Consider the following 56,032-nt stretch of genomic DNA (forward strand, 5'->3'; position numbering starts at 1 on the left):
AAGCGCGCGTTGTGCGTGTGCTGGTGCCAAAAACCAGCCAGATCGTAGGCCGCTACTTCACGGATGCCGGCGTGGGTTTTGTGGTGCCGGATGATAGCCGCCTGAGCTTTGACATCCTCATTCCGCCTGAGGAGGTGATGGGCGCGCGGATGGGCTTTGTGGTGGTGGTTGAGCTGACTCAGCGTCCAACCCGTCGTACCAAAGCGGTCGGTAAGATTGTGGAAGTGCTGGGCGATAATATGGGCACCGGCATGGCCGTGGATATTGCACTGCGCACCCATGAAATCCCCCACGTCTGGCCAAAAGCCGTTGAAGAGCAGGTTGAAGGGCTGAAAGAGCAGGTACCGGAGTCGGCAAAAGCGGGCCGCGTGGATCTGCGCAGCCTGCCGCTGGTCACCATTGATGGCGAAGACGCCCGTGACTTTGATGACGCCGTCTACTGTGAGAAAAAACGCGGCGGCGGCTGGCGTCTGTGGGTAGCGATTGCCGATGTGAGCTATTACGTCCGGACCGGTACGCCGCTGGATGGCGAAGCGCGTAACCGCGGCACCTCGGTCTACTTCCCGTCCCAGGTGGTACCGATGCTGCCGGAAGTGCTCTCCAACGGCCTGTGCTCGCTTAACCCGCAGGTTGACTGTCTCTGCATGGTTTGTGAAATGACCATCTCCAGTAAGGGGCGTTTAACCGGCTACAAATTCTATGAAGCGGTGATGAGTTCACATGCGCGCCTGACCTATACGAAAGTGTGGCATATGCTGCAGGGGGATCGGGATCTGCGTGAACAGTACGCTCCGCTGGTGAAGCACATCGAAGAGCTGCATAACCTCTATAAAGTGCTGGAGCAGGCGCGTGAAGAGCGCGGCGGGATCTCATTTGAGAGTGAAGAGGCGAAGTTCATCTTTAACGCTGAGCGTCGCATTGAGCGTATCGAACAGACCCAGCGTAACGATGCCCACAAGCTGATTGAAGAGTGCATGATCCTGGCGAACATCTCCGCGGCACGCTTCGTTGAGAAAGCCAAAGAGCCTGCGCTGTTCCGTATCCACGACAAACCGACCACTGAAGCCATTACCTCTTTCCGTACCGTACTGGCGGAGCTGGGTCTTGAGCTGCCGGGGGGCAACAAGCCGGAGCCGCGCGATTACGCCGAGCTGCTGGAATCGATTAGCGATCGCCCTGACGCGGAAATGCTGCAAACCATGCTGCTGCGTTCCATGAAGCAGGCGATTTACGATCCTGAGAACCGCGGCCACTTTGGTCTGGCGTTGCAGTCTTATGCGCACTTTACCTCGCCGATCCGCCGTTATCCGGATCTGTCACTGCACCGTGCCATTAAGTATCTGCTGGCACATGAGCAGGGCCACAAAGGCAACACGACCGAAACCGGGGGTTATCACTACTCCATGGAAGAGGTACTGCAGCTGGGCCAACACTGTTCCATGACCGAACGCCGCGCTGATGAAGCGACGCGCGACGTGGCGGACTGGCTGAAGTGTGACTTTATGCTGGATCAGGTCGGGAACATCTTTAAGGGCGTGATTGCCAGCGTCACCGGTTTTGGCTTCTTTGTACGCCTTGATGAACTCTTTATCGATGGTCTTGTGCATGTCTCATCCCTGGATAACGACTACTACCGTTACGATCAGGTTGGGCAGCGCCTGACCGGCGAGTCCAGCGGCCAGACCTACCGTCTGGGCGATCGCGTGGAAGTGAAGGTCGAAGCCGTCAACATGGACGAGCGTAAGATTGATTTCAGCCTGATCTCCAGCGAACGCGCGCCACGTAACGTAGGTAAAACCGCGCGGGATAATGCGAAGAGAGGGGCCGCCGGAAAAACCAGCGGCAAACGCCGTCAGGCCGGTAAGCGGGTAAACTTCGAGCCGGACAGCGCCTTCCGTGGTGAGAAAAAACAAAAGCCGAAGGCCGCGAAGAAAGAAGCCAGAGCCGCCAAAAAACCGTCGGCCAAAACCCAAAAAATAGCTGCGGCGACCAAAGCGAAGCGCGCGGCAAAGAAAAAAGTGGCGGAGTAATTCTCCCCTGACCTTGATCCTCTCCCGGCAGGGAGAGGTGAACAGTAATTAATGAGAACCATCAATGAGTGAAATGATTTACGGCATCCACGCGGTGCAGGCCCTGCTGGAGCGCGCACCGGAGCGTTTTCAGGAAGTCTTTATTCTGAAAGGGCGTGAAGATAAACGCCTGATGCCGCTGATCCATGCCCTGGAAGCGCAGGGCGTGGTGATCCAGCTGGCGAACCGTCAGTACCTGGATGAGAAAAGCGAAGGGGCAGTGCACCAGGGCATCATCGCCCGCGTGAAGCCGGGCCGCCAGTATCAGGAGAACGATCTGCCGGATCTGATCGCCGCGCTGGATAACCCGTTCTTCCTGATCCTCGACGGCGTGACCGATCCGCACAACCTCGGTGCCTGCCTGCGTAGCGCCGATGCGGCGGGCGTCCATGCGGTGATTGTGCCAAAAGATCGCTCCGCGCAGCTCAACGCGACGGCCAAAAAAGTGGCCTGCGGCGCGGCGGAGAACGTGCCGCTGATCCGCGTGACCAACCTGGCGCGCACCATGCGTCAGTTACAGGAAGAGAATATCTGGATCGTTGGTACTGCGGGTGAGGCAGACCATACCCTGTTCCAGAGCAAAATGACCGGTCGCCTGGCGCTGGTGATGGGTGCCGAAGGTGAAGGCATGCGTCGTCTGACGCGGGAGCATTGCGACGAGCTGATCAGCATTCCGATGGCGGGCAGCGTCTCGTCCCTGAACGTTTCCGTTGCAACCGGCATCTGCCTGTTCGAAGCGGTACGCCAGCGCGGGTAGTCTGTTGTGCCCGGTGGCGCTGCGCTTACCGGGCCCACGGTCCGTGCTGTTGTAGGCCGGGTAAGGCGAAGCCGCCACCCGGCACTATCACTCCTCCAGCGACCGCAAATGGTCATCCTTCTTAAGCGTCATCAGCGCCACAATACTCACCACCGCCGTGACCATCACGTAATAGGCCGGAATATCCAGGTTCCCCGTCTCTTTTATCAGCCCGGTAATGATTAGCCCCGCACAGCCCGAGAAGATGGCGTTCGACAGCGAATAGGCCAGCCCCAGTCCGGTATAGCGCACCCTGGTCGGGAACATCTCTGACAGCATGGCCGGGCCTGGCCCTGCCAGCATCCCCACCAGGCCACCGGCAATCAGCACCACTATCGCTTTCACCGCCAGGGTGCTGGACTCCGCCTGCAAAATTTTCAGCAGCGGCAGGGCAAGAATCAGCAGCAGCGCGGCGGCGATAACCATCACTGTGCGGCGTCCGATGCGGTCGCTGAGGATCCCCGATGGGATAATGGTCAGCGCAAAACCGATATTGGAGATGACCGCAATCAGCAGCGCCTGGTTAAAGCCCGTATGCAGGGCCGATTGCAGGTAGGCGGGCATGATCACCAGATAGGTATAGCCGGCGGCAGACCACACCATCACCCGGCCAATTCCCATCCCGATGGCTTTCAGCGTGTCGCTGGTGCGCGCCTTCACGGCCACCGGTTTGGTTTGTTGCTTCACGAAGCTGGGCGTCTCTTCCATGCTCACCCGCAGCCACAGGGCCACCGCCCCCAGCGGCAGGGCGATAAAGAAGGGAATGCGCCAGCCCCAGTCGTGCAGGGCGTCTGGCGTCAGCAGCGCGGAGAGCAGCGCCACAATGCCCGCGCCGGCCAGCAGACCCAGCGCGACGGTAAAGGACTGCCATGCGCCGTAGAGCCCACGTTTACCGCGCGGGGCGAACTCGGTCATCAGCGACACCGCACCGCCATACTCTCCCCCGGCGAAAAGCCCCTGCAGGATCCGCAGACCGGTGATGATGAGCGGGGCGGCAATGCCGATGCTGGCATAGACCGGCACGATGCCGATTGCCGCGGTTGCCAGGGTCATCATCACCAGCACGATAATCAGTGTGGGTTTGCGGCCGATGCGATCGCCAATCCGGCCAAATATGATGGCCCCCAGCGGACGAAAGAAGAAGGCGATGGCGAAAGAGGCGTAGGTGAGGATCAGGCTGGTCAGTCCCGCCTCACCGCTGAGCTGAAAGAAGTTCTTCGCGATCACGGTGGCGAGAAAGCCGTACACCGCAAATTCGTACCATTCGATGAAATTACCAATTGAGCCAGCAATTAAAGCGCGTTTATGGGCATCCGGCGCCCGTTGAGTGGTTTGCATCGTCATCTCTCCATGAGGGTAAGAATAAATTATTCACCATAACAAACGATAAGAAATTTATTATTCGTTCATTGTGTGACCAGATTCACGCTTGAGCGTGGCGATATTGTGCGCCCGCTGCTGTGCAGCGCCTGCCCGGTTTGTCCATACTTATTCCATTGCCATAGAAGGAGGGATACGTTATGCACTGGCAGACGCACACTGTTTTTAATCAGCCTGCGCCACTCACCAACAGCAACCTGTTTCTTTCCGATCGCGCGCTGTGTGAAGCGGTCAATCGTGAAGGTGCCGACTGGGATGCCGGGCTGCTCGCCAGCATCGGTCAACAGCTGGGTACGGCAGAATCCCTGGAGCTTGGCCGCCTGGCCAACGCCAATCCCCCTGAACTGCTGCGCTATGATGCCAGCGGAACCCGGCTGGATGATGTGCGCTTCCATCCCGCCTGGCACCTGCTGATGCAGGGGCTTTGTGCCAACCGGGTACATAACCTGGCGTGGGAGGAGGAGGCGCGAAAAGGGGCCTTCGTGGCCCGGGCGGCACGTTTTATCCTCCATGCGCAGGTTGAGGCCGGCACGCTTTGCCCCATCACCATGACCCACGCCGCTACGCCGCTTTTGCAGCAGGCGCTACCGCGCACGTTTCACGACTGGCTGGCGCCGTTACTGAGCGACCGGTATGACTCGCATCTGGCGCCGGGTAACCAGAAGCGCGGCCTGCTTATCGGGATGGGAATGACGGAAAAGCAGGGCGGATCGGATGTTCTCAGCAACACCACCCGGGCAGAACGCTGCGGCGACGGGAGTTATCGGCTGGTGGGGCATAAGTGGTTTTTCTCGGTGCCGCAAAGCGATGCCCACCTGGTGCTGGCGCAGGCCAAAGGCGGCCTGTCGTGCTTCTTCGTCCCCCGTTTTCTGCCCGACGGTCTGCGCAATGCCGTGCATCTGGAGCGCCTGAAAGAGAAGCTGGGTAACCGCTCGAACGCCAGCAGCGAAGCCGAGTTCCTCGATGCCACCGGCTGGCTGCTGGGCGAAGAGGGGGAAGGGGTGCGCCAGATCCTGAAGATGGGCGGCCTCACCCGTTTCGACTGCGCGCTCGGCAGCCACGGCCTGATGCGCCGGGCCTTCTCGGTGGCGTTGTACCATGCCCACCAGCGGCAGACTTTTGGCAAAAACCTGATCGACCAGCCGCTGATGCGCGATGTGTTAAGCCGCATGGCGCTCCAGCTGGAGGGGCAGACGGCGCTCTTGTTCCGCCTCGCGCGGGCCTGGGATCGCCGGGACAATGAACACGAAGCCCTGTGGGCGAGGCTGTTTACTCCGGCCGCGAAACTGGCGATCTGCAAAGCGGGGATACCCTTCGTCGCCGAAGCGATGGAGGTTCTTGGCGGCATTGGCTATTGCGAAGAGAGCGAGCTGCCGCGCCTGTACCGTGAGATGCCGGTTAACAGCATCTGGGAAGGCTCGGGCAATATCATGGGGCTGGACGTGCTGCGGGTGCTGGCGAAGCAGCCTGGCGTGATCGATCTGCTCTTGGCAGATTTTGCCGAGGTTAAAGGTCAGGATCGTCATTTCGATCGCAGCTGGCGGCAGCTCCAGCAAAAACTGCGTAAACCGCAGGAGGCGCAGGGCAGAGAGATCGCCCGGCAGATTTACCTGCTGGGCGCAGGGGCGCAGATGCTGCGCCACGCTTCTCCGCCACTGGCGCAGGCCTGGTGCCGTGAAATGCTCGACGCCCGTGGCCGATCGTTGCTCAGCGAGCAGGTCCAGGACGACCTGCTGCTGCGCGCCACGGGCGGCGTGGCCTGATCCTTACAGGCGGAACAGGCTGACCAGCTCGGTCAGGTGTGAACCCTTCTCCCGCAGGGTTTGCGCCGTCTGTTCGCTGCGTGAGACGCGGTCGGCGTTGATATGCGACGCTTCGCCGATATGGGTCATCGCCAGATTCACCTGACCGATACCCGCCGACTGCTCGTGGGAGGCATGGTTAATCTCGGTTACCAGCGCCTTGATGTTATCGATGTGCGCGATGATGCTCTCCATCGCCTGGCGGGTCTGCTCCGACAGGGCGTGGCCTTCGCTCACCTTGCTGAGCGTATCGCCAATCAGCTGCTCAATCTCCTTCACCGCGTTGGCGCTGCGCGCTGCGAGAGCGCGGACCTCCTGGGCTACCACGGCGAAGCCTTTACCGTGCTCGCCCGCCCGGGCGGCTTCGACGGCGGCGTTGAGCGCCAGAATATTGGTCTGGAAGGCGATCCCCTCAATCACCCGGGTGATGGCTTCGATACGTTTCGATGCCTCGCGAATATCATCCATAGTGGAGACAGCATTGCTGACGGTCTCCCCGCCCTGGTGCACCGCCCGGGAGGTTTCGCCGACCAGCTGCTGGGTCTGCTCCATATTGGCGGCGTTCTGCTGCACGGTGGCCGCCAGCTGCTCCATACTGGCGGATGTCTCCTCCACGCTGCTGGCCTGCTTATTGATCTGCTCGGAGATCTCGCCGGTATCCGCCGCCAGGGCGTTGGTCCCCAGATGAATATCGCCCGCAGCTTCCCGCACCTGGAGCACGATTTTTTGCAGCCCGCCGCCAATGCCGTTGATGGCGCCGATCAACTGACCCACCTCATCCTGACGGGTGGCGGGCAGGGTGGCGCGCAGATCGCCTGCGGCATACTGTTCGGCCAGGCCAATCACATCGCGCAGCGGGCGCGTGAGCCAGCGGCGGATAATAAACACGAACAGCATGGCAAAGAGCGCGGAAAGCGCCACGCCCGCCAGCAGGAAACGGTCGCGCATGCTGGTCACATCAGCCAGCAGTACGGTTTTATCCACCTCACCCACAATCGTCCAGTTCCAGCCCGGTAGCGGTGTCCAGGCCATAATCAACGTGCGGCCATCGGCGCTGTGACGCTCCAGGGTGCCGGAGTGATCCCCCAGCAGCTGTTGCTGAACGGCGTTATCCCACTTCGGCAGCTCTCCCTCTTCTGCGCTATGGAACAGGTACTGGCCGTGGTTCTTGCCGTTACTGCGGTTCAGTACAAAGAAGTGACCGCTCTCGCCCAGACGGCGGCTAAGGATCTTCTCGCGCATGACGTTCCAGGAGTGGGTAATGTCGACCCCAACGAAGATAATGGCGATCACCTGCCCGCCCGCATCTTTTACCGGCTGGTACTGGGTGATATAGCGCTTACCGAACAGCAGGGCGAGGCCGCGATATACCTCGCCTTTGTTGACCACTTCCCATGCCGGGCTGGCATGGTCGAGTACCGTACCGATGGCCCGGTCGCCGTTCTCTTTACGCAGCGAGGTCGCCACGCGGACAAAATCGTCGCCGCTACGGACAAAGAGCGTAGAGATCGCGCCGGTGCGATTCAGAAAATCATCGGGGGTGGTGTTGTTCTCATGCAGTTCCGTATCGCCGCCTTTCAGCAGGGGGACGCTCTGGTCGTTGATGACGCGGGTCTGGCTGGCATCAATACTCAGCGGCTGCGGTAAAAAGGTGGTGAACAGGCGGGTGTAACTTTCTACCTCTTCGGTGAGGCTGGTATTGAACATCTGCACCATATCCACCACGCCGGTAGACTGGTTATGCAGGTCTTCTACGGCCAGCGATTCAAGTTTTTGACTAGCGTTGTAGCTCAGGAGAAAGGTGAAAAGTAAAAAGAGAGTGGCAACACTCAAGCCGGTAAGCAGCGATAGCTTTGTGCCCAGACCTGCACGGCGGAAAAAGTTGATCATAAATTGCTCATTGTTAAAAAGGTATCGCTTTTCAACGGCAGAGCGGGGATAACATTTATTGGCTTTATGTAACAAAATGTTACAAAGTTATCTCGGCGGAGTTATGGCAAGGATAATAGAATTGTAAAGATTAAAAAGCCACTCTTTTTTAGTGGCTTTTATTGACGATTTTCAGACATAAAGTATGGCCTGCGCCCGCCAGCGATCGGCATGGCTCTCTTCCTGCATTTTTATGATGCGATACCACGAGGCACCCTGCTCATCGGCCTTCAGCGCAATCATGCGCTCTACGTCCTGCGGGCTCCCTGAGATATCACTCACGGAGATCAATCCAATTTCGTTTAAACCCGTCACACAATCAGCGCTGGCAAATTCAGCTGACTGTGCTGCCGTACTCACCAGACCGGCTGAGAGTAGCAGTGTGGTCAAAGCAAGAGATCGTTTCATCGTCAGCTCCATTTTACGTGTCCCCGGTATCCGCCGGGCAATCCTTCGCTAATAAACTCATTTCCATTGTCACTGGCTGGAGTTTATTGTGGACAGGAAAACGTCTATGGACGCAAAGCAGTGTAAATGTCGTTTAAATACCGCGCGTTATTTACGGTATAAAATGGCTTGCGAATACCATTGTCCCGTCACGATGGTTATCATCGATAAGGACAATGACGTAATAATCTGCTTTCGCGGCGACAGCTTTTGCTTTAATGGCCTCTGCCGCATCATCGGGAGAGCCTCGCTCGAGTGCGGTCACGGTACCCATTCGCTGTAATCCTTCCGTTTGATTACGACGTATCTCCTGGGGGTGATCGGCGACCGGTGGCGCAGGCTGCGGCGTACCTTGCAATACGCTACATCCGCCCAACAACACCATCAGCGTTAAAGCAGCAAACTTTCGCATAAACCTGTCTCGTTTCCTGATAGCCATAGTGTAGATCTCTGTTGATTTGACATTGGGGGAATGTTCCCAAATTGTTAGCTATAGCGTAAATTTCGAATGAAAATTGTGTGAAAGCGTAAGCCAGTTCTCAACATTATGATTCACCCATAAGTATGAGGCCCAATAATGATTGAACTTGAAGTACGGCAGCTTGGCGACCATGAGATTGTACATGCTGTTCCGGCAGGAAAAGGAGCTAAACCGCTTCCGGTTGTTATTTTTTATCATGGTTTTACCTCATCAAAACTGGTCTACAGCTATTTTGCGGTGGCGCTGGCGCAGGCAGGTTTTCGGGTGGTAATGCCGGATGCCCCCGATCACGGGGCCCGTTTTAGCGGTGATGAGCAAGCCCGCCTGGGACAGTTCTGGCCGATCCTGCATGGCAACCTCACCGAGTTTGCCCCGCTGCGGGATGCGCTATATCAGGCCGGGCTGGTGGCCGATGAACGGCTCGCGGTGGCCGGGGCCTCAATGGGGGGAATGACCGCGCTGGGCATTATGGCGCGCTATCCGGAGGTCAAATGTGTGGCAAGCCTGATGGGCTCGGGCTACTTTACCTCGCTGGCCCGCACGCTGTTTCCGCCGCAGCAACCCGGGTCATTCGCGTCGATGGTCGCACCGCTTGCTGACTGGGAGGTAACGACCGCGCTACCGCGTCTGGCTGACCGCCCGCTGCTGCTGTGGCACGGTGAGGAGGATGATGTGGTGCCCGCCGGGGAGACGTTCCGCCTGCAACAGGCGTTGCAGCAGGAAGGGCTGGATAAAAATCTGACCTGTCTGTGGGAGGCGGGAGTAAAACACCGTATTACGCCGGGCGCGCTCGACGCCACGGTCGCGTTTTTCCGCCAGCACCTTTAAACGCGCAGGATCTTCACACCCTGATCTTCCAGTTTCTGGAGGATCTGTGGATTTGCGTTTTTACCCGTGATCACCATGTCTATCTGCTCGGCACGGCTGAAGAGCATGCCCGCACGTTCCCCGACCTTGCTGCTGTCGACCAGGACCACCAGCTTGCCGACCACGTTCAGCATCTTCTGCTCCGCCATCGCCGTCAGCATGTCGGTTTTATACAGCCCTTCGGCGGTGAGCCCCTTGCCGCTGGTAAACATCCAGTGGCCGGCATAGAGCGTGTTCTCGCTGTCCTGCGGGCTTAGGGTGATGGACTGGCTCTTGTTGTACTGCCCGCCCATGATCACCACGCTTTCGTGCTCCTGGTCGATCAGGTAGTTGGCCAGCGGCAGGTAGTTGGTGATGATCTGCACCGGTTTGCCGCACATCTCACGACCCAACAGAAAGGCGGTGGAACCGCAGTTGATCACCACGCTTTCGCCAGGATTAACCAGCTGGGAGGCGGCTCTGGCAATACGCACTTTCTCGTCGTGGTTCTGCGCCTGATGAATATTCATCGGCGACCAGCGTGGGCGCTGCTGGCTGATCCCTTCCGCGCCGTTACGCACCTTTTTCAGCTTACCGCTCTCATCAAGTTTGTTGATATCCCGGCGTGCCGTGGCGGGAGAAACGCCCAGCCGGGCAATCACCTGCTCAACGGTAACAAACCCCGTTTGCGCCAGGAGTTCCAGTAAGATTTGATGACGTTGTGCTTCTGTCATGAGCTATTCCGAAATAAATTGATTTTAAAAGATGATATTTGAAATAGCCTGAAATTACTAAGCAAAAGTTGGAATCGCCAGGCACAGCGCCTAGCGATGAGGGGACAATTACAGGAAAGATTTGAACGGCAGATCCGGCTCAATGGTAAAGCAGTCGTCAAAGCCGCGCGGGTAGTGATATTCGAAATTATCTTTATCCAGCGGCCAGGTAAACTTGCCGCCCACCTGCCAGATAAAGGGCTTAAAACCATATTTCAGACGATCTTTTTTCATCTCCCACAGCACGCGGATCTCCTGCGGATCGGCCTGGAAGTTTGACCAGATATCATGGTGGAACGGGATCACCACCTGGGTATTCAACGCTTCAGCCATGCGCAGAATGTCAGCGCTGGTCATCTTATCGGTGATGCCGCGCGGGTTTTCGCCATAGGAGCCCAGCGCCACGTCGATATGGTGCTCGTTACCGTGTTTGGCATAGTAGTTGGAGTAGTGTGAGTCACCGCTGTGGTACAGCGTACCGCCCGGGGTTTTGAACAGGTAGTTTACCGCACGTAGGTCCATGCCGTCCGGTAACACACCCGCGGCCTTCTGATCGGCTGGCAGAGTAATCAGCGCTGTACGGTCAAACGCGTCGAGGGCATGAATTTCAATGTCTTTGATTTTCACCACATCGCCCGGTTTCACCACGATGCAGCGCTCTTTTGGCACGCCCCAACCGATCCACAAATCGACGCAGGTCTGCGGTCCAATGAAAGGCACGTCATCTGCACAGTTCTGCATGACTGCCGCCGCGACGTTAACGTCGATGTGATCGTTGTGATCGTGCGTCGATAGGACGGCATCTATCTGACGAATCGCAAAGGGATCAAGGACAAATGGTGTGGTACGCAGGTTTGGCTGCAGCTTCTCGACGCCCGCCATACGCTGCATCTGATGGCCTTTTTTCATCAGTGGGTTGCCGTGGCTCTGTTTGCCGGTGCCGCACCAGAAATCGACGCAAACATTAGCCCCGCCCTGAGATTTCAGCCAGATGCCGGTACAACCCAGCCACCACATTGCAAATGTGCCCGGCGCGACCTGCTCCTGCTCGATCTCCTCATTCAGCCAGCTTCCCCATTCCGGGAAGGTGCTGAGGATCCATGATTCGCGGGTAATAGTGTTCACTTTACTCATAGTCAGACTCCCTCTCTATCACAAGTAATCATTTGGTGACGTGTTTTGATTGATATTGTCACCAATGAATCAGCATTGCAATGGCGATTTGCGAGCGTTACGGCAATCTAAAGCTGCTCTGATTAAAAATCATATACGTGATTATTATGCTTTTTACTGTATAACTTATTGAAATAAATGATTTTTATTGGTTTTGCGCAGATGCAGATAAAGACATTGCACTTAGGGTGGAAATAATTTGCGTGATACGTCACAAATAATCAAATTCAATCTTGTCGTGATTATTTGTGATTACTAGAGTGGGGGCCTGTTGTACGAACACCAGGCATCGTATTGCCTTTACCGGAGAGTGTTATGGAGATCCTCTACAGCGTCTTTACCGTCTTTTTTAATCAGGTCATGACCAACGCCCCGCTGCTGTTGGGTATCGTGACGTGCCTGGGTTATATCCTGCTGCGTAAAAGCGTGAGCGTGATAATCAAAGGCACCATTAAAACCATCATCGGTTTTATGCTGCTTCAGGCGGGTTCAGGCATTTTAACCAGCACCTTTAAACCCGTTGTTGCCAAAATGTCGGAAGTCTATGGCATCAACGGCGCCATATCAGACACCTACGCCTCAATGATGGCCACTATCGAACGTATGGGAGATGCCTATAGTTGGGTAGGGTACGCCGTCCTGCTCGCACTGGCGCTGAACATCATTTACGTTCTGCTGCGTCGGATTACCGGCATCCGCACCATCATGCTCACCGGCCACATCATGTTCCAGCAGGCTGGATTGATTGCGGTTTCCCTCTATATCTTCGGCTACCCGATGTGGACCACCATTATCTGCACGGCGATCCTGGTCTCGCTCTATTGGGGCATCACCTCCAATATGATGTACAAGCCGACGCAGGAAGTGACCGACGGCTGCGGTTTCTCTATCGGCCACCAACAGCAGTTTGCCTCATGGATTGCCTATAAAGTCGCCCCCTATCTGGGGAAAAAAGAGGAGAGTGTTGAAGATCTGAAGCTGCCCGGCTGGCTGAATATCTTCCACGACAATATCGTCTCTACTGCCATCGTGATGACCATTTTCTTCGGTGCGATCCTGCTCTCATTCGGTATTGATACGGTGCAGGCGATGGCCGGTAAAACGCACTGGTCTATCTATATCCTGCAAACCGGCTTCTCCTTCGCGGTAGCGATTTTCATCATCACCCAGGGCGTGCGCATGTTCGTGGCCGAACTGTCTGAGGCCTTCAACGGTATTTCTCAACGCCTGATCCCTGGCGCCGTACTGGCAATTGACTGCGCGGCGATCTATAGCTTCGCGCCGAACGCCGTCGTCTGGGGCTTTATGTGGGGCACCATCGGCCAGCTGATTGCGGTGGGCATCCTGGTGGGCTGCGGCTCCTCCATCCTGATCATTCCTGGCTTTATCCCGATGTTCTTCTCCAACGCCACTATCGGCGTGTTCGCTAACCACTTTGGCGGCTGGCGCGCGGCGCTCAAGATCTGCCTGGTAATGGGCATGGTTGAAATCTTCGGCTGCGTGTGGGCGGTCAAACTGACCGGTATGAGCGCCTGGATGGGCATGGCGGACTGGTCGATTCTGGCACCGCCGATGATGCAGGGCTTCGCCTCTGTCGGCCTTGCCTTTATGGGCGTCATCATTCTGATTGCACTGGCGTATATGTTCTTCGCCGGCCGTACGCTGCGGGCGGAAGAAGATGCGGAAAAACAAACAGCAGAAGTTTCTGCTCACTAAGGAGTTTTGATTATGACCGTACGTATCCTGGCTGTGTGTGGCAATGGGCAAGGGAGCTCCATGATCATGAAGATGAAAGTGGACCAGTTTTTAACCCAGTCAAACATTGACCACACGGTAAACAGCTGCGCGGTGGGTGAATACAAAAGTGAACTGAACGGCGCGGACATCATCATCGCCTCTACCCACATCGCCGGTGAGATTAGCGTCGCAGGCAATAAATACGTGGTAGGGGTGCGCAACATGCTGTCGCCTGCGGACTTCGGCCCAAAATTGCTGGAAGTGATCAAAGCGCACTTTCCGCAAGATGTGAAGTAAGGAGAGGCATATGAAACTACGTGATTCGCTGGCGGAGAATAACTCCATCCTTCTCCAGGCCGAAGCCAGAACCTGGCAGGAGGCGGTAAAGCTGGGCGTTGATCTGCTGGTTAAGGCGGATGTCGTTGAGCCGCGCTATTACCAGGCCATTCTTGATGGCGTTGAGCAGTTCGGGCCCTATTTTGTGATTGCGCCAGGGCTGGCGATGCCGCATGGCCGCCCGGAAGAGGGGGTCAAAAAAACCGGTTTCGCCCTGGTCACCCTGAAAACGCCGCTGGTGTTTAACCACGAAGATAACGATCCGGTAGACATCCTGATCACCATGGCGGCCGTTGATGCCAATACTCACCAGGAGGTGGGCATTATGCAGATCGTCAACCTGTTTGAAGATGAAGCCAATTTTGACCGTTTACGCGCCTGCCGTACCGCGCAGGACGTGCTGGATTTAATCGACAATGCCACTGCGGCGGCAGCTTAAAAGGGAGTTGAACATGTCATTACCAATGTTGCAGGTTGCGCTGGATAACCAGACTCTGGCCCACGCTTACGAAACCACGCGTCTGATTGCGGAAGAGGTGGACATTATCGAAGTGGGCACCATTCTGTGCGTAGGGGAGGGGGTCCGTGCCGTCCGCGATCTGAAAGCCCTCTATCCGCATAAGATTGTGCTGGCCGACGCCAAAATTGCCGATGCGGGCAAAATCCTGTCGCGGATGTGTTTCGAAGCCAATGCCGACTGGGTGACGGTCATCTGCTGTGCAGATATCAACACCGCGAAAGGCGCGCTGGAGGTCGCGAAGGAATTTAACGGTGACGTGCAGATCGAACTCACGGGCTTCTGGACCTGGGAGCAGGCAGAAGCGTGGCGCGCTGCAGGTATTCAGCAGGTGGTCTATCACCGCAGCCGCGATGCGCAGGCTGCGGGGGTTGCATGGGGCGAGGCGGATATCAGCGCCGTTAAGCGTCTGGCGGATATGGGCTTTAAGGTTACGGTGACGGGCGGGCTGGCGCTGGAGGATTTGCCGCTGTTTGCCGGTATTCCAATCCACGTCTTTATCGCCGGTCGCAGCATTCGCGATGCCGCCTCGCCGGTGGAAGCGGCGCGTCAGTTTAAACGTTCCATCGCCCAGCTGTGGGGATAAGGAGCGGTTATGTTAAGCAAACAGGTTCCGCTTGGCATCTATGAAAAGGCGCTCCCCACCGGTGAGTGCTGGCTTGAGCGGCTGCAGCTGGCGAAACGGCTGGGATTCGATTTCGTTGAAATATCGGTGGATGAGACGGATGCGCGCCTCTCCCGTCTCGACTGGAGCCGCGAGCAGCGTTTGGCGCTGGTGGACGCCGTCGCCGAAACCGGCGTAAGAGTTCCCTCGATGTGCCTGAGCGCCCACCGTCGTTTTCCGCTCGGCAGTGAAGATGACGCAGTGCGGGCGCAGGGCCTTGAGATCATGCGTAAAGCGATTCGCTTTGCGCAGGACGTCGGGATCCGCGTAATCCAGCTTGCCGGTTATGACGTTTACTATCAGGAAGCCAATGATGAGACGCGTCGTCGTTTCCGTGATGGCCTGAAAGAGAGCGTTGAAATGGCCAGCCGCGCGCAGGTCACCCTGGCGATGGAGATCATGGATTATCCGTTGATGAACTCCATCAGCAAGGCATTGGGTTATGCCCATTACCTGAACAATCCGTGGTTCCAGCTCTATCCCGACATCGGCAATCTCTCTGCGTGGGATAACGACGTGCAGATGGAACTCCAGGCCGGCATTGGGCATATCGTGGCGGTACATGTGAAGGATACCCGCTCCGGCGTCTTCAAAAACGTACCGTTTGGCAGCGGAGTCGTCGATTTTGAACGCTGTTTCCAGACGTTAAAACAGAGTGGCTATTGTGGGCCTTACCTGATCGAGATGTGGAGTGAAACGTCGGACGATCCCGAGCGCGACGTGGCGCAGGCGCGCGACTGGATACTTGAACGTATGGCGCGAGCCGGGCTTGGGGAGGAAGATCATGCAGCAGCTTAAACAGCAGGTGTTTGAGGCAAACATGGATTTGCCGCGCTACGGTCTGGTGACCTTTACCTGGGGAAATGTCAGCGCGATTGACCGTCAGCGCGGGCTGGTGGCGATCAAACCCAGCGGAGTGGCCTACGAGACCATGCGCGTGGATGACATGGTGGTGGTGGACCTCAGCGGCAATGTGGTGGAGGGGCAATGGCGACCCTCATCTGATACCGCGACCCACCTGGCGCTCTATCGGCGTTATCCCTCCCTTGGCGGGATAGTGCATACCCACTCGACCCATGCGACCGCCTGGGCGCAGGCAGGGCTGGCGATCCCCGCGCTCGGCACCACCCATGCAGACTACTTCTTTGGCGATATCCCCTGCACGCGCGCGCTCACCGAAGAGGAGGTGCTCGGCGAGTACGAACTCAATACCGGCAAGGTGATCATTGAAACGCTGGGTGACGGCGAACCGCTGCACAGGCCGGGGATTGTGGTCTTTCAGCATGGCCCTTTTGCCTGGGGAAGTGATGCTCACGACGCCGTACACAATGCCGTGGTAATGGAAGAGGTGGCGAAAATGGCGTGGATAGCGCGAGGAATTAATCCACACCTGAAGCCTGTCGACAGCTATCTGATGAACAAACACTTTATGCGCAAGCATGGTGAAAATGCTTATTACGGGCAGAAATGAAAGTAAAAAAAGCCCCCGGGCAGGGGGCTAATGAGACTATGACAATTTTTTCGTTGTTGGCTTTCCTGGTGCTAGCGTCAAAGCGTTACCGATAGATATCTGCGCTGACGTGCATATTGCCGTTGCTGCCCGGTTCACGGGTGAGCATGACGTGATAGTAGCGGGCATCCCGCGCATCGGCTTCTGCATTAATGGCTTCAGTCGCTTCACTTTCCGTGGCGAAGTTATGGTTGATATAAATGACGCCCAGACTTTGCACATCATCCATATTTCTGGCCTGTCGGCCATCAACCTGAATGGCTGCTGTCGCGTTTGCACAAAGCAAAAGCGCAGCCAGAACGGCAAGGGTGATTTTTTTCATGATATGCGCTCCACGACTCACTACGGTGCGACGATATTCACGGCTGTCTTTTGTCCAGAGACAGGGTCTGATTAAAGTGTAAGCACGATTCTTACAGGCTATGGCGACCATTTCTGATGCAGTTGTTCAAAAAATCGCCGCGATCGGCCGTGAGTAATGGTAAATCACCCACTTAGACCCGCTTTGCGCTTTGTGCGAATTATTTGCGCAATCAGCTTGAGTTTCGGGGGGCGCGCAAGTATTATGACGCGTCAATTTTTCAGCCGACCTTTAACACGTTCCTTGCCTCCCCGGGCCTCGGCTGACCCAGACAGGAGGCTGAATAATCCGTAAGGAGCAATTCGATGCGTCATTACGAAATCGTTTTTATGGTCCATCCTGACCAGAGCGAACAGGTTCCGGGTATGATCGAGCGCTACACTGGTGCAATCACTGCAGCAGAAGGCACGATCCACCGTCTGGAAGACTGGGGCCGTCGTCAGCTGGCTTATCCGATCAACAAACTGCACAAAGCTCACTACGTTCTGATGAACGTTGAAGCTCCGCAGGAAGCGATCGATGAGCTGGAAACTAACTTCCGCTTCAACGATGCCGTTATCCGCAGCATGGTTATGCGTACCAAAAACGCAGTGACCGAAGCATCTCCGATGGTTAAAGCGAAAGACGAGCGCCGTGAGCGTCGCGATGATTTCGCAAACGAAACCGCAGATGATTCTGATGCTGGGGATTCTGAAGAGTAATTTCTGATGACCAACCGTCTGGTGTTGTCCGGTACCGTGTGCAGGACCCCACTTCGCAAGGTCAGCCCATCAGGAATTCCTCACTGCCAGTTCGTGCTTGAGCATCGTTCAGTGCAGGAGGAAGCCGGGTTTAACCGGCAGGCGTGGTGCCAAATGCCCGTTATTATTAGCGGTCACGAAAACCAGGCCATTACTCACAGTATAACGGTCGGTAGCGCAGTAACGGTTCAGGGGTTCATCTCTTGCCACAAGGCAAAGAACGGCCTGAGCAAACTTGTTCTGCATGCCGAGCAGATTGATTTGATAGATTCTGGAGACTAGCCAAATGGCACGTTATTTCCGTCGTCGCAAGTTCTGCCGTTTCACCGCGGAAGGCGTTCAAGAGATCGACTATAAAGATATCGCAACGCTGAAAAACTACATCACCGAAAGCGGTAAGATTGTCCCAAGCCGTATCACCGGTACTCGTGCAAAATACCAGCGTCAGCTGGCTCGCGCTATCAAACGCGCTCGCTACCTGTCTCTGCTGCCGTACACTGATCGTCATCAGTAATCGGGCACGGTCCATTAATACGACTTTAAGAGGATAAGGTAATGCAAGTTATTCTGCTTGATAAAGTAGCAAACCTGGGCAGCCTGGGTGATCAGGTAAACGTTAAAGCGGGCTACGCTCGTAACTTCCTGGTTCCACAGGGTAAAGCTGTTCCTGCTACCAAGAAAAACGTAGAGTTTTTCGAAGCACGTCGTGCTGAACTGGAAGCCAAACTGGCTGACGTTCTGGCGGCTGCTAACGCTCGCGCTGAGAAAATCAACGCACTGGGCACCGTTACCATCGCGTCTAAATCTGGCGACGAAGGTAAACTGTTCGGTTCCATCGGTACTCGCGACATCGCTGACGCTGTAACTGCAGCTGGCGTTGACGTTGCTAAGAGCGAAGTTCGTCTGCCGAACGGCGTTCTGCGTACCACCGGTGAGCACGAAGTGGACTTCCAGGTTCACAGCGAAGTCTTCGCGAAACTGGTTGTTAACGTTGTTGCTGAGTAAGTAATTACTCTTCACCACGTCGAAGCGCCGGCCTTGTGCCGGCGTTTTGCTTTTTAACGGCTCCTGTTACCTTCTTTGTGACTTGTATGGTGGCTATTCCTTGCGCATTCCCTGATAATAAAATGAAACGCTATTTTATCTTTGGGATTTGTCATGAATACCGCTCTGCCTGCACCGCTTTTCTCCCGTAAAAACATCGTGTTCGCCAGCGCTACGCTGTGCTGTCTGCTATGGGGTAGCTCCTATCCCGCGATCAAGAGTGGCTACGAACTCTTTCATATCGCCACCAACGACATTCCATCAAAAGTGGTCTTTGCGGGTTATCGCTTTGTTTTTGCTGGCCTGCTATTGCTGCTGCTCGCTTTGGCCCAGCGCAAGCCGATTGGTCGGCTCAGCCCGCGCCAGTTCGGGCAACTGACGATACTGGGCCTGACGCAGACGACGATCCAGTACACGTTCTTTTATATCGGTCTGGCATACACAACGGGCGCCAAAGGGTCGATCATGAACGCGACCGCCACCTTCTTCAGCGTCATGCTGGCGCACTTTATCTATCAGAACGACAGGATCAGCTACAACAAAGCCCTCGGTTGTATCCTCGGGTTTGCCGGGGTGATGATCGTGAACTTTAACAGCGGTTTGCAGGACTTCCACTTCGTCTGGAACGGGGATGGTTTTGTGGTGCTGGCGGCGTTTATCCTCTCTGCCGCCACGCTGTACGGCAAACGCATCTCGCAGACGGTGGATCCGATGGTGATGACCGGCTGGCAGCTGGCGATAGGTGGGGTGATGCTGGTGGCAGGCGGCTATATCACCGGCGGAACGCTGGCCGTTCCCAGCGTCAAAGCGGCGGCCATCCTGGGCTACCTGACTCTGCTCTCCTCGGTGGCGTTTGCACTGTGGAGTTTGCTGCTGAAACACAACCGCGTCAGTATGATCGCCCCGTTCAACTTCTTAGTGCCGGTGGCCGGAACCGTCCTCTCGGCCATTTTCCTCGGTGAAAATATCCTGGAGATCAAATATGTCGTGGCGCTGGTGCTGGTCTGCTCTGGGATCTGGTGGGTGAATAAAGTCAGTGGAAAAGAGGCCCGGTAAGCGTTACGCCACCGGGCGAAGCGCTATCTGGCGCGGATGAAGCTGCCGTCAGACTGACGGGTAAACAGCACCTGCTGGCCGTTGCCGCTGTCAATGGTCAGCCCTGTCACCACGCCGCTCGCATTCTGGCGAATCTGCACCATCTGGCCGTTTTGCAGGTTACTCAGCGGCTTGCCTGGTCCCTCAACCTGCGCCATGGCATAGACGTCGGTCGGCGGCAGGTTGTGATCGCGGAACAGCTGCGCCATCGTTTTGCCCGACTCTACACGGTAGGAACGCCACTGCTGTTCAATACCGGGAGGGGATTGCTGGGATTGCACCGGCGCGGCGACCTGCTCCTGGGGCTGCTCTTCCTGAATCGGCTCCGGCTCAACAGGCGCGACCTGGCCGGGATCGTTAGAGGGTGACACCAGCTGCGTTTGCATCGGCTGTGAATCTGGCTGCGGCTGCGTCTGCGAACGGAAATCCAGTTCGGCATCACGACGCACGGGCGCTGTGGCGCTGTCGTCCGCGCCCCCTGGCAGCAGAAAACCGACAATGACCATCAGCGCACCGATAATAATGCCTCTGCGGTGCAGCGGCGGCAGCGGGTCCATGATGCGAAAGTTATCTGGCGCATGCCAGATTTTCGTCAGGGTAGGTTTTAGTTCAAATGGCCCGGGCATGGCTCTCCTCCTGCTCCGCGTCTTTTTTCCTGTCCCGAGAAGTATAGTTTGCTAACTGCCTGATGAGCGTAACAAAGCCAGCTTCCGTGACACGCATTCGGGAAAAATCCAGATAGCCTCTATTGTTTCCGTTTCGTCGTAATTTGTCATCTTTCCATAAGACAAAGTTTTACCGGATGGAAGGTGGCTGTTATGCTGCCCGCTACTTTAAATGTGATGGAAGGAAATCCCATGACCACCCCGACTTTTGACACAATCGAAGCGCAGGCAAGCTACGGCATTGGTTTGCAGGTAGGACAGCAGCTGAGCGAATCAGGTCTGCAGGGTCTGTTACCTGAAGCGCTGGTGGCGGGTATCGCCGATGCGCTGGAAGGTAAACAACCAGCGGTTCCGGTAGATGTGGTTCACCGCGCGCTGCGTGAAATCCACGAACGTGCAGACGCTGTGCGTCGCGCCCGTTTCGAAGAGATGGCTGCGGCAGGCGAGAAATTCCTTGAAGAGAACCGTGAGCGTGAAGGCGTGAACAGCACCGAAACCGGTCTGCAGTTCCGCGTTATCACCCAGGGTGAAGGTCCAATCCCGGCGCGTACCGACCACGTTCGCGTGCACTACACCGGTAAACTGATTGACGGCACCGTGTTCGACAGCTCTGTTGCCCGCGGCGAACCGGCAGAATTCCCGGTAAACGGCGTGATCCCAGGCTGGATCGAAGCCCTGACCCTGATGCCGGTGGGTTCTAAATGGGAGCTGACTATCCCACAGAACCTGGCCTACGGCGAGCGTGGCGCTGGCGCCTCTATTCCGCCATTCAGCACCCTGGTCTTTGAAGTTGAGCTGCTGGAAATCCTGTAAGCGGCCTCTCCTCTTCCTCTCCCCGGCAGGGGAGGGGAAATTAGTTAAAAAACCTATAGTTACGCCCCAATCAACAGATTATCTTGCAAAAGGTCACAGTAAGTGTATTTTTGTGAGCTGTTTTGCGTGGCTTAAGTGATATGTCACTCAATTTCAACATATTGTTAACATAATATTTAAATCAAAGTATTCATCCCGCCGATTCTTACCTAATATCGATGTGTCCTTAACCGGGGCATCGCTTTTCGACGTAATAAAGGGCCAGAAGAGCCTAAACAACACAGGCAGTAACAACAGGAAAACATCACATGGTAGATCAGGTAAAAGTCGTTGCCGACGAAGAGGCACCGTCTGAACAATCGCTACGGCGAAATCTCACAAACCGTCATATTCAGCTTATCGCCATCGGCGGCGCTATCGGTACCGGGCTGTTTATGGGGTCAGGCAAAACCATCAGTCTTGCCGGGCCGTCGATCATTTTTGTCTATATGATCATCGGCTTTATGCTCTTTTTCGTGATGCGGGCAATGGGCGAGCTGCTGCTCTCGAATCTCGAATACAAATCCTTTAGCGACTTTGCCTCCGACCTTCTCGGGCCGTGGGCGGGCTATTTCACCGGCTGGACCTACTGGTTCTGCTGGGTGGTGACCGGAATGGCCGACGTCGTCGCCATTACGGCTTACGCGCAGTTCTGGTTCCCGGGACTGTCGGACTGGGTGGCCTCGCTGGCGGTCATCATTCTGCTGCTGAGCCTTAACCTCGCCACCGTAAAAATGTTCGGTGAGATGGAATTCTGGTTCGCGATGATCAAAATCGTCGCCATTGTCGGCCTGATTGTGGTCGGCCTGGTGATGATCATGACCCACTTTACCTCCCCGAGCGGCGTGCAGGCCTCGTTCACCCATCTGTGGAACGACGGGGGCTGGTTCCCGAAAGGGCTGAGCGGATTCTTTGCCGGCTTCCAGATTGCGGTCTTCGCCTTTGTGGGGATTGAGCTGGTGGGAACCACTGCCGCAGAAACCAAAGATCCTGAGAAGTCTCTGCCGCGGGCGATTAACTCCATTCCCGTGCGTATCATCATGTTCTATGTCTTCGCGCTAATCGTCATTATGTCGGTCACGCCGTGGAGCTCCGTGGTACCCAGCAAGAGCCCGTTCGTTGAGCTGTTTGTGCTGGTCGGTTTACCGGCGGCGGCAAGCCTGATTAACTTCGTGGTGCTGACCTCCGCGGCCTCTTCGGCTAACAGCGGCGTCTTCTCCACCAGCCGTATGCTGTTTGGTCTGGCGCAGGAAGGGGTGGCCCCGAGTGCGTTCGCCAAGCTCTCTAAACGTGCGGTACCGGCGAAAGGGCTGACCTTCTCCTGTATCTGTCTGCTGGGCGGCGTGGTGATGCTCTACGTGAACCCAAGCGTGATTGGCGCGTTCACCATGATCACCACGGTTTCAGCGATCCTGTTCATGTTCGTCTGGACCATCATCCTCTGCTCGTACCTGGTGTACCGCAAACAGCGTCCGCACCTGCATGAAAAATCCATCTATAAGATGCCGTGGGGCAAGCTGATGTGCTGGGTCTGCATGGCGTTCTTCGTGTTTGTGCTGGTACTGCTGACCCTGGAAGAGGATACCCGTCAGGCGCTGATGGTCACGCCGCTGTGGTTTATCGCGCTGGGGCTGGGCTGGCTGTTTATCGGTAAGAAGCGGATGGCTGGCATGCGTTAATTGTGTTGTGCCGGGTGGCGGCTGCGCCTTACCCGGCCTACGGTTCGTTGCTTTTGTAAGCCCGGTAAGCGCTAACGCTACCGGGCTTTTTTATTCCCCGGCCAGCGCCCGTGGGAACAGGACGTTATTCTCCAGACTGATGTGCTCCATCAGATCATCGATCATCTCGTTAATGCCGTTATACATCGCGCGCCAGGTGGTGCAGGCATCCGCAGGTGGGGTCACGTTATGGGTGATGTGCTTGATCACCTCAATCAGTTCACCGGCGTCGTCGTGCTCGCTTTCCATCACGCTGATCGGCCCCATCGCCTGGCTGCCCATTCCCTGTTTGATCATCGGGAACAGGATCTGCTCCTCTTTCATCATGTGGCTGGAGAGCTCTTCATGCAGCAGGGTCAGGTTTTTCGCCAGGCCGCGCGGAACAGAGGCTTTATCAGCATGGACGCGCTCAACTTTGGTGGCCTGCAGGATCAGCTCCGGCAGCTGTTCGCGGTGGCGATCGTGAAAGCGCACGATGATGTGATCGATGATTTCGGCCAGCGCCACGCTGCGCCACTCTTTTTCCAGCGGCTGCTCGGCCAGCTTCGCCAGTTCTGCTTCGATGAGGTCCAGATCCAGTTCCTTACGCGTCGCGGCACGCGCCAGGGTTTGCTTACCGCCGCAGCAGTAATCCATATCGTATTTACGAAACAGCGCGGAAGCGCGTGGGATGGAGAGCGCCAGCTCGCCTAAAGGTTGGTCGCGGAAGGCCATGGTCGTTACCTCATCGTTATTTGATAAGGTGTATTTTAAATGCATCTTTTAGGCGAAGCTATAACCCTTTATAGGCAGGGGTAAAAAAGCGATACAGATCACAAAAAAATGCCGATTTAACTCTATGAATGGATTTAAAAAACGGGTTTAGAAACTTTTTAAAGGCACAGAGACGGTAAACAACCCGCTGCGCCTGCCGATAGATACAGGTCAGACAATACCTGCATATAAAAAAGGCAACGCATGTTTAAACGTATAAAAGTGATAACCCTTCTGATTTCGGTGCTGCTGGCGCTCGGGATCATGCAACTGATCTCCGCCGGCATTTTCATCAATGCGCTTAATAACGACAAAGAGAACTTCACCGTTTCCCAGGTCTCCAGCCAGAATGTGGCCGAGTTCACCGACGCCTGGATCAGCCTTAACCAGGCGCGCGTCACCCTCAACCGCGGCATGCTGCGCCTGCAAAGCAGCATGGCTTCGCAGATCAACGGCGGGCAGCTGAACGAGCTGGTCAACACGGCAAAAAATCTGCTGGCAGACGCCCAGTCCCATTACGACAAATACTACGCGCTGCCGGAAACGCCGGGCCTGGATGAAAAACTCTCCAGCCAGCTGGAAGAGCAGTACCGCATCTACTCGGCCACCCTGACCCAGATGAACCTTCTGCTCTCCCAGGGCAACCTCGAAGATATGTTTAAGCAGAACGCCGAGCAGAAGCAGACCGCAATGCAGAAAGTCTATCGTGAATGGCGCCAGGCTCAGGCAGCCCTTACCGATAAAGGCATCGAAGATAACGAGAGCGACTACAAACGCATCCTGTGGATCCTTTCCGGGATGATGCTTCTGGTGATCGCCGTGATTGTCTCCAGTTGGATCGCCATGCGCCGTGTGCTGCTGCTGCCGCTGCAGGAGGTCATCGATCATATTCGCGCTATCGCCGCGGGTGACCTGACGCAGCCTGTTGACGTTCAGGGCAAAAACGAAATGGCGGTGCTGGCCTATAACGTTCACGAGATGCAGAAGGCGCTGGCGAACACCGTAGGTGTGGTGCGTGAGGGCTCCGACACTATTTATACCGGTGCGGGCGAAATCTCCGCAGGCAGCAACGATCTCTCTTCCCGTACCGAGCAGCAGGCGGCCTCGCTGGAAGAGACCGCCGCCAGCATGGAACAGCTGACCGCCACCGTGAAGCAGAACGCCGATAATGCCCGTCAGGCGTCACGCCTGGCGCTGGATGCCTCAAGCACCGCCAAAAAAGGCGGAAACGTGGTGGAAGGGGTGGTGCGCACCATGGACGAGATCGCCAACAGTTCCAGCAAAATCGCCCAGATCACCAACGTGATTGACGGCATCGCCTTCCAGACCAACATCCTGGCGCTGAATGCGGCGGTAGAAGCGGCGCGTGCCGGGGAGCAGGGACGCGGATTTGCGGTGGTGGCAGGAGAAGTTCGCACCCTGGCCCAGCGCAGCGCCCAGGCGGCGAAAGAGATCAAAGGGCTGATTGACGACTCGGGTGCCCGGGTCAGCGCCGGTTCCGCGCTGGTGAATGAGGCCGGGGAGACGATGGCGGAGATCGTCAGCGCCGTAACCCGCGTCACCGACATTATGGGCGAAATTGCGTCCGCCTCTGATGAGCAAAGCCGGGGTATCGATCAGGTCGGCCAGGCGGTGGCCGAGATGGATCGCGTGACCCAACAGAACGCCTCGCTGGTGGAGGAGTCTGCGGCGGCAGCGGCAGCGCTGGAAGAGCAAGCGGCACGCCTGAACGAGGCGGTGGCGGTATTTAAGATTGCGAAGGGCCCGGTGACTAAGGCTGCGCCGATGAAAACCTATGCTGCAAAAGCCAAACCGGTACAGGCGTCCACCGACGCCAACTGGGAAACCTTCTGACAGAGGCCGGGTGGCGCTAACGCTTACCCGGCCTATGGAACGCATGACTTTGTAGGCCCGGCAAGCGCAGCGCCGCCGGGCAATAATTACAGCTCCGAAGCCGGAACGACCGAAATTTTTTCCGGCTTTGCTTTTACCGCAATCACCACCCCCACCACCAGCAACACAATTCCCGTGCCGGTTAACAGCGGCGGCAGGCTCTGGCGCATCAGGAAGGTATAGAGCAGACCGGCCAGGGTTTCGAAGACAATCAGCGGCCCTAAGATCACCGTCGGTAATTTCTGGCTGGCGACGTTCCAGCACAGGGCGCCCACCCATGAGCAGCAGACGGCAATCGCCAGCATCAGACCGAGAAAGACCCATGGCCGTGGCCCCAGCGGCAGGGCAAAGTCCGGCTGCTGCACGTTCAGCCATACGCAGGCGGCAAGGTAGCCCAGTAACGAGACCGGCAGTGTCACCAGCGCCTGGGCGGTGGCCCACATCATCGGATGTTTGTCGGGGTTTTCCCGCAGCCAGCGGGCGTTACGCAGGGCGTACCATGCCCAGCAGACCACCGACACCGACGCCAGCAGGATCCCCGAAACATAGCGCCAGCCACTGCCTCCGGCCACGCCGTGACGCAGCTCGGCGATATTCACGCACACCAGCCCCAGCGCAATGGCAAACAGCCCCGGGAGCATCTTCGACCACGCCAGCTTACCATCGCGCTGGCTGTAGAGCAGGTTGGCGAACACCGGGATCACCACCGGCAGCGTGCCGATGATCATGGTCGACACCGGGGCCCCGGTACGCTGGATCGCGCTTGCCAGGCAGACGTAATAGATCAGGTTGCCCATCATCGTCAGAGACAGGGCGGTGAGCCAGTCCCGGCCTTTCAGCTGGCGTAACCGCGCCCGGCCGAGCCAGGCAATCGGCAGAGCGATCAGCCCCAGCGCCAGATAGCGCCCCATCGACTGTAGCGCCGCCGGGTATTCCGGGACGATCAGCGGCCCGACAAAAATCAGTCCCCACATTAACCCTGCAAGCAGGGCATACAACACGCCGCTAATCATTTTTCCCTCCCTCTGCTCTGAACCTGCTGGCAGTGTAGAAAGGCAACAGAGGGCGGTATTGTATGAGATTGCGCATTAGCGCTGCGTTACCTGTTTCTGGTAGCGCACCGGCGTAATGCCATAGCGACGGGTAAAGGCCCGGGTCAGGTGCGACTGATCGGTCAGGCCCGTCGCGGCGGCCACCTCTGCCGCCGGGAGTCCCTGGGTGAGAAAGGCTTTGGCGCGCCACAGGCGGATCGCCATCAGCATCTGATGCGGCGTGACGTGAAAATGGGCTTTGAACTGGCGCTGGAAATGGTACGGGCTGAGCGACACCACCTGCGCCAGCTCGTCGAGGGTCAGGGAGTGCATATAGTTGTCATGGAGATAGTCGCGCACGCGCTCGAAGCGATGCGCCCCTTCTTTTGCGACCGGCGCATGGCGCGCCAGCGGCTGGAAGGTATCAATCAGATCCAGCAGCAGGCCCTTTTGCGCCAGCGGATCGTCGGTATGCCACAGGCCGTAGATCAGCTGACAGATCTGCTGCGAACGGCGGGGATCGTGGCGGGTGACGTCGCTGAACCACCAGTGGCGGATGCCTGTCACCTCCTCCAACAGGTCCGGTTCGAGATAGATCATCCGGTAGCGCCAGCCGTCGGCGGTTTCGGCCTCGCCGGTGTGCAGCTCGTCGGGATTCATGGTGACGACGGAGTGGACGGGGGCGACGTACTGCGTGCCGCGATAGCGGAAGCGTTCGGCACCGGCTTCAATGGCGCCGATACCGAAGGCCTCGTGAGTGTGGGGTTCAAAGGCGTAGCGGGAGATGTGGGCGTGATACAGCTCCACGCCCGGCACCTGCGCCAGATGGCGAAAGCGCGCGCTGTCTCTCTCATCGAAAAACTGTTCAGGTACGCCTTGCACGGTGAGCCTCCTCGCGGGTCAGAGTCTCATTATCAGAGATGACCCGCAGGGATGCCACACTAATTAACCATGTTTTAACAATTACAGGATGTGCTTCACGCTCTCCGCAAGCGTGGTGGTCGGGCGGCCCAGCAGGGCGCTCAGGGTGCGGCTGTCATCAAACAGACCGCCTTTCGAGGCACCGACATCGGAGTCGGCCAGCATCTCCGCCAGACCCGCCGGCAGACCCACTCCCTTCAGCGCGGCGGCAAAATCGGCTTCGCTCAGGTTCTGATAGACCACGTTTTTACCGCTCTGGCGACTCAGCTCGGCAGCAAGCTCGCTTAATGTCCACGCCTGGTCGCCTGCCAGCTCATAAACTTTACCGGCATGACCCTCTTCGCTGATAACGCGGGCCGCAGCGGCGGCATAGTCGGCGCGGGTGGCGGAGGCGATTTTGCCTTCACCGGCAGCACCAATAAACACGCCGTGTTCCAGCGCAGGCGGGGCGCTGGCGAGGTAGTTTTCGGTGTACCAGCCGTTACGCAGCAGAGCGTAAGGAATGCCCGATTCGGCCAGCGCTTTTTCGGTGGCGACGTGCTCCACATGCAGGCCCAGCGGGGAGGTGTCGGCATGCAGCAGGCTGGTGTAGGCGATAAATTTCACGCCCGCCGCCTTCGCCGCGTTAATGACGTTCTGGTGCTGCGGCGCACGCTGGCCCACTTCGCTGGAGGAGATCAGCAGCAGTTTATCCACGCCCGCGAGTGCGGCGGTGAAGGCAGCCTGGTCGGTATAATCGGCCTGACGCACGGTCACGCCCTGCTGACTCAGCGCCTCAGCCTTCGCCGGGTTACGTACAATGGCGACCAGCTGGCTCGCCGGAACGGTTTTCAGCAGCTGTTCAATAACGCGTTGGCCAAGCTGGCCGGTAGCGCCTGTAATCGCGATCATGATGAATATCCTTCGTCTCGGGTGAATGTTGTGGCACACTATCACTCAAACTAACTTTTAGTAAGTACGTACAAAAAGGTAAGTATCTCATGGCAAACCCAACCCTAAGCGCGCAAATGCGCGACGGCAATCTCTTTGCCGAGCAGTGCCCTTCCCGGGATGTGCTCAAGCATGTGACCAGCCGCTGGGGCGTGCTGATTCTGGTGGCGTTGCGTCAGGGAACACATCGCTTTAGCGATCTGCGGCGCAAGATGGGCGGGGTGAGCGAGAAGATGCTGGCCCAGTCGCTACAGGCGCTGGAGCAGGATGGCTTTGTCAATCGTGTGTCGTATCCGGTAGTGCCCCCGCACGTGGAGTATAGCCTGACCCTGCTGGGGGAAGAGGTGAGTGAGAAGGTGGCGGCGCTGGCCGACTGGATCGAGCTGAATTTGCCCCAGGTGATGAGTCACCGGGATGAACGTGCGGCCTGATGCCGGGTGGCGGCTACGAGTTTGTAGGCCCGGCAAGCGCAGCGCCGCCGGGCATTGTGCGGTCTGTTTGCCGGGTGGCGGCTGCGCCTTACCCGGCCTGGGAAACGGCAACGTTCTTTTACCTGCTTAAATCTAACTGATAGATCGCAAATCCAATCTCATCGGTCGCGACCTGCTGCATCGGGTACTGCGCTTTCTCTTTGATAAACGCCGCCGCTTTTTCCGTTGGCGCGGTCTCAAAGCGGATATCCAGCTTCACATCGCTGTGAACAGGGGCCAGACGCCAGTTGTTATCCGCTGCCGGATGGATTTCGCCGCTCTTCTTCGACTGCTCGCCAATCCACGTTGCCAGCACCGAACGGTTCTCATCCGGTGAGGCGAAGGCGATATGGCTGTCGCCGGTCCCGGCAAACTTACCGCCGTAGGCGCGGTAGTTGTTGGTCGCCACCAGGAAGGTCGCTTTCGGATCGATTGGCTTGCCGTTAAAGGTCAGGTTTTTAATGCGTTCGGCCTGGGCATTCACCACCTGGCACTCGCCGTCATATTTCGCCGGCTGGGAGACATCAATCTGGTACTCCACCCCGTCGATCACATCGAAGTTATAGGTGCGGAAACCGTCCCAGTTAATCAGCGACTGTGGTTTGGTGCTGGTCGGGTCGATCTGGTTAAACTGGCCCGCAGAACACTCCAGCCACTCCTTCACCTCCTGGCCCGTGGCTTTGACCACCACCAGTGTGTTCGGATAGAGATAGAGATCGGCGGCGTTCCGGAAGGTCAGTTGGCCTTTTTCAACTTCAACATAGCTGGCCGGATCGTTCTTGCGACCACCCACTTTAAACGGCGCCGCAGCGGAGAGGACCGGCAGTTTCGCCAGATCGGGATCGCCCTGAATATAGCGCTCCACGTAGGCTTTCTGCGCCATATTCACCACCTGCACGGTAGGATCGTCCTGCACCAGCGCCAGGTAGCTGTACATGTTGTCGGCGGATTTGCCGATGGGTTTGCTGACAAACTCGCGGGTGGCGTCGTGATCGTGCTTCAGCACCTCGACGATATTTTTATCTTCGCCCACCAGCGCTTTTTTAGCGGCCAGATCGTAAATCGGTCGCGCTTCGGCTTTCGACTGGGTGACCTGCCATTTGCCGCCGTCATTATTGAGCACCAGATCGACCACCCCAAGGTGATCCCCCCACATGCCCGGCATCACCGCGGGCACGCCGTTCAGGGTACCTTTGGCAATGTCCGCCCCTTTAATGCTGGCGAAGTCTTTACCAGGGAAGACCGCGTGGGCGTGGCCGAAGAGAATAGCATCCACCCCTTTCACTTCGCTGAGGTAGTAGACCGAGTTTTCCGCCATCGCCTGGTATGGGTCGGCAGAGAGCCCCGAGTGGGCTACCACCACCACCAGATCGGCGCCTTTTTCGCGCATCTCCGGCACATACTTGCGGGCGGTTTCGGTGATGTCATTAACCGTCACTTTGCCGCTCAGGTTGGCCTTATCCCAGGTCATGATCTGCGGCGGGACAAAGCCGATATAGCCGATCCTCAGGGTCTGCGGTTTCCCGTCCTGATCGACCACGGTGGTCTCTTTGATCAGATAAGGTGTAAAGAGCGGCTTCTGGGTCTTAACGTCGATGATATTGGCGTTAACGTACGGGAATTTGGCCCCTGAAAGCGCCATATGCAGATAGTCCAGCCCGTAGTTAAACTCATGGTTACCCAGGTTACCCACCGCGTAATCCAGGGTATTTAGCGCCTTGTAGACCGGATGCACATCGCCCTTTTTCAGACCTTTCGCCGCCATGTAATCGCCAAGAGGACTACCCTGAATTAAGTCCCCGTTATCGACCAGGACGCTGTTTTTCACTTCGCTACGGGCTGCGTTAATCAGGCTTGCGGTACGCACCAGACCAAATTTTTCCGTCGGGGCGTCTTTGTAGTAGTCGAAGTCCATCATATTGCTGTGCAGGTCGGTGGTTTCCAGAATGCGGAGATCAACCGTCGCTGCCTGTACGCTCGCCGCAATCAGCGTCGCCAGGAGCGTTGCGCTAAACTTAATCATCAGAGGAGTCCTTTTATTCGATCCAGGCCACAAAAGAATATGTATCTATATTTTTTTGCTTACAGAATTGTGAATCCTGCCAGAAAAAAGGGCCCTGAAACCGGAATTGCTTCACAGATAGCGGATTTATTCACAATGCGATATAAATAAAACAAAGAGTTATACCCACTGTGATAACAAAGAGGTGGAGAATGTTAGATAAAATTTGTCAGCTCGCACGGGAAGCGGGCGAGGCCATTATGCAGGTCTACGATGGTAAGATCCCGATGGATACGATCCGTAAAATCGACGACTCCCCGGTGACCGCAGCCGATCTTGCGGCGCACGGCGTGATCCTGAAAGGCTTGCAGGCGTTAACGCCCGATATCCCTGTGCTTTCCGAAGAAGATCCCCAGCCCTGGGAGGAGCGCCAGCACTGGCAGCGTTACTGGCTGGTTGATCCGCTGGACGGCACCAAAGAGTTCCTCAAGCGTAACGGTGAATTTACGGTAAATATTGCCCTGATTGATAAAGGCAAAGCGGTGCTGGGGGTAGTCTACGCCCCGGTGCTGAAGGTGATGTACAGCGCCGCCGAAGGCAAAGCGTGGAAAGAGGAGTGCGGGGTGCGCAACCCGATCCAGGTGCGTGACGCCCGGCCACCGCTGGTGGTGATCAGCCGCTCTCACTCGGATAACGAACTTGAGGAGTATCTACATCAGCTGGGCGAGCACCAGACAACGTCGATCGGGTCATCGCTGAAGTTCTGCCTGGTGGCAGAAGGGCAGGCGCAGCTCTATCCCCGCTTTGGGCCAACCAACGTCTGGGATACGGCGGCAGGCCATGCCGTTGCCGCCGCCGCGGGCGCCCATGTTCACGACTGGCAGGGCAAGCCGCTCGACTATACCCCGCGGGAATCTTTCCTTAATCCAGGCTTCCGGGTCTCGCTTTACTGACCGACCAACTTATGCAGCAGGGCGACCACCTGCTGCACCTCCTCCTGGGTCAGCGCCCCATCTTTCGCCCACTGCACTTTACCTTGCTTGTCCAGCACGACGGCGGCTGAGCTCTCTTCTTCCAGCTGCCAGGCGCCGCGCGCCGCGCCGTTACTGTCGACGATGAACTGTGACCATGGGTAGAGCTTTTTATTGCTCTCCAGGCTGCTGCGCACGAACATGCCGGAACCCGGTATCGCATCATCGGTATTCACTATGGTAGTGGTCTGATAAGTATCTTTTGGTAAATGTGCCGACTTGATCGCTTCAATCAGGGTTGCGTTTTTCTCTTTTGCCGAAGTGCGACCGGCAATATGTAGCACCACTCGCACTTTGCCAGGAAGCTGCGCGCTATTCCAGGTTTTGTAGCTAAACTCATTATTGTCGAGGATCAATTCTCCCCGGTCGGCAATGCCCACCGGTGGCACTCGTTGTCCCTTCTCAAAATTATGTGCGGAAGCCATCAGTGGCAGCATCAGGCAGGCAGTTGCCAGGATGTTACGTATGGTCATGGTGTTTTCCTTTTTGTTTTATTAGCAGGTGATCCGACCACTTGGTCTGATGTTTTAATCATAAGTGCGATCGCGGCGCTTTACCCGCAATCCCGGTGCCAGAGTGAGGGGGAACGCACATATCTGCACAAAAACGATGGCTTATACTGCCCAAAAGTTACGATTGCAAAGAATATTCTGATTATTTGTCATCAAAAGGTAAATAAACTTATGCAGACTGGGTATCACCATTTTTCTCGTCTATAGTCATTGGGCAACAAAATTTGCGCTCCAGAGGGTCGGCCCGATTGTGGTGCCGCAAGAGCGTATGATTCGCAGGAGATAATAGAATGAAAATTTTTCAACGCTACAATCCGCTTCAGGTAGCTAAATACGTAAAAATCCTGTTCCGTGGACGGTTGTATATCAAGGACGTTGGCGCTTTTGAGTTTGATAAGGGCAAAATCCTTGTCCCAAAAGTGAAGGATAAACAGCACTTTTCTGTGATGTCCGAAGTCAACCGTCAGGTTATGCGTCTGCAAACTGAGATGGCTTAACCAACGTGCTATGCAGTAAAAGAAACGGCTCCCGATGGGAGCCGTTGATGTTTCTGGTTTAGGCCGAGGCGTTCTCTTCAGCATCCGGCATTTTTGGCACCAGCACCGTCGGTTTGTTGTCGATGCGCGTCACCAGCAGCTGGTCGATGCGGTAGTTGTCGATATCCACCACCTCGAACTTATATCCCGAGAACTTCACCGAGTCGGTGCGTTTCGGGATTTTACGCAGCATAAACATCATAAAGCCGCCAATGGTCTCGTAGTTGCCCGACTGCGGGAACTCGTCGATGTCCAGCACGCGCATCACGTCGTCGATAGGCGTACCGCCGTCCACCAGCCATGAGTTCTCATCGCGCGCCACAATCTGCTCTTCCAGACCCTGGCCCACCAGATCGCCCATCAGGGTGGTCATGACATCATTCAGGGTGATGATCCCCACCACCAGCGCGTATTCGTTCATGATCACCGCAAAGTCTTCCCCGGCGGTTTTGAAGCTTTCCAGCGCTTCGGAGAGCGTCAGGGTGTCCGGGACAATCAGGGTATTGCGGATCTGCACCCCGCTGTTCAGCGTCAGGCTCTGGTTCGCCAGCACGCGGTTCAGCAGGTCTTTGGAGTCGACATAACCGATGATGTGATCGATATCTTCATTACAGACTAGGAACTTGGAGTGCGGATGTTCCGCCACCTTTTTCTTCAGGCTCTGCTCATCTTCGTGCAGATCGAACCAGATCACGTTCTCACGCCCGGTCATGGAGGACGGCACGGTACGGGACTCCAGCTCAAACACGTTCTCGATCAGCTCATGCTCCTGCTTACGCAGCACCCCCGCCAGCGCGCCAGCTTCAAATACCGCGTAGACATCGTCAGAGGTGATGTCATCTTTACGCACCATCGGCAGCTTAAACAGACGGAAAATGGTATTGGCCAGGCCGTTAAAGAACCACACCAGCGGGCGGAACACGAAGAGACAGAAGCGCATCGGGTTGATGATGCGCAAAGCCACAGCTTCTGGCGCAATCATACCGATGCGTTTCGGGGTCAAATCGGCAAAGAGAATGAACAGGCCAGTCACCAGTGAGAAGGAGAGAATGAAGCTCAGCTGCTCGGAAAGCTCAGGGGAGAAGTATCGGGAGAAAACGCTATGGAATGCGGGCGAGAATGCAGCATCACCCACAATACCGCCAAGAATGGCGACCGCATTGAGGCCGATTTGCACCACGGTAAAGAACATCCCCGGGTTTTCCTGCATTTTCAGGACGCGTTGGGCATTGAGATCGCCATCATCGGCGAGCAGTTTAAGTTTAATTTTACGGGATGCGGCCAGAGAGATTTCTGAAATAGAGAAAAATGCACTGACAGCGATGAGACAAAGTATTACTAAAATACTGTTTAACATATCTTATCCGGCTTCTCGCCAGATCCTCGGAGGGAAGTTGGTCATACAGGTGTGTAGATATTTTGAACACCGGTCCGAAGCGGTAGGCCGGTTATTTCGAGGGGTAGTATAGCGTAAACGGCTGTAAAGTCGCCAGAGATCGCTTTTTGAGCCGGTTTTGCTCGTCAACAGGCAAAACCGGCTTACTGTTATGCCAACTGAGGCGGCAGGCAGACACCAATGCCACCGATACCGCAGTAGCCGTACGGATTTTTATGCAGATACTGCTGGTGGTCATCTTCCGCATAATAGAACGGTAAGGCGTTGGTGATTTCGGTCGTCACCGGGCGATCGTCGCCGGCGGCGTGCATCGCCTGCTGGAAGCGCGCCAGACTGTCGCGGGCGGCGGCATCCTGTTCCGGCGTGAGCGGATAGATCGCCGAGCGGTACTGGGTACCGTGGTCATTGCCCTGACGCATACCCTGCGCAGGATCGTGGTTTTCCCAGAATACCTGCAGCAGCTGTTCGTAGCTGACGACGTTCGGATCATATACTACCCGTACCGCTTCGGCGTGACCGGTCTGCCCGGAGCAGACTTCGCGGTAGGTTGGGTTCGGGGTATAGCCCCCGGTATAGCCTGCCGCGGTGCTGTAGACGCCCGGCAGTTGCCAGAAGAGGCGCTCCACGCCCCAGAAACAGCCCATCGCGAACAGGGCAATTTCCATCCCCTCCGGGACGTTAGTCATGGAGTGGCCGTTAACGGCATGGAGAGTGGCGACAGGCATAGGGGTGTTACGTCCCGGTAATGCGTCCGCCTGAGCAACCAGGTGCTTTTTATCGAATAAACTCACGGTGTGGCCTCCGGGTGGGTGATGTTTGGGTTAAGGTTGTCACGACGCGTTTAATTGAACACAATAAATGCGGTGAATGAGTCTAGATTTAAACATAAGAAATATTAGGGTGTTTAACCATTTTTCAACCCGCGTATTGGGTTTTGGGCTTTTGCCGTGATTTGCTGCGGAGCGGCACTTCATATGCTTCCAGGGGTGGAAACAAGGATATTCAGGAGAAAACGTGCCAAAAATCCGCCAGTTATGTTTAGCCAGTCTCTTGCTGACAAGCGGAGTCGCCAGCGCGGCGAACGTTCGTTTACAGGTTGAGGGGCTATCCGGGGCGCTGGAAAAAAACGTACGCGCGCAGCTCTCCACTATTGAGAGCGACGAAGTGACGCCCGATCGTCGCTTTCGCGCCCGCGTGGACGATGCCATCCGCGGCGGTTTAAAAGCGCTCGGCTACTATGAGCCGACCATCGACTTCGAGCTGCGTCCACCTCCGGCCAAAGGGCGGCAGGTGTTGATTGCCCGCGTTAAGCCTGGGGTTCCGGTACTCATCGGCGGCACGGACGTGGTGCTGCGCGGCGGCGCGCGCACCGACCAGGACTACCTTGAACTGCTGAACACGCGGCCAAAGAATGGCACCGTGCTCAATCACAGCGACTATGACGGCTTCAAAAAAGATCTGACGAAGGTGGCGCTGCGCAAAGGCTACTTTGACAGCCAGTTCAATAAAAGTCAGCTCGGCATCGCCCTCGATCGGCATCAGGCGTTCTGGGACATCGACTATGACAGCGGGGAACGCTACCGCTTTGGCGATGTCACCTTCGAAGGGTCGCAGATCCGTGATGAGTATTTGCAGAATCTGATCCCCTTTAAAGAGGGCGACTATTATCAGTCGAAAGATCTGGCCGAGCTTAACCGCCGTCTGTCAGCCACCGGCTGGTTTAACTCCGTGGTGGTGGCACCGGAGTTTGATAAAGCGCGACAGACCAAAGTGCTGCCGCTGCACGGCGTGGTATCGCCACGCACCGAGAACACCATTGAGACCGGGGTGGGCTATTCCACCGACGTCGGCCCGCGCGTAAAAGCGACCTGGAAAAAGCCGTGGATGAACTCCTACGGCCACAGCCTGACCAGCAACGTCAGCCTCTCAGCTCCGGAGCAACAGCTCGATTTCAGCTATAAAATGCCGCTGCTAAAAAATCCGCTTGAGCAATATTACCTGGTGCAGGGCGGCTTTAAGCGCACCGATCTGAACGACACCGAAGCGGATTCTACGACCCTCGCCGTGTCGCGCTACTGGGATCTCTCCAGCGGCTGGCAGCGCGCCATCAACCTGCGCTGGAGCCTCGACCACTTTACCCAGGCCAATGTTACCAATACCACCATGCTGCTCTATCCGGGAGTGATGATCAGCCGGACCCGTTCCCGCGGCGGCCTGATGCCGGACTGGGGGGATTCCCAGCGCTATTCGATAGACTACTCCAATACCGCCTGGGGCTCGGATGTAGATTTCTCCGTGGTACAGGCGCAAAACGTCTGGATCCGCACCTTTTATGACCGCCATCGCTTTGTGGTGCGTGGCAACCTGGGCTGGATTGAAACCGGCGACTTTGAAAAAGTGCCGCCGGATCTGCGCTTCTTCGCCGGGGGCGATCGCAGCATTCGTGGCTACAAATACAAATCCATCGCGCCAAAAGATGACGACGGCAAGCTGATCGGGGCCTCGAAGCTGGCTACCGGCTCGCTGGAGTATCAGTACAACGTCACCGGAAAATGGTGGGGCGCGACCTTTATCGACAGCGGAGAAGCAGTAAGCGATATCCGCCGCAGCGACTTTAAAACCGGCGCAGGCGTCGGGGTGCGCTGGGAGTCACCGGTCGGGCCGATCAAGCTCGATTTCGCCGTGCCGGTGGGCGATAAAGATGAACACGGTTTACAGTTTTACATCGGTCTGGGGCCTGAATTATGAGTTTATGGAAGAAAATTAGCCTCGGCGTGTTGCTGTTTATCCTGCTGCTGCTGGCTGCGGTGGCCTTTCTGGTGGGCACCACCAGCGGGCTGCATCTGCTGTTTAAGGCGGCAGACCGCTGGGTGCCGGGGCTGGAGATTGGTCAGGTCACCGGCGGCTGGCGCGACTTACACCTGAAAAACGTTCGCTACGACCAGCCGGGGGTGGCGGTCAACGCCGGGGATCTGCATCTGGCGGTGAAGCTCGGCTGCCTGCGTGACAGCAGCCTGTGCATTAACGATCTGTCGTTAAAAGATCTCTTCGTGACGATAGATTCCAAAAAAATGGAGCAATCGGAGCCCGTTGCCGAAGAGGAGAGCGGGCCGCTGGATCTCTCCACGCCATACCCGATATCGCTTAACCGGGTGGCGCTGAATAACATCAACGTCAAAATCGACGACACCACCGTGTCGGTGATGGATTTCACCTCCGGCCTGCGCTGGCAGGAGAAAAACCTGACCCTGACCCCGACTTCTCTGCAAGGGCTGCTGATTGCTCTGCCGAAAGTGGCGGAGGTGGCCCAGGAAGAGATTGTCGAGCCTAAAATTCAGAACCCGCAGCCGGAAGAGAAGCCGCTGGGCGAAACCCTGAAGGATCTCTTCTCGAAACCGGTCCTGCCGGAGATGACCGACGTTCACCTGCCGCTGAACCTTAATATTGAAGAGTTTAAGGGCGAGCAGCTGCGCCTCACCGGCGATACCGATCTGACGGTCTTCAACATGCTGCTGAAAGTGAGCAGCATCGACGGCAACATGAAGCTCGACGCGCTGGATATCGACACCAACCAGGGCAGCGTCAACGCCACCGGCAACGCCCTGTTACGGGATAACTGGCCGGTGGATATCACCCTCAACAGCACCCTGAACATCGATCCGATTAAAGGCGAGAAGGTGAAGCTGAAGGTGGGCGGCGCCATGCGCGAACAGCTGGAGTTTGGCGTGAACCTCTCCGGCCCGGTAGATATGGTGCTGCGCGGCCAGACCCGGCTTGCAGAGGCGGGCCTGCCGCTCAACCTTGAAGTGGTGAGTGAGCAGCTCTACTGGCCATTTACCGGCGAGAAGCAGTACCAGGCCGATGACGTGAAGCTGAAGCTCACCGGCAAAATGACCGACTACACCCTGTCGTTCCGCACCGCGGTGAAAGGGGAGGGGCTGCCGCCTGCCGGCATCACTCTGGATGCGAAGGGCAACGAACAGCAGATCAACCTCGACAAGCTGACGGTGGCCGCGCTGGAGGGCAAAACCGAGCTGACGGCGCTGCTCGACTGGCAGAAGGCGATCAGCTGGCGCGGGGAGCTGAAGCTCACCGGGATCAACACCGCCAAAGAGGTGCCGGACTGGCCCTCGAAGCTCGACGGGCTGATTAAAACCCGCGGCAGTCTCTACGGCGGTAGCTGGCAGATGGAGGTGCCGGAGCTGAAAATCACCGGCAACGTGAAGCAGAACAAAGTGGATGTGAACGGCTCGCTGAAGGGCAACAGCTACCTGCAGTGGGTCATCCCGGGCCTGCACGTCGCGCTGGGGCGCAACACCGCCGATATTAAGGGCGAGCTGGGGGTGAAAGATCTCGATCTGGATGCCACTATCGACGCGCCGAACCTGGATAATGCCCTGCCAGGGCTGGGCGGAACCGCGAAAGGGCTGCTGAAGGTGCGCGGCACGGTAGAAGCCCCGCAGCTGCTGGCGGATATCACCGCCAACGGCCTGCGCTGGCAGGATCTTACCATCGCCCGGGTGCGGGTAGATGGCGACGTGAAATCCACCGATCAGATCGCCGGGCACCTGAACCTGCGCGTCGATCGTATCTCGCAGCCGGGCCTCAACCTCAACCAGGTCACCCTTGAAGCCAAAGGTAGCGAGAAACAGCATGACCTCCAGCTGCGCATTCAGGGTGAACCGGTCTCCGGCCAGCTGCACCTGGCGGGCAGCTTTGACCGCCAGGAGACCCGCTGGAAAGGCACCCTGGATAACACCCGCTTCGCCACCCCGGTGGGACCGTGGTCGTTATCGCGCGCTATTGCCCTGGATTACCGTAACGCGGAGCAGAAGATTAGCATCGGGCCGCACTGCTGGACCAACCCGAATGCCGAACTGTGCGTGCCGCAGACTATTGACGCAGGCGCAGAAGGGCGGGCGGTGGTCAACCTTAACCGCTTCGATCTGGCGATGATCAAGCCGTTCATGCCAGACACTACGCAAGCAAGCGGCGTGTTCAGCGGCAAGGCGGATGTCTCCTGGGATACCACCAAACCGGGGCTGCCGGAGGGCAACGTCACGCTCGCCGGGCGTAACGTGAAGGTGACGCAGGTGGTGAACGATGCGCCGCTGCCGCTGGCCTTCAGCACCCTCAATCTCACCGCCGATCTGCATAACAACCGCGCCGAGCTGGGCTGGCTGATCCGCCTCACCAACAACGGGCAGCTGGACGGCCAGATCCAGGTGACCGATCCGCAAGGACGGCGCAACCTGGGCGGCAACGTCAACATTCGCAATCTTAACCTGGCGATGGCGAATGCCATCTTCTCCCGCGGCGAGAAGGCGGCAGGTATGCTGAATGCCAACCTGCGGCTGGCGGGCAGCGCCCAGAGCCCGCAGCTGTTCGGCCAGATGCAGCTCAACGGGGTAGATATCGACGGCAACTTTATGCCGTTCGATATGCTGCCGAGCCAGCTGGCGATGAACTTTAACGGCATGAGCTCGACGCTTACGGGCACCGTACGTACCCAGCAGGGGCAGATCAACCTCAGCGGCGATGCCGACTGGAGCCAGCTCGATAACTGGCGCGCCCGGGTGGCGGCCAAAGGCAGCAAGGTGCGGATCACCGTGCCGCCGATGGTGCGTTTAGACGTCTCACCGGATGTGGTCTTTGAGGCCACGCCGCAGCTCTTCACCCTTGATGGCCGCGTCGATGTACCGTGGGCTCGTATCGTGGTGCATGAACTGCCGGAAAGCGCGGTGGGCGTCTCCAGCGATGAGGTCATGCTCAACAACAACCTCCAGCCGGAGGAGCCACAGAGCGCCTCTATCCCGATCAACAGCAACCTGATCGTACACGTGGGTAACAACGTGCGCCTGGATGCGTTTGGGCTGAAGGCCAGACTGACCGGCGATCTGAAAGTCGCGCAGGATAAACAGGGGCTGGGCCTGAACGGGCAGATCAACATTCCGGAAGGGCGCTTCCACGCCTACGGCCAGGATTTGATGGTGCGTAAAGGCGAACTGCTCTTCTCCGGCCCGCCGGATCAGCCGCTGCTGAATATCGAAGCGATCCGTAATCCGGAGGCCACCGAAAATGACGTGATCGCCGGGGTGCGCGTGACGGGCACCGCGGACGAACCGAAAGCGGAAATTTTCTCTGACCCGGCAATGTCCCAGCAGGAAGCGCTCTCATACCTGCTGCGCGGGCAGGGGCTGGACAGCAATCAGAGCGACAGCGCGGCGATGACCTCAATGTTAGTCGGTCTGGGGGTTGCACAAAGTGGTCAGGTTGTGGGTAAAATCGGCGAGACGTTTGGCGTAAGCAATCTGGCGCTGGACACCCAGGGGGTCGGCGACTCCTCTCAGGTGGTGGTCAGCGGCTATGTACTGCCGGGTCTGCAGGTGAAATATGGTGTGGGGATCTTTGACTCATTAGCAACTCTCACGTTACGCTATCGCCTGATGCCTAAGCTATATCTGGAAGCGGTGTCTGGCGTAGACCAGGCACTCGATCTGCTCTATCAGTTTGAGTTTTAGCAATGCGAATATTTGTCTACGGCAGTTTAAGAACCAAGCAAGGCAACAGCCACTGGATGACTAACGCCCAGTTGCTGGGGGATTACAGTATCGAGAACTACCAGCTGTACAGCCTGGGCCACTATCCAGGCGCCGTTCCGGGAGAAGGAGCAGTACAGGGTGAGGTTTATCGTATTGATAATGCCACGCTGGCCGAACTTGATGCCTTGCGCACCAAAGGCGGGGAATACGCTCGCCGGTTAATCCAGACACCCTACGGCAGTGCATGGATGTACGTGTACCAACGTTCGGTGGAAGGTCTGACGCTGATTGAAAGCGGTAACTGGTTAGACCGTGACCAGTACTGATATGAATAACGCCACCTTCGGGTGGCGTTGTTTTTTCAGGCCGCACAGATTTTGTAGGCCGGGTAAGGCGCAGCCGCCACCCGGCAACAGACCGCACAGATAAAAAAAGCCCCGACAAGTCGGGGCTTTTTTTCACGCGTTAAGCATTACTTCTTCGCGCGTTCGAAGGAGGCAACGATTTCCGCTTTCGCGGCTTCTGCGTTGTCCCAGCCTTCCACTTTCACCCATTTGCCTTTCTCGAGATCTTTGTAGTGCTCGAAGAAGTGGGCGATCTGCGCTTTCAGCAGCTCTGGCAGGTCGTTCACATCTTTAATGTGATCGTACTCTTTGCTCAGCTTGGTGTGCGGTACCGCAACCAGCTTCGCATCTTCACCCGCTTCGTCGGTCATTTTCAGCACGCCAACTGGACGGCAGCGGATCACGGAGCCCGGCTGCAGTGGGTATGGCGTTGGGACCAGCACGTCTACCGGATCACCGTCCAGAGAGAGGGTGTGGTTGATGTAACCGTAGTTGCACGGATAGAACATCGCGGTAGACATGAAACGGTCAACGAACAGTGCGCCGGTGTCTTTGTCGATTTCGTATTTGATAGGATCAGCGTTCGCCGGGATTTCGATAACTACGTAGATGTCTTCCGGCAGTTCTTTACCCGCTGGGACGTTGAGTAAGCTCATGTCTGTGTCCTTTAAATGATTGGTAATCAAGTGGCGAGTATTATAGCCAACTGGCGCGGAATGTCTCCGCCTGTTTTCGCCGATCCCTGTTCCTGAAAACCATTATCAGCACTTTCTCATGACAAGATAATCCATAAACTCAGCCGCTTTTTTAATGGCTCAGTGAAAGCGATTACAAAGTTGTGATTAACGTTTTATTCACTTTTCTGAAGTGTGATGTAACACACTCCGTTACATCTCGCATTGTCTATAGTCTCTTCGCAGAACATTTTTTACCCAACAATAAACTCCCCTACGAGGACGCACTTATGTGGAAGCGCTTACTTCTTGTCACAGCAGTTTCGGCAGCCATGTCGTCTATGGCGATGGCCGCCCCCTTAACCGTAGGATTTGCCCAGGTCGGCTCAGAGTCCGGCTGGCGCGCCGCTGAGACCAACGTCGCGAAGAGTGAGGCCGAAAAACGCGGCATCACGCTGAAGATCGCCGATGGCCAGCAAAAACAGGAAAACCAGATCAAAGCGGTACGCTCTTTTATCGCTCAGGGCGTTGACGCCATCTTCATTGCGCCGGTCGTAGCGACGGGTTGGGAGCCGGTTCTGAAAGAAGCGAAAGATGCCGAAATTCCGGTCTTCCTGCTCGATCGTTCCATCGATGTAAAAGACAAATCTCTCTATATGACCACCGTTACCGCCGACAACGTGCTGGAAGGCAAATTGATTGGTGAATGGCTGGTGAAACAGGTGGATGGCAAGCCGTGTAATGTGGTTGAGCTGCAGGGCACCGTGGGCGCCAGCGTGGCCATCGACCGTAAGAAAGGCTTTGCTGATGCCATCTCCAAAGCGTCAAACATCAAGATTATCCGTTCTCAGTCCGGCGACTTCACCCGCAGTAAAGGGAAAGAGGTCATGGAGAGCTTTATCAAAGCCGAGAACAACGGCAAGAACATCTGCATGGTTTACGCCCATAACGATGACATGGTGATCGGCGCTATCCAGGCGATCAAAGAGGCGGGCCTGAAGCCGGGCACCGACATCCTGACCGGCTCTATCGACGGCGTACCGGATATCTATAAAGCGATGATCGACAAAGAGGCCAACGCCAGCGTGGAGCTGACGCCAAACATGGCAGGTCCGGCCTTTGACGCGTTGGAGAAATTCAAGAAAGACGGCACCATGCCGGAGAAAGTCACGATCACCAAGTCCACGCTCTATCTGCCTGATACCGCTGCAGAAGAGTTAGAGAAGAAGAAAAATATGGGCTACTAAGCTCGACTGAAAATGCCGGGCGACGCTGCGCTTGCCCGGCCTTCGGCTCGCTTTTTGTAGGCCGGGTAAGCGTAGCGCCATCCGACATGATGCAGGGGGAACCATGACCACAGACCAACACCAGGAAATCCTCCGCACAGAAGGATTGAGCAAATATTTTCCCGGCGTAAAAGCGCTGGATAACGTCGATTTCAGCCTGCGGCGTGGTGAGATCATGGCCCTGCTGGGCGAAAACGGCGCCGGAAAATCGACCCTGATTAAAGCCCTGACCGGTGTCTATCATGCCGATCGCGGCACCATCTGGCTGGAAGGCCACGCTATATCGCCTAAAAATACCGCCCATGCCCAGCAGCTGGGTATCGGGACGGTCTATCAGGAAGTGAACCTGCTGCCGAATATGTCGGTGGCGGATAATCTGTTTATCGGCCGCGAGCCACGACGCTTTGGCCTGCTGCGCCGTAAAGAGATGGAAGACCGCGCCACCAAACTGATGGCGTCATACGGTTTCTCTCTCGACGTCCGCGAGCCGCTCAACCGCTTCTCGGTGGCGATGCAGCAGATCGTGGCCATCTGCCGGGCTATCGATCTCTCGGCAAAAGTGCTGATCCTCGATGAACCTACCGCCAGCCTGGATACCCAGGAGGTCGAGATGCTCTTCACCCTGATGCGCCAGCTGCGCGACCAGGGGGTGAGCCTGATTTTCGTCACCCACTTCCTCGATCAGGTGTATGAGGTGAGCGACCGCATTACCGTCCTGCGTAACGGCGGCTTCGTCGGCTGTCGCGAAACCCGCGAGCTGCCGCAAATCGAGCTGGTCAAAATGATGCTGGGCCGCGAGCTGGAGAGCAATGCCCTGCAGCGTGCGGGCCGGACGCTGCTCAGCGAGAAGCCGGTAGCGGCGTTTAAAGGGTACGGCAAGAAAGGCACCATTGCGCCCTTTGATCTCGAGGTGCGCCCGGGCGAAATCGTCGGACTGGCGGGGCTGTTAGGGTCGGGACGTACCGAAACGGCAGAGGTGATCTTCGGGATTAAACCTGCCGACAGCGGCACTGCGCTGATCAAAGGTAAACCGCAGACGCTGCGCTCCCCGCATCAGGCTTCCAGCCTGGGGATCGGTTTCTGCCCGGAAGATCGCAAGACCGACGGCATTATCGCCGCCGCCTCGGTGCGCGAGAACATCATTCTGGCCCTGCAGGCCCAGCGCGGCTGGCTGCGTCCCATTCCCCGTAAAGAGCAAAATGTGATTGCCGAGCGCTTTATTCGCCAGCTCGGCATCCGCACCCCGAGCGCGGAGCAGCCAATCGAATTTCTTTCCGGCGGTAACCAGCAGAAGGTGCTGCTGTCACGCTGGCTGCTGACCAAACCGCAGTTCCTGATCCTCGACGAGCCGACCCGCGGTATCGACGTGGGGGCGCACGCGGAAATTATCCGCCTGATCGAAACCCTCTGCGCCGACGGTCTGGCGCTGCTGGTGATCTCCTCGGAGCTGGAGGAGCTGGTGGGGTATGCGGATCGGGTGATCATCATGCGCGACCGTCAGCAGGTGGCCGAGATCCCGCTGGACGCGCTCTCCGTTCCGGCAATCATGAACGCCATTGCGGCATAAGGAGTAGATCGTGATGTCACGTTCACTTTCTCAGACCGGCGAGACGAAGCGCCGCTTCAGCTGGCCCACCGGCACGCCGCAAATCATTGCGCTGATCCTGGTGTTACTGGTGGATAGCCTCGTTTCGCCGCATTTTTATCAAATTATCCTTCAGGATGGCCGCCTGTTCGGCAGTCCGATTGATATCTTAAACCGCGCCGCGCCGGTCGCCCTGCTGGCGATCGGCATGACGCTGGTGATTGCCACCGGCGGTATCGACCTGTCGGTCGGGGCGGTGATGGCGATTGCGGGGGCGACGGCGGCTTCGATGACCGTGGCCGGACACAGCCTGCCGGTGGTGCTGCTGGCGACGCTGGGCACCGGCGTGCTCGCGGGATTGTGGAATGGCATCCTGGTGGCGATCCTCAAAATCCAGCCCTTTGTCGCCACCCTCATTTTAATGGTGGCCGGACGCGGGGTGGCGCAGCTGATCACCTCCGGGCAGATCGTCACCTTCAACGCCCCGAATCTGGCGTGGATTGGCAGCGGATCGCTGCTCTTCTTCCCGACGCCGGTGATTATTGTGGTGGTCACCCTGATCGCCTTCTGGCTGTTCACCCGTAAAACCGCCCTCGGGATGTTTATCGAAGCGGTGGGAATTAACATTCGCGCCGCGAAAAACGCCGGGGTCAGCACCCGTCTGATGGTGATGCTCACCTACGTATTGAGCGGAGTATGCGCCGCCATTGCCGGGATTATCGTCGCGGCCGATATTCGCGGGGCCGATGCCAATAACGCCGGGCTCTGGCTGGAGCTGGATGCGATCCTCGCGGTGGTGATTGGCGGCGGCTCGCTGATGGGCGGGCGCTTCAACCTGCTGCTGTCGGTGATTGGCGCGCTGATTATCCAGGGGATGAACACCGGGATCCTGCTGTCGGGTTTCCCGCCGGAACTCAACCAGGTGGTGAAAGCGGTGGTGGTGCTCTGCGTGCTCATCGTGCAGTCGCCGCGCTTTATCAGTCTCATTAAGGGGATGCGTGGTCATGATAAAACGTAATTTACCGCTCATGATTACCCTGGGCGTGTTTGTGCTGGGGTATCTCTACTGCCTGACGCAGTTCCCCGGTTTTGCTTCGACGCGGGTGATCTGCAACATCCTGACCGACAACGCCTTCCTTGGGATCATCGCCGTCGGCATGACCTTCGTGATCCTCTCCGGCGGGATCGACCTCTCCGTCGGGTCGGTGATCGCTTTTACCGGCGTCTTTCTGGCTAAGGCGATTGGCTACTGGGGGATCTCCCCGCTGCTGGCCTTCCCGCTGGTGCTGGTGATGGGCTGCGCCTTTGGCGCCTTTATGGGGTTGCTGATCGACGCCCTGAAGATCCCGGCGTTTATTATCACTCTCGCCGGGATGTTCTTCCTGCGCGGCGTCAGCTATCTGGTGTCGGAGGAGTCGATCCCGATTAACCATCCGGTCTACGACACCCTCTCAAGCCTGGCGTGGAAAATCCCCGGCGGCGGCCGTCTGAGTATTCTCGGTCTGGTGATGCTGGGCGTGGTGGTGATCGGCATTTTCCTCGCCCACCGCACCCGCTTTGGCAACGAAGTGTATGCCATCGGCGGTAACGCCACCTCGGCGAACCTGATGGGGATCTCCACCCGCAGCACCACCATTCGTATCTATATGCTCTCCACCGGGCTGGCGACGCTGGCGGGGATCGTCTTCTCCATCTACACCCAGGCGGGCTATGCGCTGGCAGGGGTAGGGGTGGAGCTGGACGCGATTGCCTCGGTGGTGATTGGCGGCACGCTGCTCAGCGGCGGCGTCGGCACGGTGCTGGGCACGCTGTTTGGGGTGGCGATCCAGGGGCTGATCCAGACCTATATTAACTTCGACGGCACCCTCAGCTCGTGGTGGACCAAGATTGCGATTGGCATTCTGCTGTTCATCTTTATCGCCCTGCAGCGCGGCCTGACGGTGCTCTGGGAGAACCGCCAGAACTCGCCTGTCACACGGGTGAGCACCACCAGCAAGCTATAAGCGCCTGAATTTACGTCAAGTCTAAATCTTTTCCGGTAGCGGCCGATAACCCTTAATTCTGTCCAGATTTATCTCGCTACCGGAAATTACATCATGCTTAAAACGCTATCGATTCGTACCGGCTTGCTTTCGTTACTGGCCGTTATGACCCTTCTGCTGCTGCTTGTCAGCGGTATCGGCATTTATGCCCTCACCCAGAGCTCCTCCTCTTTACAGCGCATTAACCATCTTCAGGGCGAACAGCTGGTGCAGCTCAACTCGGGCTACACCCTGATCCTGCGCGCGCGCAACGAGGCGGGGCAGGCCGTCCGCATGATGGAGGTGGGACTGCTGGATGACGCCACAAAATCGGTGAAAAACATCAATGACGAACTCAAACAGGCGCAAACCACGCTGAAAAGCGTGATCGATAGTGGGATAAACGATCCAGAAGGCGATCGGTTGCTGAAGCAGCTCGCCGGGAGCCTGGCGGCGTATAACGCCCAGGGGATCGTGCCGATGCAGAACGCCCTGAATGCGCAGAATGCGGATGACTATTACGATCTGCTGGAGAACCGTCTGGTGCCGGTAGCGCGTCAGTTTGATAACGATATGCAGGCCTTCCAGGCCTGGAGCGACAGCCGGGGCAAAGCTGAAGTCGCCGCGGTACAGGCGAGTAAAAGTCGGGTGATGCTGCTGATCATCGTCGCCGCGCTGCTGACCGCGGGCATTATCGTGCTGGCGTGGCTGGCGCTTCGTCATATGCTGCTGAAGCCGCTCTCCTCCTCTATCGCCCAGCTTGAACACGTGGCTGCCGGGGATCTGACCCACGCCCTGACCACCCCCGCAAGCCAGGAATTTAACCGCCTCAACGCCGCCATTGAGGAGATGCGCCAGTCGCTGATGGGCTCGGTGCTGCGGGTGCGTGACGCCAGCTCGCAGATTGATACCGGCAGCCGGGAGCTGACCGCAGGCAATATGCACCTTGCCCAGCGTACAGAATCCACCGCCACCTCGCTGGAGCAGACCGCGGCCAGCATGGAAGAGATCACCGCCACGGTGAAGCAGAACGCCCACAACGCCGAGCAGGCGCATCAGGTGGCGAAGACGATGTCAGATACCGCTGACCGCGGCAGCGAGATGGTCTGTTATGTCATTGAGAAGATGCGCGATATCTCCGGCAGCGCCGACCGTATCGCCGATATCCTCAGCGTGATCGACGGTATCGCCTTCCAGACCAATATTCTGGCGCTGAATGCCTCGGTGGAAGCCGCCCGCGCGGGCGAGCAGGGGCGCGGCTTTGCGGTGGTGGCCGGAGAGGTGCGTAACCTCGCCAGCCGTAGCGCCGATGCGGCAAAAGAGATCCGCACGCTCATCAGCGATTCCCAGGCGCACGTCAGCGAAGGCAGCGAACTGGCGCAGCAGGCGGGGGAAACCATGGACGAGATCGCCAACGAGGTGATGCGCATGACCCGCCTGATGCGTGAGATCGCCAATGCGTCGCACGAGCAGAGCCGTGGTATTGAGCAGGTGAATATTGCGGTCAACCAGATGGACGAAACCGCGCAGCAAAATGCGGCGCTGGTCCAGCAATCTTCCGCCGCGACGCGCTCGCTGGAAGAGCAATCCCGCGAGCTCATCGAGGCGATGTCACTCTTCAGGCTGTCGTCGCAACAGGCGTAGCCTTATCGCCTTCCGGCGCCGCTGGCGTCGGGAGGCTTTCCGCGCCAGCCGGGGTGTGGGCGATATAGTCATGAATGGCGCCCAGCAGCTTTTCCATCTCGGCGGACAGCTTCAGCGCGTATGGCGTTGGCTCCAGGAACAACCCCTTACGGGTAAACAGCGGCTCATTAAACAGCATGCCAAAGCGTTTCAGGGCCAGGCTGACTGCTGGCCTGGACATCTCCAGACGTAAAGAGGCTTTGGCCATGCTCCCGCACCTGACGACTTCAATAAATATCGGGATCAGATTGAGGTCGATGCCAGTGGATGAGCGAGAGAGGTTTTTCATATCGGCTGATTCCCATTGAACACTATTTGAACGCCGTCATGATGACGCAAGGATTCAATGGGTTACAGCAGGATTTTTATATAGTTTTATACCAACAAAGATATAAATAACTGGAAAAACAAAAGGGGCCAACTGGCCCCTTTTGGTCAAACTCAACAATCAGGCATCCGGGAATTCACGGATAAAGCGTTCCACGTCGTCAACCATATGATCGTTGCCAACGAAGAACGAACGGCGCTGGTGCAGGCTTTCAGGAATGATATCCATAATCCGCTCTTTGCCGTCGCTGGCTTTACCGCCCGCCTGTTCGGCGAGGAAGGCCATCGGGTTGCACTCATACAGCAGGCGCAGCTTGCCTTCAGGGTGGCTGGCGGTGCTTGGGTAGAGGTAGATGCCGCCCTTCAGCAGGTTACGGTGGAAATCCGCCACCAGGGAGCCGATATAACGCGAGGTATAAGGGCGCTGGGTCGATTTATCCTCTTCCTGGCAGAATTTGATGTACTTCTTCACCCCGGCCGGGAATTTAATGTAGTTCCCTTCGTTGATGGAGTAAGTGCTGCCTTTCTGCGGGAAGCGCATACGTTCCTGGCACAGGCAGAATACGCCCAGCGACGGATCGTAGGTAAAGGCGTGCACGCCGCAGCCGGTGGTGTAGACCAGCATGGTGGAGGAGCCATATACCACATAACCCGCTGCAACCTGTTTATTGCCCGGCTGCAGGAAATCTTCTTCGGTGACCGGCGTGCCGACAGGGGTGACGCGACGGTAAATGGAGAAAATGGTGCCGACAGAGACGTTAACGTCGATGTTGGAGGAGCCATCCAGCGGATCCATCAGGACGACATACTTGGCGTGTTCACACCCTTCAAAGACGACGATTTCATCTTCTTCCTCGGAGGCGATCCCCGCAACGATGTCGCGCGCGCGCAGTGCAGCTTTCAGTTTTTCATTCGCGAACAGATCGAGTTTCTGTTGAACTTCGCCCTGCACGTTTTCAGCACCGCTGGCACCCAGGATATCGACCAGTCCGGCTTTGTTGATATCGCGATGGATGATCTTGGCGCCCAGCTTTATTGCCGACAACAAAGCAGTGAGCTCACCGGTAGCATGCGAGAACTCGTGCTGCTTTTCGACAATAAATTCACCTAACGTTTTCATAACACTTTCCCTGCATTGGATGTTGAGTAAAGTTGTTGATGCCCAACAATCTTAACAAACTTTCAAATTGTCGCGCAGAGGTGAATCGCGCCAGCTTGCTACAGATTTTCCTGAAATGCATTTCTCTGCTGCTGACATATGCGTAAAATGTGCGCCACATTGAAGAAGGATAGTGACGTATGCGCATTCATATATTGGGGATTTGTGGCACTTTCATGGGCGGCCTGGCTATGCTGGCGCGCGCTCTTGGCCATGAGGTGACAGGTTCGGACGCCAATGTGTATCCGCCGATGAGCACGCTGCTGGAAAACCAGGGCATCGATCTGATTCAGGGCTACGACGCCAGCCAGCTGGAGCCGCAGCCGGATCTGGTGATTATCGGAAACGCCATGACCCGGGGTAATCCCTGCGTAGAAGCCGTGCTGGAAAGGAATATTCCCTACATGTCAGGGCCGCAGTGGCTGCATGATTTCGTTCTGCGCGATCGCTGGGTGCTGGCGGTGGCGGGAACCCACGGCAAAACCACCACCGCCGGCATGGCGACGTGGATCCTCGAAGCCTGCGGCTACAAGCCGGGCTTTGTGATTGGTGGCGTGCCGGGGAACTTTGACGTTTCTGCCCGCCTGGGCGAGAGTCCGTTCTTTGTTATTGAGGCGGACGAATATGACTGCGCGTTCTTTGATAAACGCTCCAAGTTTGTTCATTACTGCCCGCGCACGCTGATCCTCAACAACCTTGAGTTTGACCACGCGGACATTTTCGACGACCTGAAAGCGATTCAGAAGCAGTTCCACCACCTGGTGCGCATCGTGCCGGGCCAGGGGCGCATCATCCTGCCGGAGAACGACATTAACCTGAAGCAGACCCTGGCGATGGGGTGCTGGAGCGAGCAAGAGCTGGTGGGCGAGCAGGGCCACTGGCAGGCGAAGAAGCTCACCAACGATGCCTCCCGCTGGGAAGTGTTGCTGGATGGCGAAAAAGTCGGGGAAGTGCAGTGGGCGCTGGTGGGCGAGCACAACATGCATAACGGCCTGATGGCGATCGCCGCGGCCCGTCATGTGGGCGTGCTGCCTGCCGATGCGGCCAACGCGCTGGGATCGTTCATCAATGCCCGTCGTCGTCTTGAGCTGCGCGGCGAAGCCAATGGCGTGACGGTGTATGACGATTTTGCCCATCACCCGACCGCGATCCTCGCGACGCTGGCTGCCCTGCGCGGCAAAGTGGGCGGCACGGCACGCATTCTGGCCGTACTGGAACCGCGCTCCAACACCATGAAGATGGGGATTTGCAAAGACGATTTAGCCCCCTCTTTAGGTCGCGCGGACGAGGTCTTCCTCCTGCAACCGCAGCACATTCCGTGGCAGGTGGCGGAAGTGGCCGAAGCCTGCGTCCAGCCTGCGCACTGGAGTGCCGACGTGGATACGCTGGCGGAGATGGTGGTGAAAACCGCGCAGCCGGGGGATCACATTCTGGTGATGAGCAACGGCGGTTTTGGTGGGATCCATCAGAAACTGCTGGACGGTCTGGCGAAGAAAGCAGAAGCAGTGGCGTAAAAAAAAGCCCGGTAGCGCTAACGCTGACCGGGTTTTTTGTAGGCCGGAGAAGGCGTTTACGCCGCCATCCGGCAAACAGTAGGCAGGGAATTAACCTTCGGCTTCCGCCAGCTCGCGCAGATACTGGAAAATCAGACGTGCAGACTTCGGCGGCTTGTTCGCCTCTTTCTCTTTCTTCGCGTTACGGATCAGAGAGCGCAGCTGCTGGCGATCGGCGTCCGGCCACAGGTTCAGCACTTCCGGTACGGCGTCATCGCCCTGTTCAATCAGACGATCGCGGATCTGCTCCAGCTTATGGAACAGCGCAACTTGCTGGTTGTGGCGGTTTTTCAGCTTATCCAGCGCCTGGCGAATCGGCTCTACGTCGCGCTGGCGCAATAATTTACCAATCAACTGAAGCTGGCGGCGACGGCCCTCTTTCTTGATGCGCTGTGCCAGTTCGATGGCGGCACGCAGATCCGGGTCGAGCGGGATTTTATCCAGCGCGTTTTTACCCAGCTCTACCATCTCCGCACCAAGCTGTTTTAACTCTTCGGCGTCGCGTTTAATTTCACTTTTACTGACCCAGATGATCTCATCATCTTCGTCTTCGATGTCATCACCGGGAACGTCGTCGAGCCAGTCTTCGGGCTGCTTAGTCATGTCAGGCTCCTTAAAAAAAGAGGCTAATGTTACCAGTTTAGACGCGTACTGAGAAACGGTTCTCTGTTAGACTTCAGCTAACTACACCTTACATTATGGCATTTACGATGAAAGTGATCTCACAAGTTGCAGCGCAGCGTAAAGCACTGGAAGAGGCCGTCTCCATGGCCCTGGAGCTGGCGTCAGCGAAATCGGACGGGGCAGAAGTCGCCGTCAGCAAAACCACTGGCCTGAGCGTCAGCACCCGCTATGGCGAAGTGGAAACCGTTGAATTTAATAGCGATGGCGCATTAGGGATTACTGTTTATCACCAGAACCGTAAAGGCAGCGCCTCCTCTACCGATTTAAGCCCTGACGCCATTGCGCGGACCGTGCAGGCGGCGCTGGATATCGCCTCCTATACCTCCCCGGACCCCTATGCCGGGGTGGCTGACAAAGAGCTGCTGGCCTTTGAGGCCCCGGATCTGGATCTCTTCCATCCGGCGGAAGTGACCCCGGACGAAGCCATTGAGTTCGCCGCTCGCGCGGAGCAGGCCTCCCTTAATGCCGATAAGCGCATCACCAATACCGAAGGCGGCAGCTTTACCAGCCACTACGGCATTAAAGTCTTTGGCAACAGCCACGGCATGTTGCAGGGCTATTGCTCCACCCGTCACTCTCTTTCCAGCTGCGTGATTGCCGAAGAGAACGGCGACATGGAGCGCGATTACGCCTATACCATTGGCCGCGCGATGGGCGATCTGCAGTCGCCAGAGTGGGTTGGGGCGGAGTGCGCAAAACGCACCTTATCCCGCCTGGCTCCGCGTAAACTCTCTACCATGAAAGCACCGGTTATCTTTGCCAATGAAGTGGCGACCGGTCTGTTTGGGCATCTGGTCGGCGCGATTGCCGGCGGCGCGGTCTACCGTAAATCCACCTTCCTGCTTGATGCGCTGGGTACGCAAATCCTGCCGGAGTGGCTGACCATTGAAGAGCACCCGCACCTGCTGAAAGGACTGGCCTCCACGCCGTTCGACAGCGAAGGTGTGCGCACCGAGCGTCGCGATATCGTCAAAGAGGGCATCCTGACCCAGTGGCTGCTGACCAACTACTCCGCACGCAAACTGGGGCTGAAAAGCACGGGTCATGCGGGCGGCATCCACAACTGGCGCATTGCGGGCCAGGGCCTGGGCTTTGAGCAGATGCTGAAAGAGATGGGCACCGGGCTGGTGGTGACCGAGCTGATGGGGCAGGGCGTGAGCGGCGTCACTGGCGACTACTCGCGCGGGGCGTCCGGCTTCTGGGTGGAAAACGGTGAGATTCAGTATCCGGTGAGCGAAATTACCATCGCCGGTAACCTGAAAGATATGTGGCGTAATATCGTGACGGTGGGGAACGATATCGAGACGCGCAGCAATATCCAGTGCGGATCTGTTCTGTTACCGGAAATGAAGATCGCCGGTCAGTAATACCCGTCATACTTCACGCCGCAGATGCGTTGGCTGCGCGCGCTCACCCCGGTCACTTACTTATGTAAGCTCCCGGGGATTCACGCGCTTGCCGCGTTACTCGGCCTATGGCCTCGCCCCTTTGGGGCCAGCGCAAGCGCTGTTCAAGGCACATGTGCCTTGTTCTGCAACGCGAATTATTTAGGGTATTAGTCGGTTTTTTTAATAATAAAAAGGAAGTGAGCAATGCGTAAAACTCTGTTAGCTATCCTCGCAGCGTCATCGCTGGTCATGAGCACCTCGGTCCTGGCCGACCTGGAAGACAATATGGACACCCTCAGCGAAAACCTGAAGGTGGTGCAAAAAACCGATAACGCGGCGGAGATGAAAGAGGCGTTAACCAAAATGCGTACCGCGGCGGTAGACGCGCAAAAAGAGACCCCGCCAAAGCTGGAAGGCAAAGCGGAAGACAGCCCGGAGATGAAAGATTTCCGTCACGGCCTTGAGACGCTGGTGGGGCAGATTGACGGCGCGCTGAAGCTGGCGAACGAAGGCAAAGTGAAAGAGGCCCAGGCGGCAGCCGATGGGTTTGTTACCACACGAAATACTTATCACAAAAAATACCGTTAATGGGTGCCTGAGCCTTACGTCCTCTCCCCGTGTGCGGAGGCGCACTAAACGCCTCCGCCGGTTTGCTCCTACAATCCGGAGCGACAATCCATCTTCGCAATCACTTCAAGCGAACCGTTTCGAAAACTGATCTCGCACAGTGTTTTCCGCGTCACCAGCGTTAAGATGATTATTGTCAAAGCAATAATATCAAAACTCCGATGCCTGGGTTTTGGCGATTCATGGATGCCTCCTTGCTTTTAAAGCGGGCGAGGTAGCGAACTCCACGGTTGCGACGTGTCGTTTCGAGCCCCCGCCCTGATTTTTCGTCAGGTGCACTGCACCCATTTAGTTGGACTCTCAAACTGGAGAGTCCTATGCCCGGACGTAAATATACCCTCGAAGAACGCCTTGAAGTCGTTATGCACTATCTTGCTAGCGATGAAGGTTATCGGTTAACTTCAGCCCGTTTCAACATTCCCAGAACCCAGGTGAGAATCTGGGTTGCAGCCTATGATGCTTATGGAGAAGAGGGATTAAGGCCCAGAGATAAGGGCGTATCAATTGATCCTGAGATCAGAATTGAAGCTGTAAAAGCCGTGCTTTCAGGTCAGATATCCCAGACTCAGGCCGCGACTAAATTCAATGTTGCAGGTGCATCATCTGTGGCCAAATGGCTGAAAGTGTATAAAGAGCATGGTGAAGAAGGGCTTCGCTCACTCAAGGTAGGCACAAAAAGGGTATCTTACATGGCTGAACACCCTGAACTTATTGAAGCCGCAGAGGAACGATCAAAAGAACCACGGATTCATGAACTTGAAAGGAAGGTCAAACGTCTTGAATTACGGATACTTTATCTACAAAAGCTGAAAGCCTTAGTTCGGTAAGAGAAAAGGTTCGTGTTGTTGACGAACTAAGGCAGCATTATCCCCTTGACCAGCTGCTGAGTATTGCCCGGATACCCAGGAGCACGTTTTACTATCACCTCAGGGCGCTCCGGTCTCCGGGTAAATACGATGAAATAAATCGTCGAATCAGCGAGATATATGATGAAAACCAGGGCCGCTATGGCTATCGACGGGTAACGCTGGCACTCAGAAGAGAGGGGGAAGTAATCAACCATAAGGTGGTTCAACGCCTGATGAATGCTCTTGAACTTAAAGCAGCAATCAAAGTAAAGCGCTACACCTCCTGGCGTGGCGAACGTGGTTGTGCTGCTGACAATCTCCTGCAACGAAACTTCAAAGCCAGCCGGCCCAATGAAAAATGGGTCACAGATGTCACCGAATTCGCTGTCAACGGCCGCAAACTCTATCTTTCTCCCATCATCGATCTCTTCAATAATGAAGTGATTTCCTACAGTATTTCAGAACGCCCGACAATGCCGATGATTGACGACATGTTGATTAAGGCATTCGCCAGAATGGACGCAAACAGCACGCCAGTCCTTCACTCAGACCAGGGCTGGCAATACCGGCATCAATGGTATCAATATCAGTTGCGGGAGTTTGGGGTTCTGCAAAGTATGTCCCGCAAAGGAAACTGTCTGGATAATGCCTGTGCGGAATGTTTTTTCGGGACGCTAAAATCAGAATGCTATTACACCCGTAAATTCAACGATGTCGACGAACTGAAGGTCGTTCTTGAGGATTATATTCATTACTACAACAATCGCCGCATCAGCCTTAAATTTAACGGACTCAGCCCGGTTGAATATCGCCTGAAAACCTATGGAAGGTGCGAATAAGCAGGTCATTTCTTCCCAAGCTGACTCGCTGATTAAAATTTCGCGGATCTGGGCCGATTTTT

General features: G+C 56.8%; 54 protein-coding genes and 1 pseudogene (2 of these 55 only partly in view). 33 read left to right on the top strand and 22 right to left on the bottom strand.

From position 1 onward, the window contains the following. Together rnr and rlmB are read left to right on the top strand one after the other, a co-directional pair. Window positions 1-2,030 carry the 3' portion of a ribonuclease R gene (rnr, locus tag C2U54_RS06890; protein WP_103177971.1) on the top strand. Its footprint begins 412 nt before the window's first position, so only the last 2,030 of its 2,442 coding nucleotides appear in the window; its start codon lies beyond the left edge, outside the window; its stop codon occupies window positions 2,028-2,030. Window positions 2,031-2,094: 64 nt separating this feature from the next. Next, entirely contained in the window at window positions 2,095-2,826 is a 732-nt protein-coding gene (gene rlmB / locus C2U54_RS06895; protein ID WP_039028446.1) for a 23S rRNA (guanosine(2251)-2'-O)-methyltransferase RlmB, read from the top strand. 87 nt (window positions 2,827-2,913) lie between these two features. On the opposite strand, the gene C2U54_RS06905 is transcribed toward rlmB, so the two are convergent. Further along, complete coding sequence (locus C2U54_RS06905) at window positions 2,914-4,203, bottom strand: MFS transporter (RefSeq protein WP_103177972.1); 1,290 nt, start codon at window positions 4,201-4,203, stop codon at window positions 2,914-2,916. A 182-nt stretch (window positions 4,204-4,385) separates the two neighbouring features. On the opposite strand from C2U54_RS06905, the gene C2U54_RS06910 reads away from it, so the two are divergent. Continuing rightward, a complete protein-coding gene (locus tag C2U54_RS06910) occupies window positions 4,386-6,008 on the top strand; it encodes an isovaleryl-CoA dehydrogenase (RefSeq protein ID WP_103177973.1) in 1,623 nt (540 codons plus the stop codon). Between the two features lie 3 nt (window positions 6,009-6,011). On the opposite strand, the gene C2U54_RS06915 is transcribed toward C2U54_RS06910, so the two are convergent. The 3 genes and pseudogenes from C2U54_RS06915 to bsmA all read right to left on the bottom strand — a co-directional run bounded on the left by C2U54_RS06915 (window position 6,012) and on the right by bsmA (window position 8,862). Next, window positions 6,012-7,937 carry a methyl-accepting chemotaxis protein gene (locus C2U54_RS06915; protein ID WP_103177974.1) on the bottom strand — a complete coding sequence of 642 codons (1,926 nt, stop codon included), beginning with the start codon at window positions 7,935-7,937 and terminating at the stop codon, window positions 6,012-6,014. 171 nt (window positions 7,938-8,108) lie between these two features. Then, the gene (yjfN, locus tag C2U54_RS06920; RefSeq protein ID WP_103177975.1) at window positions 8,109-8,396 is read right to left on the bottom strand and encodes a DUF1471 family protease activator YjfN; all 288 of its coding nucleotides are present in this window, start codon (window positions 8,394-8,396) and stop codon (window positions 8,109-8,111) included. Window positions 8,397-8,531: 135 nt separating this feature from the next. Further along, window positions 8,532-8,862: pseudogene (bsmA, locus tag C2U54_RS06925) on the bottom strand (biofilm peroxide resistance protein BsmA). Window positions 8,863-9,000: 138 nt separating this feature from the next. On the opposite strand from bsmA, the gene yjfP reads away from it, so the two are divergent. Beyond that, window positions 9,001-9,732, top strand: coding sequence for an esterase (gene yjfP / locus C2U54_RS06930; protein ID WP_103177976.1), 732 nt, complete (start codon window positions 9,001-9,003; stop codon window positions 9,730-9,732). Here yjfP and ulaR read toward each other — a convergent pair. Beyond that, the gene (gene ulaR / locus C2U54_RS06935) at window positions 9,729-10,484 is read right to left on the bottom strand and encodes an HTH-type transcriptional regulator UlaR (protein WP_103177977.1); all 756 of its coding nucleotides are present in this window, start codon (window positions 10,482-10,484) and stop codon (window positions 9,729-9,731) included. The genes yjfP and ulaR overlap by 4 nt on opposite strands. Window positions 10,485-10,592: 108 nt before the next feature. Beyond that, entirely contained in the window at window positions 10,593-11,657 is a 1,065-nt protein-coding gene (gene ulaG / locus C2U54_RS06940) for an L-ascorbate 6-phosphate lactonase (protein ID WP_103177978.1), read from the bottom strand. 354 nt (window positions 11,658-12,011) lie between these two features. Between ulaG and ulaA the strand changes: the two genes are divergently transcribed. Genes ulaA through C2U54_RS06970 form a run of 6 tightly spaced genes read left to right on the top strand, consistent with a single transcriptional unit; the run spans window position 12,012 to window position 16,421 of the window. After that, window positions 12,012-13,412 (top strand): PTS ascorbate transporter subunit IIC, encoded by a 1,401-nt coding sequence (gene ulaA / locus C2U54_RS06945; protein ID WP_103177979.1) that lies wholly within the window; start codon window positions 12,012-12,014, stop codon window positions 13,410-13,412. Window positions 13,413-13,424: 12 nt separating this feature from the next. Next, window positions 13,425-13,730, top strand: coding sequence for a PTS ascorbate transporter subunit IIB (gene ulaB, locus C2U54_RS06950; protein WP_103177980.1), 306 nt, complete (start codon window positions 13,425-13,427; stop codon window positions 13,728-13,730). A 10-nt stretch (window positions 13,731-13,740) separates the two neighbouring features. Then, the gene (gene ulaC, locus C2U54_RS06955) at window positions 13,741-14,208 is read left to right on the top strand and encodes a PTS ascorbate transporter subunit IIA (RefSeq protein WP_103177981.1); all 468 of its coding nucleotides are present in this window, start codon (window positions 13,741-13,743) and stop codon (window positions 14,206-14,208) included. A gap of 13 nt (window positions 14,209-14,221) precedes the next feature. After that, window positions 14,222-14,872, top strand: a complete 651-nt coding sequence (locus tag C2U54_RS06960; RefSeq protein ID WP_103177982.1) for a 3-keto-L-gulonate-6-phosphate decarboxylase UlaD — start codon at window positions 14,222-14,224, stop codon at window positions 14,870-14,872. A 9-nt stretch (window positions 14,873-14,881) separates the two neighbouring features. Continuing rightward, window positions 14,882-15,748 carry an L-ribulose-5-phosphate 3-epimerase gene (locus C2U54_RS06965; RefSeq protein WP_103177983.1) on the top strand — a complete coding sequence of 289 codons (867 nt, stop codon included), beginning with the start codon at window positions 14,882-14,884 and terminating at the stop codon, window positions 15,746-15,748. Further along, the gene (locus tag C2U54_RS06970) at window positions 15,735-16,421 is read left to right on the top strand and encodes an L-ribulose-5-phosphate 4-epimerase (RefSeq protein WP_103177984.1); all 687 of its coding nucleotides are present in this window, start codon (window positions 15,735-15,737) and stop codon (window positions 16,419-16,421) included. Before C2U54_RS06965 ends, C2U54_RS06970 begins: the two co-directional genes overlap by 14 nt. An 85-nt stretch (window positions 16,422-16,506) precedes the next feature. On the opposite strand, the gene yjfY is transcribed toward C2U54_RS06970, so the two are convergent. After that, on the bottom strand, window positions 16,507-16,782 hold the full coding sequence (yjfY, locus tag C2U54_RS06975; RefSeq protein WP_103177985.1) for a DUF1471 family protein YjfY: 276 nt from the start codon (window positions 16,780-16,782) through the stop codon (window positions 16,507-16,509). A gap of 344 nt (window positions 16,783-17,126) precedes the next feature. Here yjfY and rpsF point away from each other — a divergent pair, with 344 nt between their 5' ends. The 5 genes from rpsF (at window position 17,127) to C2U54_RS07000 (ending at window position 19,661) form a co-directional block, all read left to right on the top strand. Beyond that, window positions 17,127-17,522 carry a 30S ribosomal protein S6 gene (gene rpsF / locus C2U54_RS06980; RefSeq protein WP_103177986.1) on the top strand — a complete coding sequence of 132 codons (396 nt, stop codon included), beginning with the start codon at window positions 17,127-17,129 and terminating at the stop codon, window positions 17,520-17,522. Between the two features lie 6 nt (window positions 17,523-17,528). Continuing rightward, entirely contained in the window at window positions 17,529-17,843 is a 315-nt protein-coding gene (gene priB / locus C2U54_RS06985; RefSeq protein ID WP_103177987.1) for a primosomal replication protein N, read from the top strand. Between the two features lie 4 nt (window positions 17,844-17,847). Continuing rightward, entirely contained in the window at window positions 17,848-18,075 is a 228-nt protein-coding gene (gene rpsR / locus C2U54_RS06990) for a 30S ribosomal protein S18 (protein ID WP_000135199.1), read from the top strand. A gap of 41 nt (window positions 18,076-18,116) precedes the next feature. Next, a complete protein-coding gene (gene rplI, locus C2U54_RS06995) occupies window positions 18,117-18,566 on the top strand; it encodes a 50S ribosomal protein L9 (RefSeq protein ID WP_103177988.1) in 450 nt (149 codons plus the stop codon). 153 nt (window positions 18,567-18,719) lie between these two features. Then, window positions 18,720-19,661 carry a DMT family transporter gene (locus C2U54_RS07000; protein WP_103177989.1) on the top strand — a complete coding sequence of 314 codons (942 nt, stop codon included), beginning with the start codon at window positions 18,720-18,722 and terminating at the stop codon, window positions 19,659-19,661. Window positions 19,662-19,684: 23 nt separating this feature from the next. Here the strand turns inward: C2U54_RS07000 and C2U54_RS07005 are convergent, their stop codons facing one another. After that, window positions 19,685-20,326 carry an OapA family protein gene (locus tag C2U54_RS07005; protein WP_103177990.1) on the bottom strand — a complete coding sequence of 214 codons (642 nt, stop codon included), beginning with the start codon at window positions 20,324-20,326 and terminating at the stop codon, window positions 19,685-19,687. A 231-nt stretch (window positions 20,327-20,557) separates the two neighbouring features. Between C2U54_RS07005 and fklB the strand changes: the two genes are divergently transcribed. Both fklB and cycA read left to right on the top strand, forming a co-directional pair. Next, window positions 20,558-21,178, top strand: a complete 621-nt coding sequence (fklB, locus tag C2U54_RS07010; RefSeq protein WP_168191996.1) for an FKBP-type peptidyl-prolyl cis-trans isomerase — start codon at window positions 20,558-20,560, stop codon at window positions 21,176-21,178. 308 nt (window positions 21,179-21,486) lie between these two features. Continuing rightward, on the top strand, window positions 21,487-22,896 hold the full coding sequence (cycA, locus tag C2U54_RS07015) for a D-serine/D-alanine/glycine transporter (RefSeq protein ID WP_103177992.1): 1,410 nt from the start codon (window positions 21,487-21,489) through the stop codon (window positions 22,894-22,896). Between the two features lie 90 nt (window positions 22,897-22,986). Here the strand turns inward: cycA and ytfE are convergent, their stop codons facing one another. Next, window positions 22,987-23,649, bottom strand: a complete 663-nt coding sequence (ytfE, locus tag C2U54_RS07020; protein WP_103177993.1) for an iron-sulfur cluster repair protein YtfE — start codon at window positions 23,647-23,649, stop codon at window positions 22,987-22,989. Window positions 23,650-23,892: 243 nt separating this feature from the next. Here ytfE and C2U54_RS07025 point away from each other — a divergent pair, with 243 nt between their 5' ends. Next, window positions 23,893-25,542 (top strand): methyl-accepting chemotaxis protein, encoded by a 1,650-nt coding sequence (locus C2U54_RS07025; protein ID WP_103177994.1) that lies wholly within the window; start codon window positions 23,893-23,895, stop codon window positions 25,540-25,542. 86 nt (window positions 25,543-25,628) lie between these two features. Here C2U54_RS07025 and C2U54_RS07030 read toward each other — a convergent pair whose 3' ends face one another. The 3 genes from C2U54_RS07030 to C2U54_RS07040 all read right to left on the bottom strand — a co-directional run bounded on the left by C2U54_RS07030 (window position 25,629) and on the right by C2U54_RS07040 (window position 28,424). Then, window positions 25,629-26,594 (bottom strand): DMT family transporter, encoded by a 966-nt coding sequence (locus tag C2U54_RS07030; RefSeq protein ID WP_103177995.1) that lies wholly within the window; start codon window positions 26,592-26,594, stop codon window positions 25,629-25,631. A 75-nt stretch (window positions 26,595-26,669) separates the two neighbouring features. Continuing rightward, window positions 26,670-27,494: an AraC family transcriptional regulator gene (locus C2U54_RS07035; RefSeq protein ID WP_103177996.1), complete on the bottom strand. Its 825-nt coding sequence runs from the start codon at window positions 27,492-27,494 to the stop codon at window positions 26,670-26,672. 81 nt (window positions 27,495-27,575) lie between these two features. Beyond that, a complete protein-coding gene (locus tag C2U54_RS07040) occupies window positions 27,576-28,424 on the bottom strand; it encodes an SDR family oxidoreductase (protein WP_103177997.1) in 849 nt (282 codons plus the stop codon). A gap of 89 nt (window positions 28,425-28,513) precedes the next feature. On the opposite strand from C2U54_RS07040, the gene C2U54_RS07045 reads away from it, so the two are divergent. Further along, complete coding sequence (locus tag C2U54_RS07045; protein WP_103177998.1) at window positions 28,514-28,894, top strand: winged helix-turn-helix transcriptional regulator; 381 nt, start codon at window positions 28,514-28,516, stop codon at window positions 28,892-28,894. Between the two features lie 118 nt (window positions 28,895-29,012). Here the strand turns inward: C2U54_RS07045 and C2U54_RS07050 are convergent, their stop codons facing one another. Then, window positions 29,013-30,956 (bottom strand): bifunctional 2',3'-cyclic-nucleotide 2'-phosphodiesterase/3'-nucleotidase, encoded by a 1,944-nt coding sequence (locus C2U54_RS07050; RefSeq protein ID WP_103177999.1) that lies wholly within the window; start codon window positions 30,954-30,956, stop codon window positions 29,013-29,015. Between the two features lie 191 nt (window positions 30,957-31,147). Between C2U54_RS07050 and cysQ the strand changes: the two genes are divergently transcribed. Next, a complete protein-coding gene (gene cysQ / locus C2U54_RS07055; RefSeq protein ID WP_103178000.1) occupies window positions 31,148-31,888 on the top strand; it encodes a 3'(2'),5'-bisphosphate nucleotidase CysQ in 741 nt (246 codons plus the stop codon). Here cysQ and C2U54_RS07060 read toward each other — a convergent pair. Beyond that, the gene (locus tag C2U54_RS07060) at window positions 31,882-32,439 is read right to left on the bottom strand and encodes a YtfJ family protein (protein WP_103178001.1); all 558 of its coding nucleotides are present in this window, start codon (window positions 32,437-32,439) and stop codon (window positions 31,882-31,884) included. The genes cysQ and C2U54_RS07060 overlap by 7 nt on opposite strands. A 329-nt stretch (window positions 32,440-32,768) precedes the next feature. Here C2U54_RS07060 and C2U54_RS07065 point away from each other — a divergent pair, with 329 nt between their 5' ends. Beyond that, window positions 32,769-32,975 (top strand): DUF1107 domain-containing protein, encoded by a 207-nt coding sequence (locus tag C2U54_RS07065; protein ID WP_032616223.1) that lies wholly within the window; start codon window positions 32,769-32,771, stop codon window positions 32,973-32,975. 58 nt (window positions 32,976-33,033) lie between these two features. Here C2U54_RS07065 and C2U54_RS07070 read toward each other — a convergent pair whose 3' ends face one another. Beyond that, entirely contained in the window at window positions 33,034-34,371 is a 1,338-nt protein-coding gene (locus C2U54_RS07070) for a hemolysin family protein (protein WP_103178002.1), read from the bottom strand. 188 nt (window positions 34,372-34,559) lie between these two features. Beyond that, window positions 34,560-35,201, bottom strand: a complete 642-nt coding sequence (gene msrA / locus C2U54_RS07075) for a peptide-methionine (S)-S-oxide reductase MsrA (RefSeq protein WP_103178003.1) — start codon at window positions 35,199-35,201, stop codon at window positions 34,560-34,562. 223 nt (window positions 35,202-35,424) lie between these two features. Between msrA and tamA the strand changes: the two genes are divergently transcribed. The 3 genes from tamA to C2U54_RS07090 are packed head-to-tail and all read left to right on the top strand — an operon-like array spanning window position 35,425 to window position 41,278. Next, window positions 35,425-37,158, top strand: a complete 1,734-nt coding sequence (gene tamA, locus C2U54_RS07080) for an autotransporter assembly complex protein TamA (protein WP_103178004.1) — start codon at window positions 35,425-35,427, stop codon at window positions 37,156-37,158. After that, entirely contained in the window at window positions 37,155-40,931 is a 3,777-nt protein-coding gene (tamB, locus tag C2U54_RS07085) for an autotransporter assembly complex protein TamB (RefSeq protein ID WP_103178005.1), read from the top strand. The genes tamA and tamB overlap by 4 nt, the downstream gene beginning before the upstream one ends. Window positions 40,932-40,933: 2 nt before the next feature. Further along, complete coding sequence (locus C2U54_RS07090; protein WP_039028479.1) at window positions 40,934-41,278, top strand: gamma-glutamylcyclotransferase family protein; 345 nt, start codon at window positions 40,934-40,936, stop codon at window positions 41,276-41,278. A gap of 146 nt (window positions 41,279-41,424) precedes the next feature. On the opposite strand, the gene ppa is transcribed toward C2U54_RS07090, so the two are convergent. Then, complete coding sequence (gene ppa, locus C2U54_RS07095; RefSeq protein WP_103178006.1) at window positions 41,425-41,952, bottom strand: inorganic diphosphatase; 528 nt, start codon at window positions 41,950-41,952, stop codon at window positions 41,425-41,427. Window positions 41,953-42,260: 308 nt separating this feature from the next. On the opposite strand from ppa, the gene ytfQ reads away from it, so the two are divergent. From ytfQ to C2U54_RS07120, 5 genes are all read left to right on the top strand, one after another. Continuing rightward, window positions 42,261-43,217, top strand: a complete 957-nt coding sequence (gene ytfQ, locus C2U54_RS07100) for a galactofuranose ABC transporter, galactofuranose-binding protein YtfQ (protein WP_103178007.1) — start codon at window positions 42,261-42,263, stop codon at window positions 43,215-43,217. A gap of 103 nt (window positions 43,218-43,320) precedes the next feature. Beyond that, the gene (gene ytfR, locus C2U54_RS07105) at window positions 43,321-44,823 is read left to right on the top strand and encodes a galactofuranose ABC transporter, ATP-binding protein YtfR (protein ID WP_103178008.1); all 1,503 of its coding nucleotides are present in this window, start codon (window positions 43,321-43,323) and stop codon (window positions 44,821-44,823) included. A 10-nt stretch (window positions 44,824-44,833) separates the two neighbouring features. Beyond that, complete coding sequence (gene ytfT, locus C2U54_RS07110; protein ID WP_168191997.1) at window positions 44,834-45,859, top strand: galactofuranose ABC transporter, ATP-binding protein YtfT; 1,026 nt, start codon at window positions 44,834-44,836, stop codon at window positions 45,857-45,859. Further along, window positions 45,846-46,844 carry a galactofuranose ABC transporter, permease protein YjfF gene (yjfF, locus tag C2U54_RS07115; protein WP_103178010.1) on the top strand — a complete coding sequence of 333 codons (999 nt, stop codon included), beginning with the start codon at window positions 45,846-45,848 and terminating at the stop codon, window positions 46,842-46,844. Before ytfT ends, yjfF begins: the two co-directional genes overlap by 14 nt. A gap of 93 nt (window positions 46,845-46,937) precedes the next feature. Beyond that, window positions 46,938-48,506: a methyl-accepting chemotaxis protein gene (locus C2U54_RS07120; RefSeq protein WP_103178011.1), complete on the top strand. Its 1,569-nt coding sequence runs from the start codon at window positions 46,938-46,940 to the stop codon at window positions 48,504-48,506. Here C2U54_RS07120 and C2U54_RS07125 read toward each other — a convergent pair. Beyond that, the gene (locus C2U54_RS07125; protein ID WP_103178012.1) at window positions 48,481-48,834 is read right to left on the bottom strand and encodes a helix-turn-helix domain-containing protein; all 354 of its coding nucleotides are present in this window, start codon (window positions 48,832-48,834) and stop codon (window positions 48,481-48,483) included. The two genes, C2U54_RS07120 and C2U54_RS07125, sit on opposite strands and share 26 nt — an antisense overlap. Before the next feature lie 159 nt (window positions 48,835-48,993). After that, complete coding sequence (fbp, locus tag C2U54_RS07130) at window positions 48,994-49,992, bottom strand: class 1 fructose-bisphosphatase (RefSeq protein WP_103178013.1); 999 nt, start codon at window positions 49,990-49,992, stop codon at window positions 48,994-48,996. Between the two features lie 179 nt (window positions 49,993-50,171). Between fbp and mpl the strand changes: the two genes are divergently transcribed. Then, a complete protein-coding gene (gene mpl, locus C2U54_RS07135) occupies window positions 50,172-51,545 on the top strand; it encodes a UDP-N-acetylmuramate:L-alanyl-gamma-D-glutamyl-meso-diaminopimelate ligase (protein WP_103178014.1) in 1,374 nt (457 codons plus the stop codon). 90 nt (window positions 51,546-51,635) lie between these two features. Here the strand turns inward: mpl and yjgA are convergent, their stop codons facing one another. Next, entirely contained in the window at window positions 51,636-52,187 is a 552-nt protein-coding gene (gene yjgA, locus C2U54_RS07140; RefSeq protein WP_103178015.1) for a ribosome biogenesis factor YjgA, read from the bottom strand. Between the two features lie 95 nt (window positions 52,188-52,282). Between yjgA and pmbA the strand changes: the two genes are divergently transcribed. After that, window positions 52,283-53,635, top strand: coding sequence for a metalloprotease PmbA (gene pmbA / locus C2U54_RS07145; protein ID WP_103178016.1), 1,353 nt, complete (start codon window positions 52,283-52,285; stop codon window positions 53,633-53,635). A gap of 225 nt (window positions 53,636-53,860) precedes the next feature. Continuing rightward, entirely contained in the window at window positions 53,861-54,244 is a 384-nt protein-coding gene (gene cybC / locus C2U54_RS07150) for a cytochrome b562 (RefSeq protein ID WP_103178017.1), read from the top strand. Window positions 54,245-54,312: 68 nt separating this feature from the next. On the opposite strand, the gene C2U54_RS28065 is transcribed toward cybC, so the two are convergent. After that, window positions 54,313-54,399 carry a Hok/Gef family protein gene (locus tag C2U54_RS28065; RefSeq protein WP_236570691.1) on the bottom strand — a complete coding sequence of 29 codons (87 nt, stop codon included), beginning with the start codon at window positions 54,397-54,399 and terminating at the stop codon, window positions 54,313-54,315. A gap of 201 nt (window positions 54,400-54,600) precedes the next feature. Here C2U54_RS28065 and C2U54_RS07160 point away from each other — a divergent pair. Further along, a protein-coding gene (locus C2U54_RS07160) for an IS3 family transposase (protein ID WP_103178018.1) occupies window positions 54,601-55,970 on the top strand; the annotation gives its coding sequence in 2 pieces (ribosomal slippage) (window positions 54,601-55,084 and window positions 55,084-55,970; 1,371 coding nt in all). Here C2U54_RS07160 and C2U54_RS27950 read toward each other — a convergent pair. Further along, a protein-coding gene (locus C2U54_RS27950; protein WP_327059512.1) for a hypothetical protein crosses the window boundary here: on the bottom strand, window positions 55,924-56,032 show its 3' portion. Its footprint extends 89 nt past the window's final position; the window shows 109 of its 198 coding nt (coding positions 90-198); its start codon lies off the right edge, out of view — the gene reads right to left on this strand; the stop codon is at window positions 55,924-55,926. The genes C2U54_RS07160 and C2U54_RS27950 overlap by 47 nt on opposite strands.

The organism is Leclercia sp. LSNIH1 (genome assembly GCF_002902985.1).
GTDB lineage: Bacteria > Pseudomonadota > Gammaproteobacteria > Enterobacterales > Enterobacteriaceae > Enterobacter.

What these genes read in the sequence shown, in the direction of transcription:
- rlmB (WP_039028446.1), top strand. Translation starts at nt 2,095, where the DNA reads ATGAGTGAAATGATTTACGGCATCCACGCGGTGCAGGCCCTGCTGGAG.
- C2U54_RS06905 (WP_103177972.1), bottom strand. Translation starts at nt 4,203, where the DNA reads ATGCAAACCACTCAACGGGCGCCGGATGCCCATAAACGCGCTTTAATT.
- C2U54_RS06910 (WP_103177973.1), top strand. Translation starts at nt 4,386, where the DNA reads ATGCACTGGCAGACGCACACTGTTTTTAATCAGCCTGCGCCACTCACC.
- C2U54_RS06915 (WP_103177974.1), bottom strand. Translation starts at nt 7,937, where the DNA reads ATGATCAACTTTTTCCGCCGTGCAGGTCTGGGCACAAAGCTATCGCTG.
- yjfN (WP_103177975.1), bottom strand. Translation starts at nt 8,396, where the DNA reads ATGGAGCTGACGATGAAACGATCTCTTGCTTTGACCACACTGCTACTC.
- yjfP (WP_103177976.1), top strand. Translation starts at nt 9,001, where the DNA reads ATGATTGAACTTGAAGTACGGCAGCTTGGCGACCATGAGATTGTACAT.
- ulaR (WP_103177977.1), bottom strand. Translation starts at nt 10,484, where the DNA reads ATGACAGAAGCACAACGTCATCAAATCTTACTGGAACTCCTGGCGCAA.
- ulaG (WP_103177978.1), bottom strand. Translation starts at nt 11,657, where the DNA reads ATGAGTAAAGTGAACACTATTACCCGCGAATCATGGATCCTCAGCACC.
- ulaA (WP_103177979.1), top strand. Translation starts at nt 12,012, where the DNA reads ATGGAGATCCTCTACAGCGTCTTTACCGTCTTTTTTAATCAGGTCATG.
- ulaB (WP_103177980.1), top strand. Translation starts at nt 13,425, where the DNA reads ATGACCGTACGTATCCTGGCTGTGTGTGGCAATGGGCAAGGGAGCTCC.
- ulaC (WP_103177981.1), top strand. Translation starts at nt 13,741, where the DNA reads ATGAAACTACGTGATTCGCTGGCGGAGAATAACTCCATCCTTCTCCAG.
- C2U54_RS06960 (WP_103177982.1), top strand. Translation starts at nt 14,222, where the DNA reads ATGTCATTACCAATGTTGCAGGTTGCGCTGGATAACCAGACTCTGGCC.
- C2U54_RS06965 (WP_103177983.1), top strand. Translation starts at nt 14,882, where the DNA reads ATGTTAAGCAAACAGGTTCCGCTTGGCATCTATGAAAAGGCGCTCCCC.
- C2U54_RS06970 (WP_103177984.1), top strand. Translation starts at nt 15,735, where the DNA reads ATGCAGCAGCTTAAACAGCAGGTGTTTGAGGCAAACATGGATTTGCCG.
- yjfY (WP_103177985.1), bottom strand. Translation starts at nt 16,782, where the DNA reads ATGAAAAAAATCACCCTTGCCGTTCTGGCTGCGCTTTTGCTTTGTGCA.
- rpsF (WP_103177986.1), top strand. Translation starts at nt 17,127, where the DNA reads ATGCGTCATTACGAAATCGTTTTTATGGTCCATCCTGACCAGAGCGAA.
- priB (WP_103177987.1), top strand. Translation starts at nt 17,529, where the DNA reads ATGACCAACCGTCTGGTGTTGTCCGGTACCGTGTGCAGGACCCCACTT.
- rpsR (WP_000135199.1), top strand. Translation starts at nt 17,848, where the DNA reads ATGGCACGTTATTTCCGTCGTCGCAAGTTCTGCCGTTTCACCGCGGAA.
- rplI (WP_103177988.1), top strand. Translation starts at nt 18,117, where the DNA reads ATGCAAGTTATTCTGCTTGATAAAGTAGCAAACCTGGGCAGCCTGGGT.
- C2U54_RS07000 (WP_103177989.1), top strand. Translation starts at nt 18,720, where the DNA reads ATGAATACCGCTCTGCCTGCACCGCTTTTCTCCCGTAAAAACATCGTG.
- C2U54_RS07005 (WP_103177990.1), bottom strand. Translation starts at nt 20,326, where the DNA reads ATGCCCGGGCCATTTGAACTAAAACCTACCCTGACGAAAATCTGGCAT.
- fklB (WP_168191996.1), top strand. Translation starts at nt 20,558, where the DNA reads ATGACCACCCCGACTTTTGACACAATCGAAGCGCAGGCAAGCTACGGC.
- cycA (WP_103177992.1), top strand. Translation starts at nt 21,487, where the DNA reads ATGGTAGATCAGGTAAAAGTCGTTGCCGACGAAGAGGCACCGTCTGAA.
- ytfE (WP_103177993.1), bottom strand. Translation starts at nt 23,649, where the DNA reads ATGGCCTTCCGCGACCAACCTTTAGGCGAGCTGGCGCTCTCCATCCCA.
- C2U54_RS07025 (WP_103177994.1), top strand. Translation starts at nt 23,893, where the DNA reads ATGTTTAAACGTATAAAAGTGATAACCCTTCTGATTTCGGTGCTGCTG.
- C2U54_RS07030 (WP_103177995.1), bottom strand. Translation starts at nt 26,594, where the DNA reads ATGATTAGCGGCGTGTTGTATGCCCTGCTTGCAGGGTTAATGTGGGGA.
- C2U54_RS07040 (WP_103177997.1), bottom strand. Translation starts at nt 28,424, where the DNA reads ATGATCGCGATTACAGGCGCTACCGGCCAGCTTGGCCAACGCGTTATT.
- C2U54_RS07045 (WP_103177998.1), top strand. Translation starts at nt 28,514, where the DNA reads ATGGCAAACCCAACCCTAAGCGCGCAAATGCGCGACGGCAATCTCTTT.
- C2U54_RS07050 (WP_103177999.1), bottom strand. Translation starts at nt 30,956, where the DNA reads ATGATTAAGTTTAGCGCAACGCTCCTGGCGACGCTGATTGCGGCGAGC.
- cysQ (WP_103178000.1), top strand. Translation starts at nt 31,148, where the DNA reads ATGTTAGATAAAATTTGTCAGCTCGCACGGGAAGCGGGCGAGGCCATT.
- C2U54_RS07060 (WP_103178001.1), bottom strand. Translation starts at nt 32,439, where the DNA reads ATGACCATACGTAACATCCTGGCAACTGCCTGCCTGATGCTGCCACTG.
- C2U54_RS07065 (WP_032616223.1), top strand. Translation starts at nt 32,769, where the DNA reads ATGAAAATTTTTCAACGCTACAATCCGCTTCAGGTAGCTAAATACGTA.
- C2U54_RS07070 (WP_103178002.1), bottom strand. Translation starts at nt 34,371, where the DNA reads ATGTTAAACAGTATTTTAGTAATACTTTGTCTCATCGCTGTCAGTGCA.
- tamB (WP_103178005.1), top strand. Translation starts at nt 37,155, where the DNA reads ATGAGTTTATGGAAGAAAATTAGCCTCGGCGTGTTGCTGTTTATCCTG.
- C2U54_RS07090 (WP_039028479.1), top strand. Translation starts at nt 40,934, where the DNA reads ATGCGAATATTTGTCTACGGCAGTTTAAGAACCAAGCAAGGCAACAGC.
- ppa (WP_103178006.1), bottom strand. Translation starts at nt 41,952, where the DNA reads ATGAGCTTACTCAACGTCCCAGCGGGTAAAGAACTGCCGGAAGACATC.
- ytfQ (WP_103178007.1), top strand. Translation starts at nt 42,261, where the DNA reads ATGTGGAAGCGCTTACTTCTTGTCACAGCAGTTTCGGCAGCCATGTCG.
- ytfR (WP_103178008.1), top strand. Translation starts at nt 43,321, where the DNA reads ATGACCACAGACCAACACCAGGAAATCCTCCGCACAGAAGGATTGAGC.
- yjfF (WP_103178010.1), top strand. Translation starts at nt 45,846, where the DNA reads ATGATAAAACGTAATTTACCGCTCATGATTACCCTGGGCGTGTTTGTG.
- C2U54_RS07120 (WP_103178011.1), top strand. Translation starts at nt 46,938, where the DNA reads ATGCTTAAAACGCTATCGATTCGTACCGGCTTGCTTTCGTTACTGGCC.
- C2U54_RS07125 (WP_103178012.1), bottom strand. Translation starts at nt 48,834, where the DNA reads ATGAAAAACCTCTCTCGCTCATCCACTGGCATCGACCTCAATCTGATC.
- fbp (WP_103178013.1), bottom strand. Translation starts at nt 49,992, where the DNA reads ATGAAAACGTTAGGTGAATTTATTGTCGAAAAGCAGCACGAGTTCTCG.
- mpl (WP_103178014.1), top strand. Translation starts at nt 50,172, where the DNA reads ATGCGCATTCATATATTGGGGATTTGTGGCACTTTCATGGGCGGCCTG.
- yjgA (WP_103178015.1), bottom strand. Translation starts at nt 52,187, where the DNA reads ATGACTAAGCAGCCCGAAGACTGGCTCGACGACGTTCCCGGTGATGAC.
- pmbA (WP_103178016.1), top strand. Translation starts at nt 52,283, where the DNA reads ATGGCATTTACGATGAAAGTGATCTCACAAGTTGCAGCGCAGCGTAAA.
- cybC (WP_103178017.1), top strand. Translation starts at nt 53,861, where the DNA reads ATGCGTAAAACTCTGTTAGCTATCCTCGCAGCGTCATCGCTGGTCATG.